Source organism: Variovorax sp. DXTD-1, assembly GCF_003984625.1.
Lineage (GTDB): Bacteria > Pseudomonadota > Gammaproteobacteria > Burkholderiales > Burkholderiaceae_C > Variovorax.
Map to the genome: position 1 here is coordinate 1 of NZ_RWKH01000028.1, position 55552 is coordinate 55552.

53 protein-coding genes, 1 tRNA gene and 1 riboswitch are annotated in these 55552 nt (G+C 66.8%); of the genes, 16 read left to right on the forward strand and 38 right to left on the reverse strand.

From position 1 onward, the window contains the following. From EJI00_RS22120 to EJI00_RS22135, 4 genes are all read right to left on the reverse strand, one after another. Positions 1–365: hypothetical protein (locus tag EJI00_RS22120; RefSeq protein ID WP_260590817.1), on the reverse strand; the 365-nt coding region annotated here is incomplete at its 3' end. A 169-nt stretch (positions 366–534) separates the two neighbouring features. Next, a tRNA-Val gene (locus tag EJI00_RS22125) sits at positions 535–611 on the reverse strand. A gap of 48 nt (positions 612–659) precedes the next feature. After that, positions 660–2849, reverse strand: coding sequence for a RelA/SpoT family protein (locus EJI00_RS22130; RefSeq protein WP_260590819.1), 2190 nt, complete (start codon positions 2847–2849; stop codon positions 660–662). 58 nt (positions 2850–2907) lie between these two features. Further along, the gene (locus EJI00_RS22135; RefSeq protein ID WP_126749634.1) at positions 2908–3903 is read right to left on the reverse strand and encodes an alpha/beta fold hydrolase; all 996 of its coding nucleotides are present in this window, start codon (positions 3901–3903) and stop codon (positions 2908–2910) included. Between the two features lie 26 nt (positions 3904–3929). On the opposite strand from EJI00_RS22135, the gene EJI00_RS22140 reads away from it, so the two are divergent. Further along, on the forward strand, positions 3930–4700 hold the full coding sequence (locus EJI00_RS22140) for a 3-hydroxybutyrate dehydrogenase (protein ID WP_126749635.1): 771 nt from the start codon (positions 3930–3932) through the stop codon (positions 4698–4700). Between the two features lie 42 nt (positions 4701–4742). On the opposite strand, the gene EJI00_RS22145 is transcribed toward EJI00_RS22140, so the two are convergent. Continuing rightward, entirely contained in the window at positions 4743–5453 is a 711-nt protein-coding gene (locus EJI00_RS22145) for an SIMPL domain-containing protein (protein ID WP_126749636.1), read from the reverse strand. Positions 5454–5506: 53 nt separating this feature from the next. Next, positions 5507–5863 carry a hypothetical protein gene (locus EJI00_RS22150; RefSeq protein WP_126749637.1) on the reverse strand — a complete coding sequence of 119 codons (357 nt, stop codon included), beginning with the start codon at positions 5861–5863 and terminating at the stop codon, positions 5507–5509. A gap of 172 nt (positions 5864–6035) precedes the next feature. On the opposite strand from EJI00_RS22150, the gene ompR reads away from it, so the two are divergent. Together ompR and EJI00_RS22160 are read left to right on the forward strand one after the other, a co-directional pair. After that, positions 6036–6767, forward strand: coding sequence for a two-component system response regulator OmpR (ompR, locus tag EJI00_RS22155; RefSeq protein WP_126749638.1), 732 nt, complete (start codon positions 6036–6038; stop codon positions 6765–6767). Between the two features lie 76 nt (positions 6768–6843). Further along, positions 6844–8256 carry a sensor histidine kinase gene (locus EJI00_RS22160; protein ID WP_126749639.1) on the forward strand — a complete coding sequence of 471 codons (1413 nt, stop codon included), beginning with the start codon at positions 6844–6846 and terminating at the stop codon, positions 8254–8256. A gap of 12 nt (positions 8257–8268) precedes the next feature. Here EJI00_RS22160 and ispF read toward each other — a convergent pair whose 3' ends face one another. Both ispF and ispD read right to left on the reverse strand, forming a co-directional pair. Continuing rightward, the gene (gene ispF / locus EJI00_RS22165) at positions 8269–8757 is read right to left on the reverse strand and encodes a 2-C-methyl-D-erythritol 2,4-cyclodiphosphate synthase (RefSeq protein ID WP_126749640.1); all 489 of its coding nucleotides are present in this window, start codon (positions 8755–8757) and stop codon (positions 8269–8271) included. Beyond that, complete coding sequence (gene ispD, locus EJI00_RS22170) at positions 8754–9467, reverse strand: 2-C-methyl-D-erythritol 4-phosphate cytidylyltransferase (protein WP_126749641.1); 714 nt, start codon at positions 9465–9467, stop codon at positions 8754–8756. Before ispD ends, ispF begins: the two co-directional genes overlap by 4 nt. 114 nt (positions 9468–9581) lie before the next feature. Here ispD and mfd point away from each other — a divergent pair, with 114 nt between their 5' ends. The 3 genes from mfd to EJI00_RS22185 are packed head-to-tail and all read left to right on the forward strand — an operon-like array spanning position 9582 to position 14835. After that, the gene (gene mfd / locus EJI00_RS22175) at positions 9582–13064 is read left to right on the forward strand and encodes a transcription-repair coupling factor (protein WP_126749642.1); all 3483 of its coding nucleotides are present in this window, start codon (positions 9582–9584) and stop codon (positions 13062–13064) included. After that, a complete protein-coding gene (gene serB / locus EJI00_RS22180; RefSeq protein WP_126749643.1) occupies positions 13061–13771 on the forward strand; it encodes a phosphoserine phosphatase SerB in 711 nt (236 codons plus the stop codon). The genes mfd and serB overlap by 4 nt, the downstream gene beginning before the upstream one ends. After that, positions 13768–14835: an Ldh family oxidoreductase gene (locus tag EJI00_RS22185; protein WP_126749644.1), complete on the forward strand. Its 1068-nt coding sequence runs from the start codon at positions 13768–13770 to the stop codon at positions 14833–14835. The genes serB and EJI00_RS22185 overlap by 4 nt, the downstream gene beginning before the upstream one ends. Before the next feature lie 206 nt (positions 14836–15041). Here the strand turns inward: EJI00_RS22185 and EJI00_RS22190 are convergent, their stop codons facing one another. Continuing rightward, positions 15042–15365 (reverse strand): DUF6172 family protein, encoded by a 324-nt coding sequence (locus tag EJI00_RS22190; RefSeq protein ID WP_126749645.1) that lies wholly within the window; start codon positions 15363–15365, stop codon positions 15042–15044. An 86-nt stretch (positions 15366–15451) separates the two neighbouring features. Here EJI00_RS22190 and EJI00_RS22195 point away from each other — a divergent pair, with 86 nt between their 5' ends. Then, the gene (locus tag EJI00_RS22195) at positions 15452–15679 is read left to right on the forward strand and encodes a hypothetical protein (protein ID WP_126749646.1); all 228 of its coding nucleotides are present in this window, start codon (positions 15452–15454) and stop codon (positions 15677–15679) included. 4 nt (positions 15680–15683) lie between these two features. Here EJI00_RS22195 and EJI00_RS22200 read toward each other — a convergent pair whose 3' ends face one another. Then, a complete protein-coding gene (locus EJI00_RS22200) occupies positions 15684–16871 on the reverse strand; it encodes a PLP-dependent aminotransferase family protein (protein WP_126749647.1) in 1188 nt (395 codons plus the stop codon). Between the two features lie 153 nt (positions 16872–17024). Between EJI00_RS22200 and nth the strand changes: the two genes are divergently transcribed. Then, positions 17025–17672: an endonuclease III gene (gene nth, locus EJI00_RS22205; protein WP_126749648.1), complete on the forward strand. Its 648-nt coding sequence runs from the start codon at positions 17025–17027 to the stop codon at positions 17670–17672. An 18-nt stretch (positions 17673–17690) separates the two neighbouring features. Here nth and EJI00_RS22210 read toward each other — a convergent pair whose 3' ends face one another. The 10 genes from EJI00_RS22210 to EJI00_RS22255 form a co-directional block, all read right to left on the reverse strand. Continuing rightward, positions 17691–18587 carry an SDR family NAD(P)-dependent oxidoreductase gene (locus EJI00_RS22210; protein ID WP_126749649.1) on the reverse strand — a complete coding sequence of 299 codons (897 nt, stop codon included), beginning with the start codon at positions 18585–18587 and terminating at the stop codon, positions 17691–17693. A gap of 49 nt (positions 18588–18636) precedes the next feature. Beyond that, positions 18637–19539, reverse strand: coding sequence for a helix-turn-helix domain-containing protein (locus tag EJI00_RS22215; protein ID WP_126749650.1), 903 nt, complete (start codon positions 19537–19539; stop codon positions 18637–18639). A gap of 42 nt (positions 19540–19581) precedes the next feature. Further along, positions 19582–20133: a histidine phosphatase family protein gene (locus tag EJI00_RS22220; protein ID WP_126749651.1), complete on the reverse strand. Its 552-nt coding sequence runs from the start codon at positions 20131–20133 to the stop codon at positions 19582–19584. Then, entirely contained in the window at positions 20130–20924 is a 795-nt protein-coding gene (gene cobS, locus EJI00_RS22225; RefSeq protein WP_126749652.1) for an adenosylcobinamide-GDP ribazoletransferase, read from the reverse strand. Before cobS ends, EJI00_RS22220 begins: the two co-directional genes overlap by 4 nt. Positions 20925–20930: 6 nt before the next feature. Continuing rightward, positions 20931–21977 (reverse strand): nicotinate-nucleotide--dimethylbenzimidazole phosphoribosyltransferase, encoded by a 1047-nt coding sequence (gene cobT, locus EJI00_RS22230; RefSeq protein ID WP_126749653.1) that lies wholly within the window; start codon positions 21975–21977, stop codon positions 20931–20933. Beyond that, entirely contained in the window at positions 21974–23413 is a 1440-nt protein-coding gene (locus tag EJI00_RS22235) for a cobyric acid synthase (RefSeq protein WP_126749654.1), read from the reverse strand. The genes cobT and EJI00_RS22235 overlap by 4 nt, the downstream gene beginning before the upstream one ends. 85 nt (positions 23414–23498) lie before the next feature. Beyond that, positions 23499–24998: an efflux transporter outer membrane subunit gene (locus EJI00_RS22240; RefSeq protein ID WP_126749655.1), complete on the reverse strand. Its 1500-nt coding sequence runs from the start codon at positions 24996–24998 to the stop codon at positions 23499–23501. Between the two features lie 18 nt (positions 24999–25016). After that, entirely contained in the window at positions 25017–28301 is a 3285-nt protein-coding gene (locus tag EJI00_RS22245; RefSeq protein WP_126749656.1) for an efflux RND transporter permease subunit, read from the reverse strand. Between the two features lie 40 nt (positions 28302–28341). After that, positions 28342–29592, reverse strand: a complete 1251-nt coding sequence (locus EJI00_RS22250; protein WP_126749657.1) for an efflux RND transporter periplasmic adaptor subunit — start codon at positions 29590–29592, stop codon at positions 28342–28344. Positions 29593–29743: 151 nt separating this feature from the next. Next, positions 29744–30625 carry an alpha/beta hydrolase gene (locus EJI00_RS22255; protein WP_126749658.1) on the reverse strand — a complete coding sequence of 294 codons (882 nt, stop codon included), beginning with the start codon at positions 30623–30625 and terminating at the stop codon, positions 29744–29746. Positions 30626–30807: 182 nt separating this feature from the next. On the opposite strand from EJI00_RS22255, the gene EJI00_RS22260 reads away from it, so the two are divergent. Continuing rightward, on the forward strand, positions 30808–31722 hold the full coding sequence (locus EJI00_RS22260; RefSeq protein ID WP_126749659.1) for a LysR family transcriptional regulator: 915 nt from the start codon (positions 30808–30810) through the stop codon (positions 31720–31722). Positions 31723–31746: 24 nt separating this feature from the next. On the opposite strand, the gene EJI00_RS22265 is transcribed toward EJI00_RS22260, so the two are convergent. Genes EJI00_RS22265 through EJI00_RS22315 form a run of 11 tightly spaced genes read right to left on the reverse strand, consistent with a single transcriptional unit; the run spans position 31747 to position 41189 of the window. Next, on the reverse strand, positions 31747–32223 hold the full coding sequence (locus EJI00_RS22265) for an OsmC family protein (RefSeq protein ID WP_126749660.1): 477 nt from the start codon (positions 32221–32223) through the stop codon (positions 31747–31749). Positions 32224–32275: 52 nt separating this feature from the next. Continuing rightward, positions 32276–33007 (reverse strand): LrgB family protein, encoded by a 732-nt coding sequence (locus EJI00_RS22270; protein WP_126749661.1) that lies wholly within the window; start codon positions 33005–33007, stop codon positions 32276–32278. Continuing rightward, complete coding sequence (locus tag EJI00_RS22275; protein ID WP_126749662.1) at positions 33004–33357, reverse strand: CidA/LrgA family protein; 354 nt, start codon at positions 33355–33357, stop codon at positions 33004–33006. Before EJI00_RS22275 ends, EJI00_RS22270 begins: the two co-directional genes overlap by 4 nt. A 26-nt stretch (positions 33358–33383) precedes the next feature. After that, entirely contained in the window at positions 33384–34403 is a 1020-nt protein-coding gene (locus tag EJI00_RS22280) for an aminotransferase class I/II-fold pyridoxal phosphate-dependent enzyme (RefSeq protein ID WP_126749663.1), read from the reverse strand. After that, positions 34400–35350 carry an adenosylcobinamide-phosphate synthase CbiB gene (gene cbiB / locus EJI00_RS22285; protein ID WP_260590818.1) on the reverse strand — a complete coding sequence of 317 codons (951 nt, stop codon included), beginning with the start codon at positions 35348–35350 and terminating at the stop codon, positions 34400–34402. The genes EJI00_RS22280 and cbiB overlap by 4 nt, the downstream gene beginning before the upstream one ends. 4 nt (positions 35351–35354) lie before the next feature. Further along, a complete protein-coding gene (gene cobO, locus EJI00_RS22290) occupies positions 35355–35924 on the reverse strand; it encodes a cob(I)yrinic acid a,c-diamide adenosyltransferase (RefSeq protein ID WP_126749665.1) in 570 nt (189 codons plus the stop codon). Between the two features lie 21 nt (positions 35925–35945). After that, entirely contained in the window at positions 35946–36728 is a 783-nt protein-coding gene (locus tag EJI00_RS22295; RefSeq protein ID WP_126749666.1) for an ABC transporter ATP-binding protein, read from the reverse strand. Beyond that, on the reverse strand, positions 36725–37735 hold the full coding sequence (locus EJI00_RS22300) for a FecCD family ABC transporter permease (RefSeq protein WP_126749667.1): 1011 nt from the start codon (positions 37733–37735) through the stop codon (positions 36725–36727). The genes EJI00_RS22295 and EJI00_RS22300 overlap by 4 nt, the downstream gene beginning before the upstream one ends. 20 nt (positions 37736–37755) lie before the next feature. After that, on the reverse strand, positions 37756–38628 hold the full coding sequence (locus EJI00_RS22305) for an ABC transporter substrate-binding protein (RefSeq protein WP_409514041.1): 873 nt from the start codon (positions 38626–38628) through the stop codon (positions 37756–37758). Next, complete coding sequence (gene cobU, locus EJI00_RS22310; RefSeq protein WP_126749699.1) at positions 38625–39203, reverse strand: bifunctional adenosylcobinamide kinase/adenosylcobinamide-phosphate guanylyltransferase; 579 nt, start codon at positions 39201–39203, stop codon at positions 38625–38627. Before cobU ends, EJI00_RS22305 begins: the two co-directional genes overlap by 4 nt. Positions 39204–39245: 42 nt before the next feature. Then, positions 39246–41189, reverse strand: a complete 1944-nt coding sequence (locus EJI00_RS22315) for a TonB-dependent receptor domain-containing protein (protein ID WP_126749668.1) — start codon at positions 41187–41189, stop codon at positions 39246–39248. Between the two features lie 92 nt (positions 41190–41281). Next, positions 41282–41532: riboswitch (cobalamin riboswitch) on the reverse strand. A 170-nt stretch (positions 41533–41702) separates the two neighbouring features. Here EJI00_RS22315 and EJI00_RS22320 point away from each other — a divergent pair. From EJI00_RS22320 to EJI00_RS22335, 4 genes are all read left to right on the forward strand, one after another. Next, positions 41703–41927 carry a DUF904 domain-containing protein gene (locus tag EJI00_RS22320; protein ID WP_093023459.1) on the forward strand — a complete coding sequence of 75 codons (225 nt, stop codon included), beginning with the start codon at positions 41703–41705 and terminating at the stop codon, positions 41925–41927. Next, entirely contained in the window at positions 41924–42265 is a 342-nt protein-coding gene (locus EJI00_RS22325; protein ID WP_126749669.1) for a cell division protein ZapA, read from the forward strand. Before EJI00_RS22320 ends, EJI00_RS22325 begins: the two co-directional genes overlap by 4 nt. Before the next feature lie 284 nt (positions 42266–42549). Next, on the forward strand, positions 42550–43371 hold the full coding sequence (locus EJI00_RS22330) for a sulfite exporter TauE/SafE family protein (RefSeq protein ID WP_126749670.1): 822 nt from the start codon (positions 42550–42552) through the stop codon (positions 43369–43371). A 109-nt stretch (positions 43372–43480) separates the two neighbouring features. After that, the gene (locus EJI00_RS22335; protein WP_126749671.1) at positions 43481–43906 is read left to right on the forward strand and encodes a universal stress protein; all 426 of its coding nucleotides are present in this window, start codon (positions 43481–43483) and stop codon (positions 43904–43906) included. 29 nt (positions 43907–43935) lie between these two features. Here the strand turns inward: EJI00_RS22335 and EJI00_RS22340 are convergent, their stop codons facing one another. Continuing rightward, complete coding sequence (locus EJI00_RS22340) at positions 43936–44898, reverse strand: helix-turn-helix domain-containing protein (protein WP_126749672.1); 963 nt, start codon at positions 44896–44898, stop codon at positions 43936–43938. Between the two features lie 181 nt (positions 44899–45079). On the opposite strand from EJI00_RS22340, the gene EJI00_RS22345 reads away from it, so the two are divergent. From EJI00_RS22345 to EJI00_RS22355, 3 genes are all read left to right on the forward strand, one after another. After that, complete coding sequence (locus EJI00_RS22345) at positions 45080–46126, forward strand: carbon-nitrogen hydrolase family protein (protein WP_126749673.1); 1047 nt, start codon at positions 45080–45082, stop codon at positions 46124–46126. Positions 46127–46144: 18 nt separating this feature from the next. Then, a complete protein-coding gene (locus EJI00_RS22350) occupies positions 46145–47206 on the forward strand; it encodes a phenylacetaldoxime dehydratase family protein (protein WP_126749674.1) in 1062 nt (353 codons plus the stop codon). Positions 47207–47279: 73 nt separating this feature from the next. Continuing rightward, the gene (locus EJI00_RS22355) at positions 47280–48992 is read left to right on the forward strand and encodes a serine hydrolase (RefSeq protein WP_126749675.1); all 1713 of its coding nucleotides are present in this window, start codon (positions 47280–47282) and stop codon (positions 48990–48992) included. On the opposite strand, the gene EJI00_RS22360 is transcribed toward EJI00_RS22355, so the two are convergent. From EJI00_RS22360 to lgt, 6 genes are all read right to left on the reverse strand, one after another. Beyond that, positions 48989–50524, reverse strand: a complete 1536-nt coding sequence (locus EJI00_RS22360) for a malonate--CoA ligase (RefSeq protein ID WP_126749676.1) — start codon at positions 50522–50524, stop codon at positions 48989–48991. The two genes, EJI00_RS22355 and EJI00_RS22360, sit on opposite strands and share 4 nt — an antisense overlap. Before the next feature lie 12 nt (positions 50525–50536). Then, complete coding sequence (locus EJI00_RS22365) at positions 50537–51316, reverse strand: enoyl-CoA hydratase/isomerase family protein (protein ID WP_126749677.1); 780 nt, start codon at positions 51314–51316, stop codon at positions 50537–50539. Further along, entirely contained in the window at positions 51316–52305 is a 990-nt protein-coding gene (locus EJI00_RS22370; RefSeq protein WP_126749678.1) for a Bug family tripartite tricarboxylate transporter substrate binding protein, read from the reverse strand. Before EJI00_RS22370 ends, EJI00_RS22365 begins: the two co-directional genes overlap by 1 nt. A gap of 78 nt (positions 52306–52383) precedes the next feature. Next, on the reverse strand, positions 52384–53856 hold the full coding sequence (locus EJI00_RS22375) for a malonyl-CoA decarboxylase (protein ID WP_126749679.1): 1473 nt from the start codon (positions 53854–53856) through the stop codon (positions 52384–52386). 49 nt (positions 53857–53905) lie between these two features. Continuing rightward, on the reverse strand, positions 53906–54574 hold the full coding sequence (locus EJI00_RS22380) for a GntR family transcriptional regulator (protein ID WP_126749680.1): 669 nt from the start codon (positions 54572–54574) through the stop codon (positions 53906–53908). A 141-nt stretch (positions 54575–54715) separates the two neighbouring features. After that, positions 54716–55537: a prolipoprotein diacylglyceryl transferase gene (gene lgt, locus EJI00_RS22385; protein ID WP_126749681.1), complete on the reverse strand. Its 822-nt coding sequence runs from the start codon at positions 55535–55537 to the stop codon at positions 54716–54718. Between the last annotated feature and the right edge of the window lie 15 nt (positions 55538–55552).

The window sequence follows — 55552 nt, forward strand, 5'->3', positions numbered from 1 at the left end:
GCCAGTGTTGTCGCGTATTCGGCGCCGCAGGCATTGCAGCCGGCGCTCTCGGGGCGCTCCGCGGTTGCCTCCCGAAAACGCAGGGGGCTCTTGTGGCCGTACACCACCCAGCAACGCGGGCAGTGCTCATGGCCGGCCGTGGGCAAGTAGGCGCGGGAGCGCTGTTCGGCACGCTCCTGCGTCACCGCAATGCCCTGCTGCAGGGCACGTGCAATTTCGCGCGCTGCCATGGTGTCGGTACGGCCGCTCGCGTGGTCGTTGATGCCGTAGACCGCACGCGCAAATTCAATGGGGGCTTGCCGGAGCAATGCGGCCAGGCGCAACTCGGCATGAGCCCGATCAACCAGCGTTGATCGCGTATTCATCAGATCGCTTATCAAGAAATTTGGAAAAGGTTTGCAGAGCGGCCAAGGTAGCACAACAACATGGCCATGGTCTTTGTCTGCTTACCGCAAGGACGATTGAGACACCGGGGAACCCGGTGAAAGCTCTGTTCAACAGACCCGGTGGTTGGCCGGAAGTTGAAACAGAAATTGGTAGGCGCGATTGGACTCGAACCAACGACCCCCACCATGTCAAGGTGGTGCTCTAACCAGCTGAGCTACGCGCCTAAGGATGTGTCCGAGAAGCAGCTATTGTAGCAGGAGAAAACGCGCTTTTTAGCGACGACGTGCAGATCGCACGCCGGCAATAGCGGTAACCACGCCAAGCACCTGCGCGAGCCGCGCCGCATCGGAGATTTCCACAGTGAAGGTCATCCACGCCGTGCCCTTCACCGATTGGGTCTGCACGCCGATCACGTTCATCTTCTCTCGTGCGAACACATCGGAGATATCGCGCAGCAAGCCCTGGCGGTCGGCCGCTTCCACGGCCACGTCGACCGCATACATCGGTGCTTCGCCGCCCTTGGCAGCGCCCCACTCGACATCGATCACGCGCTCGCCGTCGCGCGAAGCCATCATCCGGAAGTTGCTGCAGTCGGTGCGATGGACGCTCACGCCGTGGCCACGCGTCACGAATCCGCTGATGGCATCGGGCGGCGCGGGCTTGCAGCACTTGGCCAGCTGCGTCATCAATGAAGACACGCCCACCACCAGCACGCCGCCCTTGCCGGACTTTTCGCTCGCGCGCGGCTTCTTGAGCTGCACGCCGTCGTCGGGGTTGGGCGCAGGCTCCGGCGGACGCAGCAGCATCTCGATGTTGCGCAGCGAAAACTCGTCCTTGCCCACGACTTCGAACAGATGGTCCGCCGACTTGAACCCCAGCTGCGAAGCCAGGTCTTCCAGCCGCGTGGAGGTCTTGCCTTCGCGCTGCAGCAGCTTCTCGACGGCCTCGCGCCCGCGCGCCACGGTTTCGTGCGTGATCTGCGCGTTGAACCATGCGCGCACCTTCGCGCGGGCACGGTGGCTTGCAAGGTAGCCCAGTTCGGCGTTGAGCCAATCCCGCGAAGGACCGCCCTCCTTGGCCGCGATGATCTCGACCGTCTGCCCATTGGAGAGCGGCGTATTCAGCGGCACCATCGCCCCATCGACGCGCGCACCGCGACACCGGTGGCCGAGCGTGGTATGCACCGTGTAGGCAAAGTCGACCGGTGTCGCGCCCTGCGGCAGTTCGACAATGGCCGCGTCCGGCGTCAATACATAGATGCGATCGTCGAAGAGACCCTGGCCCTGCGAGCCACCCGAAAGATCGCGCTCCCACGCCAGCAGCTGCCGCAGCACGGCAATCTTCGCGTCGTATTCCCCGCTCGCCCAGACGCCCGCATAGCCCTTGTGCCCCGCTTCCTTGTAGGCCCAGTGCGCCGCCACGCCGTGTTCGGCATGGTCATGCATTTCTTCCGTGCGGATCTGGATCTCGATCGGCTTGCCGGGCTTGCCGTCGACCACCTCGCGCACCACGGTGTGCAGCGACTGGTATCCGTTGGGCTTTGGCCGCGCGATGTAGTCGTCGAACTCTTCGTCGATTGGCAGGAAGTGCGAGTGTACCCACGCCAGCGCCGCGTAGCAGTCCTTCACGTCGGGCACCACCACGCGCAGCGCGAGGATGTCGAAGACCTGCGCAAAGTCGAGCGACTTGCCGCGCATCTTCTTGACGATGCTGTAGATGTTCTTCGGCCGGCCCTGCACCGTTGCGCGCACGCCTTCGGCCTGCAGCTCGCGTTCGAGCTGCGAACGCAACTGCTCGACGTGGCCTTCGCGCTCGACGCGTTTCTCATCGAGAAGGCGCGCAATCAGCTTGTAGGTTTCGGGCTCCAGGAAGCGGAACGAGAGATCTTCGATCTCCCACTTCACCTGCCAGATACCCAGGCGATTGGCCAGCGGCGCAAACACCTGCAGCGATTCGCGCGCCACGCTCTCGGGCGCAGGCTGCTTGCTGGCCGCGGCATGCCGCAAGGTCTGCAGCCGCGAAGCCAGGCGCAGCATCACCACGCGCAGGTCGCGCGAAAACGCGAGCAGCATCTTGCGCACGTTCTCGGTCTGTGCGCCCGCGCCTTCGGACAGATGATGGCCCTGCGACGCCGACCGCGCCTGTTCCTGCACGCGAACCAGCTTGGTGGTTTCCACCGCCAGCGCCGCAAAGTTGTCGCCGAACACCTTGGCGATCACTTCCTGCGGGCGGTTGAGGTGCTGGCAGGCGTACACCAGGTAGCTCGCGGCCTGCATGGCCTCGGAGCCGCCCATCTTCGCGACGATGGCCGCAACCGCATCGGCGTGCGCCAGCGTGTTTTCGCCGGTATCGAGCTTTTCGTCGGCAATCAGCGGTTCGGCAAACGCCCGCGCGCGCGCGAGCATGTTCTCCATGACCGGGGTGCGATCGGCCGTTGCGGCGGACAAGGGATAGTCCACCATGAACGCGTCGGACGTGTTTGCCGTTTGAAGGCTGGAAGACTCGCGCTTCACGTGGGCCTCAATCGAACAGGAAGGATGTGACGGCGGAGACCTGCGCAGGGTCGATGAAGGTCGGTGCATGGCCCACGCCTTCGAACTCGATCAGCTTTGCGCACGGGCCGCACTCGGTCATGGCCAGGGCCGTTTCGCGCGAGAGCAGATCCGACTGGGCGCCGCGGGTCACGAGCGTGCGCGCGTCGATGGCGTCGTAAAGGCTCCACATCACACCGCCGCCCTGGGCCGCAGCCTCGGGCGTGATGGCGCGCAGCGCCACGGCAATGGCCGGATCGTAGTGAAGCACCCAGGGGCCTGCACCGTCGTCGTTGCCGGCTTCGAGCTTGCCCGACCCGTCGGCCGTGCGCTGCGATGCCGGCACCACCATGTGCTGCGACAAGGCAAGCCATTGAGCCGGCGTGTGCGGGCCGAAAGTGGTCGAGATCGACCACATGGCGTCGGCTGCCTGCTGCACGCTGCCGTAGCGGCCGCCCTGCCCCACGTAGGCGCCAATGCGCTGAAGGGCCCTGGCTTCGATCGTCGGGCCGACGTCGTTCACGATGAAGCGGCGTATCGGCCTGGCCAGCGGCAATTGCTTGTGGCCCGCCAGCACAAAGCCGATCAGCCCGCCCATGCTGGTACCCAGATAGTCGAAGGTATCGATCGGCTGTTGGCGGTGCAGCTGCGCCACCAGCGCCAGCATGTCGGCCGCATAGACGGGCACCTGGTAAAGCGCCGGGTCGCGCAGCCAGTCGCTCCGGCCGCGCCCCGCAACATCGGGACAGACCACGCGCACATTGCCGCCGGCGCGCGCCACGATAGCCTGGGCCAGCACGTCGAAATCGCGCCCTTGCCGCGTGAGCCCGTGCACGCACATCACCACATGCGCACTGCGCGCATCGCCCCATTGCCAATAGGCCATGCGATGGCCGCCCTGGGCGTCCTCGCACGCCACGTGATGAAGCGTAGGGTCGGTCATGAAAACGAAGTCGTCCTGGTGCGGATAATGGTCTCGTCGCATCCTAATTCATCCGGAGATTGATCTTCATGCTCAAAGGCAAAACCGCGCTTGTCACGGGGTCCACCAGCGGCATTGGCTTTGCCATTGCCAAGGCACTTGCACAGCAAGGCGCACACATCGTGCTCAACGGCTTTGGCGATGCCGAGGCTCCCAAGTCGCAGATCGAGGCGCTCGGCGTGCGCGCCGAATACCACGGCGCCGACATGAGCAAGCCCGACCAGATCGAAGACATGATGAAGTTCGCCGCGGCCAGGTTCGGCCGCGTCGACATCCTCGTGAACAATGCCGGCATCCAGCACGTGGCAAAGGTCGAAGACTTTCCGCCCGAACTTTGGGACGCGATCATCGCAATCAACCTTACCAGCGCGTTCCATACGACACGGCTTGCAATTCCGGCCATGCGCGAAGCCAACTGGGGGCGCATCGTCAACGTGGCGTCGGCCCACGGGCTGGTCGCCTCGGCGCAGAAGTCGGCCTACGTGGCGGCCAAGCACGGCATCGTCGGCTTCACCAAGTCGGTTGCGCTCGAAACCGCGACCACCGGCATCACCAGCAATGCAATCTGCCCGGGCTGGGTGCTGACCCAGCTGGTGCAAAAGCAGATCGACGACCGCGCCGCGCGCGAAGGCATCTCGGCCAAGCAGGCGCAAAACGAGCTGCTGGGAGAAAAGCAGCCTTCGCTGCAATTCACTACGGTCGAGCAGCTCGGCGGCCTGGCAGTATTCCTGTGCTCGCCCGCCGCCGACCAGGTGCGCGGCGTGGCCTGGCAAATGGACGGCGGCTGGACGGCCCAGTGATCAGCGCGAAGCGGCCGGCGCGCCGGCCGCGCTTGCTTCTCCTTATTTGAGCTGCACCGACCCCGACACGTTCACGACCACGCTGGTTTTCCCGGCTTCCACCGGAACCGGCGCATCGGCGGAAAAAGACTTGGCGGATGCCGCCATGACGCGCGGCCGGATCGGGCCGTTGTCGTTCGCGTTCACCGAGACTTCGCGCAGCGTGTAGCCCCCGAAGCCGAAGCCCTTGGCCAGTTCGGTGGCCTTCTGCTTGAAGTTCTCGATGGCGATCGTCTGAGCCTCGGTCTCGCTCTTGGCGCGCTGCTCGCGGCTCAGTGCAAAGCCCACATTGCCAACGTTGAGCGTGGTGATGCGCCCCGCGGTCTGGGTGATGCGCGGAAAGTCGCGGCCCTCGAGCACCATTTCAGCGGAGCCCTGCCAGCCGTTGATCTTGCCTTCGCGCGTGTAGCGCGGCGACAGGCTGAAGTTGCCCGTGCGCACATCGAGCTGGCCAGGCTGGGCGTTCTTCTTCGCTTCGGCCAGTGCTGCGTCCACCACGGCCTTGAGCTGCGACTGAACAGTGGCGGCGTCGGTGGCGTCGCGCGTGGTGGTGAGCGTCATGCTCAGCAGATCCTGCTGCACTTCGACCGTGCCCGAGGCGGTGAGCTGCAGCACGTTCTGCGGCGGGGCGGCCATGTTCTGGGCCATGGCGGTGCTTGCGGCCCCAGCCGCGGCCAACGCGACGCAAGCCGCGATCAGTTTGATTTTTTTCAAGACGAGATACTCCCTGGATTGGTACTCAAGACGCCAAAACGCGCCGCGTCGCCTCAGCGGCGCTGGCTGCGTGGCAAGGTCAGCGCGCGGCTGGCCGAAATCGGCGCCGGCGCGATTCGCTCGGCCGGCTGCGATTCTGCCGAATTCGGCCGCGGGGGGGTGCCGGGGGGCGTCCACTGCCTTCGCACCTGCTGCCGCAATTCGAAGAGCTCGGCCGCCGTGAGGCGCCGGCCGGCGGCGGCCTCTTCCCGCCGAATCTCGTCGCGTTGGGCCGCACGGTGGGCGGCAACCGCTTCGCGCACTTCGCTCCGGCGCAGGTCGCCAACTTTGAGAAAGTCGCCGGCCACAGCCAAGGCAGGGCCACAGCCGCAGGCAACGATGATCGGAAACGCGGAAAGAAGAGTTCTCATTGAACGAAAGTCATCAATGAAATGGACTTTGCCACCGCCGCGCTAACGTCGGATGACTAGACAGCGAGCGACCGCAAGTTTTGTAACTTAGTGTCAAACCATAAGTAAAACCGGCTCAACGAGGGCCTAACGCCTTCAGAATCGGCGCTGTTACAAATTCAACGTTGTAGAAATGACTCAAGTTCCCGCTCGCACTGACAAGATCGTGATCGTCGACGACGACGCCCGCATCCGCGACCTGCTTCGCCGCTACCTGACCCAGGAAGGTTTCGAAGTGATCGTGGCCGAGGACGGCAAGGCGCTCAACCGCATCCTGCTGCGCGACACGGTCGACCTGATCGTGCTCGACCTGATGATGCCCGGCGAAGACGGCCTTTCGGTCTGCCGACGCCTTCGCGCCGCCAACGACCGCACGCCGATCATCATGCTCACCGCCAAGGGCGAAGACGTCGACCGCATCGTCGGCCTCGAGGTCGGCGCCGACGACTACCTTGGCAAGCCCTTCAACCCCCGCGAACTGCTGGCCCGCGTGCACGCGGTGCTGCGCCGCCGTCCGCCGCTCGAGGCACCGGGCGCCCCTTCCACCGAGAACGAAACCGTGACCTTCGGGCCGTTTGCGTTCGACCTCGGTTCGCGCACGCTCAAGAAGGACGGCGAGGAGCTTTCGCTGACCACCGGCGAATTCGCGATGCTGAAGGCACTGGTGCGCCATCCGCGCCAGCCGCTGTCGCGCGAAAAGCTCGCCCAGTTGGCCCGCGGCCGCGAGTTCGAGCCCTTCGACCGCAGCCTCGACGTGCAGATCTCGCGCCTGCGCAAGCTGGTCGAAGCCGACGCCGCGGCGCCCCGCTACATTCAGACGGTGTGGGGCGTAGGCTACGTGTTCGTGCCGGACGGCGCGGCCTGATCGACGTTCAGAGGTGGCCATCGGCCTGCAATCCGCCAGACCCAGCCCAGCCCAGGAGGACGGCGCCCAGGTCACGATGCCCAGCCCTCTCGAGGGCACCGGCCAGCGTGACCGGCGACCGGGCCTGAAGCTCGGCTTCAGCCTTTTCTGGCGCACATTCTTCCTGCTCGCACTGCTGCTGATCGGCTGTACGGTTGCCTGGCTGCAGACTTTTCGCTCGCTCGAATACGAGCCACGCGCCATCCAGACCGCGCACCAGATCGCCTCGCTCGTGAACCTCACGCGCGCGGCGCTGGTGTATTCGGACGCGATCACGCGGGTGTCGCTCATCAAGACGCTGGCCGACCAGGAAGGCGTGCGCATCCTCCCGCGCGAGCCCAACGACCGGTTTCAGCCCTACACCAGCGGCGCACTCGACCAGCGGGTGACCGAAGAGTTGATCGACCAGCTCGGCGAGGGCACCACCGTGGCCAGCCGCGTCAACGACGAGCCGGGCCTGTGGATCGGCTTCACCATCGAGAGCGACGCCTACTGGCTGCTGCTCGACCCGACCCGCTTCAGCCGCGTGGGCGGCCGCACCTGGCTGGTGTGGCTCAGCACGGCCATGGCGCTCTCGCTGGCCGGCGCGGCGCTGATCACCCGGCTGATCAACCTGCCCCTCAAGCAGCTTTCGCGCGCCACCATGCAGGTGCGCGAAGGCGAATACGAGGCGCACCGGCTCGACGAGCGTGCCCGCACCAACGAGATCCGCGCGGTGAACATCGGCTTCAACCGCATGGCCGACCAGCTCGCCAAGATCGAGCAGGACCGCGCCATCATGCTGGCCGGCATCTCGCACGACCTGCGCACGCCGCTGGCGCGCCTGCGGCTCGAAACCGAGATGAGCGTGGCCGACGAAGACGCGCGCGACCACATGGCGGCCGACATCGCCCAGCTCGACGCCATCATCGACAAGTTTCTCGACTACGCGCGCCCCGACCATGTCGATCCCAAGCCCGTGCTCCTGCGCGACGTGGTCGATGCCTGCACCTATGCCGTGCAGGACTACGAAGAAATGAACATCCGGGTCGACGTGCCGCCCGACCTGCGCGTGATGGGCGACGAGGTCGAGCTCACCCGCGTGATCTCCAACCTGGTGGAAAACGCCCGGCGCTACGGCAAGACGCCTTCCACCGGCGTGGCCGACGTGGTGATCCAGGCACAAGCCAACAACGATGCGGTGCTGATCAAGGTGCGGGACCACGGCGCGGGCGTCGAGCCCGCCCTGCTCTCGCAGCTGACCAAGCCCTTCTTCCGGGGCGACGTGGCGCGCACCTCGGCGGCCGGCGCCGGCCTCGGCCTGTCGATCGTCGCCAAGAACATCGAGCGCATGGGCGGCACCTTCGCGCTCACCAGCACGCCGGGACGCGGCCTTGCGGCACACATCCGCATGCCGCGCGCCATGCCGGCGGTGCAAAAACCTGCGGAAGCGCCCGGTCGACGGGCGTGATTCACCGGAGGTTCAGCGGTGAAGCAGCACCACCGCGCGGGCTTCCATCGCCCGGCCCTCGCCGACCGGGCCGAGCTTTTCGGCCGTCTTGGCCTTCACATTGACCTGATCGGTCGCGAGCCCCAGCGTCTGCGCAATACGTTGGCACATTGCCGGAATATGCGGCGCCAGCTTGGGCGCCTGCGCGATCACCGTGCTGTCGACATTGCCGATTTCCCAGCCCGCGGCGCGCACGCGGCGTGCCGCTTCGCCCAGCAGCACAGCGGAATCGGCGCCGCGAAACTGCGCGTCGGTATCGGGGAAATGCCGGCCGATGTCGCCCAGGCCCGCCGCGCCGAACAACGCATCGGTAATGGCATGCAGCAGCACGTCGGCATCCGAATGCCCCAGCAGGCCGGTGGTGTGTGGCACCTCGACGCCGCCCAGAATCAGCTTGCGCCCCGCCACGAGCTGGTGAACATCCCACCCCTCGCCGACGCGAATATTGAATGGCGCTGTCATGCCGCGGCCTTCTTGCGGCCGAGCAGAACCGCTTCGGCCAGCACAAAGTCTTCGGGAAAAGTCACCTTGAAATTCTGCGCGCTGCCCGGCACCAGCAGCGGCGAAAGGCCGACGGCCTCGATGGCGCCGGCTTCGTCCGTCACCGCATCGCCCGCCCGCTCCAGCGCATCGAGCAGCATGCCGATGCGGAACATCTGCGGCGTCTGGGCCAGCCACTTGTCGGCGCGCGGCAGCGTTTGCGAGACCCGGCTGTCGCCCGAAGATACTTTCAGCGTGTCTGCCAGCCGATGCGCCAGCAACCCGCCGACGGCATCGTGTTCGCAGGCCGCAATCAGCGCCTCGATCTGGCTCGACGTGACGAGACAGCGCGCCGCATCGTGCACCAGCACCCAGTCGTGCGCCCCGGCGCCCCTCTGCCGCAGCGCCGCGAGACCATTGCGCACCGTGGCCGCGCGCGTCACGCCACCCACCTGCAGCAGGAACTCGCCCGTTGCCGGAAAGCGCGGCAGCGCCGCCTGCACGTCGCGGTCATCCGGCGACACCACCACCGCCAGGCCGGCAAAGCGGCCCGCCAGCGCGCGGAAAGCCTCCACCGTGTGGGCCACCATCGATGTCCCCGCCAGCCGCTGGTATTGCTTGGGCTGCGCGCCACCCGCACGGTGGCCGAAACCGGCACAAGGAATCAGCACGAAAAGTCGGGAGGAAGACATGAGGTTTGGCACCGGCCAACGGCCGCCAAGCGAATAAGGGACCGCCATTCTAGAATCGACCGTCTCACACCCCTCGCCAGCGGCGCGGGGTGTTCTGCATTTTCAAAGCGTTCCATGGACCTCCCCCTCCTCACGGCGGGCAAGCGATTCACGCTGCCGCGTCCTCCTCTGTCGGCCGATGCCTTGCTGCTGGCGCAACTGGGCATGCGCGAGAAGGCAGCGGGCCGCGCCACCGCGGTGTTCACGGCGGACGCCAACGATGCCCAGCGCCTGATCGACGAAATGGCGTTCTTCGCGCCGGAGCTGCGCTGCGCCCTCTTCCCCGATTGGGAAACGCTGCCCTACGACAGCTTTTCGCCCCACCAGGACCTGATCAGCGAGCGGCTCGCCACGCTCTGGCGCATCAGCCAGAAAGAAGCCGACGTGGTGCTAGTGCCCGCCACCACAGCGCTCTACCGGCTGGCGCCGCCCGCCTTCCTGGCCGGCTACACCTTTCACTTCAAGGCCAAGCAGAAGCTCGAGGAATCGAAGCTCAAGGCCCAGCTCACGCTGGCCGGCTACAGCCACGTGACGCAGGTGGTGAGCCCCGGCGAGTACGCGGTGCGCGGCGGCCTCATCGACCTGTTTCCCATGGGCTCGCTCGTGCCCTACCGCGTCGACCTGTTCGACGACGAGATCGACTCGATCCGCACCTTCGACCCCGACACCCAGCGCAGCCTTTATCCCGTGCCCGAGGTGCGGCTGCTGCCGGGCCGCGAGTTCCCGATGGACGACGACGCCCGCGCGCGCTTTAGAAGCCGCTGGCGCGAGCTGCTCGAGGGAGACCCGACCAAGAGCCGCATCTACAAGGACATGGGCAACGGCGTGGCCACCGCCGGCATCGAGTACTACCTGCCGCTGTTCTTCGACGAGACGGCCACGGTGTTCGACTACTTCGGTCCCGACGCCACCGTGGTGCTGCACGGCGATCTCGAACCCGCGTTCCAGCATTTCTGGCAAGACACCAACGAGCGCTACCGACTGGTGCGCGGCGACCCCGAGCGGCCGGCGCTGCCGCCCGAGGCGCTGTTTCTCAATGCCGAGCAGTTCTACCAACGCGCCAAGCCGCATGCGCAGCTCGCCATCCGAGGCGACATCGCCGCCGAAACGCCGTATGCGGAATTCGACAGGCTCCCGCCGTTCGCGGTGGTGCGCGGGGCCGAAGATCCGCTCGTCGGCCTCAAGGCCCACATCAAGGCAACCCCGCACCGGGTGCTGCTGATTGCCGAAAGCGAAGGCCGGCGCGAAAGCCTGCTCGACTTTCTTCGTGCCAGCGGCGTGAGCCCGCCGGCCTTCGACTCGCTGGCCGAGTTCGAGGCCTCCGCCGACGAGAAGATCGGCATCGCCACCGCCGCGCTGGCCTCGGGCTTCGCGTGGCGCGAACAGGGCATCGACCTCGTCACCGAAACCGAGCTCTTCGCGACCGCGCCCACCACCCGCCGCCGCAACAAGAAGCAGGAACAGGTCAGCGACGTCGAGGCGCTGATCAAGGATCTGTCCGAGCTCAATGTCGGCGACCCGGTGGTCCACACGGCCCACGGCATCGGCCGCTATCGCGGCCTCATCCACATGGACCTGGGCCAGGGCGTCGATGCCGAAGGCAAGCCGCTGCTGCAGGAAATGCTGCACCTGGAATACGCCGACAAGGCCACGCTCTACGTGCCCGTTTCGCAGTTGCACCAGATCAGCCGCTACACCGGCGTGAGTGCCGACGAGGCCCCGCTGCACAAGCTGGGCTCCGGCCAATGGGAAAAGGCCAAGCGCAAGGCTGCCGAGCAGGTGCGCGACTCCGCTGCCGAGCTGCTCAACATCTACGCGCGCCGGGCCGCCCGGCAAGGCCACGCCTTCCGCTATTCGGCCGCCGATTACGAGGTGTTCGCCAACGACTTCGGTTTTCAGGAAACAGCCGACCAGAAGGCCGCGATCCATGCCGTGGTGCAGGACATGATCTCGCCGCAGCCGATGGACCGCCTGGTCTGCGGCGACGTGGGCTTCGGCAAGACCGAGGTGGCGCTGCGCGCCGCGTTCATCGCCATCACCGGCGGCAAGCAGGTGGCGTTTCTCGCGCCCACCACGCTGCTGGCCGAGCAGCACTACCAGACGCTGGTCGACCGCTTCGCCAAGTGGCCGGTCAAGGTGGCGGAAATGAGCCGCTTCCGTTCGGCCAAGGAAATCACCGCGGCGGCCAAGGGCCTGGCTGAAGGCACGGTCGACATCGTGGTCGGCACGCACAAGCTGCTCTCGCAATCGGTCAAGTTCAAGAACCTGGGCCTGCTCATCATCGACGAGGAGCACCGTTTCGGCGTGCGCCATAAAGAAGCGATGAAGGCGATGCGCGCCGAGGTCGACGTGCTCACCCTCACCGCCACGCCGATTCCGCGCACGCTGGGCATGGCTCTCGAAGGCCTGCGTGACCTGAGCGTGATTGCCACCGCGCCGCAGCGGCGCCTGGCCATCAAGACCTTCGTGCGCAACGAGGGCACCGGCGTGATCCGCGAAGCCGTGCTGCGCGAACTGAAGCGCGGCGGGCAGGTGTATTTCCTGCACAACGAGGTCGAGACCATCGAGAACCGGCGCCAGAAGCTCGAAGAGATTCTTCCGGAAGCGCGCATTGCCGTGGCCCACGGCCAGATGCCCGAACGCGAGCTGGAGCGCGTGATGCGCGACTTCGTGGCGCAGCGCTACAACCTGCTCTTGTGCTCGACCATCATCGAGACCGGCATCGACGTGCCGACCGCCAACACCATCGTGATGAGCCGCGCCGACAAGTTCGGCCTCGCGCAGCTGCACCAGCTGCGCGGCCGCGTCGGGCGCTCGCACCATCAGGCCTATGCCTACCTGATGGTGCCCGACACCGAGGGTCTGACCAAGCAAGCGGCCCAGCGGCTCGACGCCATCCAGCAGATGGAAGAACTGGGCTCCGGCTTCTACCTGGCCATGCACGACCTGGAGATTCGCGGCACCGGCGAAGTGCTGGGCGAGAACCAGAGCGGCAACATGATGGAGATCGGCTTCCAGCTCTACAACGAGATGCTGAGCGAAGCCGTGCGTGCGCTCAAGGCCGGGCAGGAGCCCGACCTGCTGTCGCCGCTGTCGGTCACCACCGAGATCAACCTGCACGCGCCCGCTCTCTTGCCCGACGACTACTGCGGCGACGTGCACCTGCGCCTCTCCTTCTACAAGAAGCTGGCCACCGCCAAGACTCCAGAGCAGATCGACACGCTGCTGGAAGAAATCGTCGACCGGTTCGGCAAGCTGCCTCCGCAGGCGCAGACGCTCATCGACACGCATCGGCTGCGCGTGCTCGCAAGGCCGTACGGCGTGGTCAAGGTCGATGCGGCACCCGGTGTGATCCACATCACCTTCAAGAAAGATCCGCCGGTCGATTCGATGGCCATCATCCACCTGATCCAGAAGAACAAACACATCAAGCTCGCCGGCAACGAAAAGCTGCGCATCGAGCGCGAACTGAAAGAGCCGAAGGACCGCGCACAGATGGTGCGCGACGTACTGCGCAGCCTCGGCCAACCCATCGTCAAGGAAACCGCCCCCGCATGAGCGCTACAGAAATTTCTCCCGGCCTCGTCATTCAGCGCGTGAAGCCGCCGCTGAAGCTTGCCGACTTCAAGCTGATCGCGTTCGACATGGATTCGACGCTGATCAACATCGAGTGCATCGACGAGATTGCCGATGCCGTGGGCAAGAAGGCCGAGGTGGCGGCCATTACCGAAGCCACGATGCGCGGCGAGATCAAGGACTTCAAGGAAAGCCTGCGGCGGCGCGTGGCGCTGCTGAAGGGCGTGCCGGTCGAGGCGCTGCAGCAGGTGTACGACCAGCGTCTGAAGCTCAACCCGGGCGCAGCCGAGCTGGTCGCGGCCTGCAAGGCGGCCGGGCTCAAGGTGCTGCTGGTGTCGGGCGGCTTCACGTTCTTTGCCAACCGGGTGAAAGACCGCCTGGGCATCGACTTCGCACGCTCCAACCTGCTCGATGAAGCCGATGGCCAGCTCACCGGCCAAGTGGTGACGCAAAGCTGGGGCGACATCTGCGACGGCGCCGAGAAGCGCCGCACGCTGCTCGAAGTCGCGTCGCTCATGGGCATTTCTCCGCAGGAGACCATTGCCGTGGGCGACGGCGCCAACGACCTGCCGATGATGGGCGAGGCCGGCCTCTCCGTGGCCTACCACGCCAAGCCGAAGGTGCGCGAGCAAGCCATGGTGGCCATCAACGAGGGCGGCCTGGACAGAGTGCTGGAGATCCTGAAATGACCGACGCAACCGCCCCGCTCTACAGTGCAGATGCACTCAGGGACTACGGCAGCGCATTGCTGCAGAAGGCCGGCCTCGACGCCTCGATGGCCGACAGCGTTGCCCGCACCCTGGTCGAAGGCGACCTGCTGGGCCACGACACGCACGGCCTCGCCTTGCTGGCCGGCTACGTGAAAGAGATCGAATCCGGCGGCATGACGCCGGACGGCGCTCCGGAGGTTCTGTCTGATCGGCCCGCCGCCGTGCTGTGGGACGGCAAGCGCCTGCCCGGCCCTTGGCTCATGGACCAGGGCATGGACATGCTGCTCCCGCGTGCCCGCGAACTCGGCACTGCATCGCTCGTGATCCGCCGCAGCCATCACATCGCCTGCCTGGCCGTCTACATGCTGCGCGCGCTGCAGGAAGACATGCTGATGCTGCTCGCCTGCTCCGACCCCAACACGGCCAGCGTCGCGCCTTTCGGCGGCACGCAGGCGGTGTTCACGCCCAATCCGCTGGCCATGGGCTTTCCGCTGTCGCAAGGCGGCGTGATGGTCGACATTTCGGCTTCCATCACCACCAACGGCATGAGCAACCGCAAGCGCGCGGCCGGCGAGACTTTTGCCGGAGAATGGCTGATCGACGCCGCCGGCAAGCCCACGAACAACCCGCAGGTGCTGTTCGACCAGCCGCCCGGCACGCTGCTGCCGGTCGGCGGGCTGAGCCACGGCCACAAGGGTTATGGAATGGCATTGCTGGTCGAAACGCTGACCGCCGGCCTCGCAGGCCACGGCCGGGCCGATCCGCCCGAAGGCTGGGGTGCGACGGTGCACATCACGCTGCACGATCTGCAAGCGTTCGGCGGCAAGGAGGCTTTCTTGCGCCAGATGGACCACGTGGCGGCCCAGTGCCGCAACAACGCGCCCATCGATCCGGCGAAACCGGTGCGCCTGCCCGGCGAAGGCGGCTTGAAGCGCCGTGAAATCCAATCGACGAACGGGGTGCAGTTGCACCCGTCGATTGCGCGTGCGCTGAAGGATGCAGAGCAGCGCTACGGGCTGCAACTCGCGCAGGCGCTGATCTAGGAAGCGGTCTGCGATCTATTTGACGTTGCGCTGTTCAGTTCAGGGCGGCGCACCAGCAGCCTGTCCAGGTGCACAGGCCATCGGGTGCTCCCCGCAGCGAAATAAAGGAGGAGCCGAAGGCGGGGGACATTCGCGGAGGGGAGTACCCGGTGGCCTTTGCACGCACCCTGAACTGCGTGGCCCCGATCACCCAAGACGCGCAGAAATCAGTCTTCTTCGGGAGGCTCTTCCGCCCGCTCTCCGGCCGGACGCGGCGCGCGCTTGCCCGGCTTGGCCAGGATCTCGACATAGAACTGCTTGCCCGCCTCTTTGACGACACCGTCGATCAGCCCCGTGATCGCCGAAAGGTGCACGGCCTCGGCAGTTTCCGCGGAGGTGCCGAATTTGCAGTCGAAGTCCCAGAAGTCCGCGCCCTCGGGCAGAACGCGCCGGCGCTCACGCTTGATGTACTTGCGAATCTCGTGCTTGATGGCTTCGAGGAGGCGGTCGGGGTGCTTGCCCTCGACCTGAAGCTGAAAGGTTTTTCTCATGGGTGATGGTAACCAATGGCCGGCAGCAGCCGGACAGGCTGCGCGGCTGTGTACAGTCGGCGGTTCAATGGAAAGCAGGTGAAGACATGGCGCGCGCAAACGACTGGGCAAGCAAGGTAATGGCGTTGGTCAACGGCGGCAACGCGTCGGCAGCCATCGCGCAGATCAAGGTTGCCCCCTCGGTCAAGGACCTGAAGGCGCTCCAGACCATCATGACGCTATCGAAAATGAAAGGCCGCTATCCGAACGTGGATGCGGCCATCGAGGACAACCTGGCGCTGCTGGGAGCGCCGCGGCTGCATCGCTCTCCTTGAATATCTACAGGGCCTGGCCAAGCCGCTTCACGCCCTCTTCGATCTTCGCCACATCCGCCGTCGCAAAGCTAAACCGCAGCGTCGCCAGGTCGGGCTTCTCCGCATAGAACGGTGCGCCCGGCACAAAGGCCACCAGCTGCTCGATGGCGCGCTTGGCCAGTTCGCTTGCATCGGCCAGCTTGCCGTTGGCACCCGTGAGGCGGGCCCAGAAGAACAAGCCACCCTGCGGCTGGGTAAAGCTCACCGCATCGCCCAATTCGCGCTTGAGCGCCGCGCCCATGGCCTGCGCCCGCTGGCCGTACACCTCGCGCACATGCGCCAGCGTGGCGGGCATGCGGCCGCTCTTGAGGTATTGCGCGGCCGTGGCCTGCGAGAAGGTGCTGGTGTGCGCATCGCTGAATTGCTTGCACATGGTGGCCTTGGCCAGCAGCTCGGCGGGCGCGATCATCCAGCCGATGCGAAGGCCCGGGCTCAACACCTTGCTCAGGCTGCCGCAATGCGCCAGCAGCTCGCGGCTGCCTGGCACATCCTTGCTGAGCGCCATGATCGAAGGCGGCGGCGCCTCACCGAAGTACAGGTCGCCGTAGGGGTCGTCCTCGACGATCAGCGTCTGGTACTTGACGGCAAGCTCCAGCACCTTCTTGCGGCGCTCCAGGCTCAGCATGGCGCCGCTCGGATTGCCGAAGGTGGGAATCAGGTAGACGAACTTGGGCTTGTGCTCGGCAATGAGCTTTTCGAGCTCGTCGGTCTTCACGCCGTTGGCGTCGATGGGCGCGCTGATGAGCTGCGCGCCGTACAGGCGAAAACACTGGATGGTGGCCAGGAAGGTCGGGCCTTCGACGATCACCTTGTCGCCGGGCGAGATCATGGTCTTGCCCAGCAGGTCGAGCGCCTGCTGGCTGCCGGTGGTCACGATGAGGCCGCTCGGGTCCACGTCGACGCCCTTGGTCTTCATGAAGGCGCTGAGTTGCGTCCGCAGCGGCTCATAGCCCTCGGTGGCACCGTATTGCAGTGCGCCGCCGGGCTCTTCGGTCAGCGCCTTCTGGCTCGCCTCCTTCAGGCCCTCGACGTCGAACATGGCGCTGTCGGGAAATCCGCCCGCAAAGCTGATGATGCCGGGCTTGCCCAGCAGCTTGAAGAGTTCGCGGATGGCGGAGGTTTCGACGTTGTCGAGGCGGGAAGCGAATTGCATGGGAAGTCTCACTTTCTGAGGCGCTATTGTGGCGAAAGCCGTGGGCAATAAAGCTGCGTAAGGCCATCGGCTTTCAACGATATATTGCAACTATCGCTGCCCGCCCCCATACCGCCCCCCATACGGCAGGCGAGCGCCGCGCTTCCAGGTCCCATGAAAAAAGACAATATCCCCCCCTTCTTCGCCACCCTGCAGGCGGCCAACCCGACCCCTGAAACCGAACTTGAATACGCCACGCCCTTCGAGTTGCTGGCCGCCGTGCTGCTGTCGGCGCAGGCGACCGACGTGGGCGTGAACAAGGCCACGCGCAAGCTCTTTCCGGTGGCGAACACGCCGCAGGCCATCCTGAGGCTGGGCGTGGAGGGGCTGGAGGAATACATCAAGACCATCGGGCTCTACCGCAGCAAGGCCAAGCACCTGATCGAGACTTGCCGCATTCTTGTGGAGCAGCACGGCGGCGAAGCGCCGCGCACGCGCGCCGAGCTCGAAGCGCTGCCGGGTGTCGGACGCAAGACCGCCAACGTGGTGCTCAACGTGGCGTTCGGCGAGGCAACGATCGCCGTGGACACGCACATCTTTCGCGTGAGCAACCGCACCGGGCTTGCGCCGGGCAAGACGCCGCTCGAGGTAGAGCTCAAGCTGGAGAAGCGCGTGCCTTTCGAGTTTCGGCTGCATGCGCACCACTGGCTCATCCTGCATGGGCGCTACATCTGCGTGGCGCGCATGCCAAAGTGCTGGGAATGCGCGGTGGCGCCCTACTGCGACTACAAGCCGAAGACCCCGCGGCCCAAATCGGCCTGAGGCCGGCTCGCTTCCAGGCTAGAGCTCGAACGCTTCCGGCTGCCGTCCGTTGATGTCGGTAAAGCCGTATTCACGCGCCAGGTCGGCCACGCGGTGCACGCCGCCGTTTTTCTGCATCACCCCCGCGTCGGCCGCCAGCGCGGCAATGGCGCGGCCCAGGTAGCGCGGCGACTCGGTTCTTGCGAGCGCTGGGCGTTCATGCCAGTGCGCTTCGTCGGTCTTGTGCCCGGCGAGCACGAACTCGGTTCGCATCCAGCCCGGTGAAAGCGCGAGCGACGCCACGCCGTGCGGACGGAGTTCCTCGGCCATCCCGAAGGCCAGCCGGTTCATTGCCGACTTGGCGAGGTCGTAGAACAGGTTGCCGCGCAGGTACTTGTCGCGGTCCCAGAAGCTGGTGATCGCGATCAGGCCGCTCTTCTGCGCCACCATGAGCGGCGCCGCGAACCGGCTCGCGAGCAGGTGGTTGCGCACGCCGCGGTCGAACATCGAGTCCCAGTTGGAAAGCGGGTGCTCCCAGAACGGTGCCTCGAAAACGCCGCCGAAGGTTTCGTGCCCGCCCCAGGCGTTATTCACCAGCACGTCGAGGCGGCCCTGCTCGCGCTGCACCCGCGCGAAGAGGGCTGCCACGTCTTCTTCCTGCGTGTGGTCGCAACGCACCGCAATGCCGTGGCCGCCCATGCGCGTGAGTTCGTCGGCCGTGTCGTCGATGCTGCCCGGCAGGGCTTCGAGTTCCGAGAGCGCAAGGATGCGTCCATAGCTTTCGGCCGGCTGCGCGCGCGTGCTGCGGCCTGTCACGTACACGGTCGCCCCCGCCGCGCCCAGCTCCAGGGCAGTGCCGCGGCCCGCGCCCCGGCTGGCGCCGGTCACCACGGCCACGCGGCCTTTCAGCGGCTTCTTGATTTCTTCGTCTTGCATCGAGTTCTTTCCTTTCTCTCCGAGTTCGAAGCCCGAAGGTACCGCCGACTCACGCCGCCGTATTGGAAGAAACCGAAACCGCGCGGCCGAGAAACTCGGTCGGCGTAAGGCCGCTCAGCGCCTTGAACTCGTTGACGAGGTGCGACTGGTCGTAGAAGCCTCCGTCAAGCGCCAACTCCGCCCAGCCGGGCATGCACGGCCGCGGCTGCCGCAAGGCGCGCAGGCAGGCATGCAGCCGCGCGAGCCTGCCCCACGTGCGCGGCGAGAGGCCTACCTGCTGTTGGAACAATTGCTGCAAACGGCGCTCGCCGACGCCGACCGCCGCAGCCACATCGCGCAGCGATTGCCGCCCACCCGACTGCGCGATCAGCTGCGCCGCCCTTGTTGCGACCACAGGGGTGGCCGGTTGAAGAGCCGCATCGGCCTGCGCCAGCCGCTGCTGGAGCATGGCGCACAGCACCGCAACGCGCGAGGCGTCGTCTGGCGCAGCTGCCATGCGCTCGCGCAGTTCGGCGCCCTGGCCACGCCAGAGTTGATCGAGGTGCACCGCGGTGCCGGCAATCTCGCCCGCAGGCATGCCGAGCAGCGCCGCGGCCGCGCCGGGGCGCAGCGTGACCGACAGCCCCTCGACCCTGCCGCGCAGCCGCACCAGCGCCGGCGCGGCCGAAGCGCCAATGGCCTCGACGGGCTGCCCGGCGCCCTCACCCGCCGAGGGTGCGTCGCCAAGATTGAAGACCAGTCGCACCGCGCCGTCGGGCAGCACGCGCTCGAGCACTTCGCGCCCGTCAGGCAGCGCTTCGCGGTAGAGCAGGATGTGCGCGACGTGCGCACGCAGCGGCGCCGCGACCGGAAAGGCCTGCAATGAGCCCGCAGGCATCGCGGCCTCGGGACCGTGCAAGGGGTCCTCGTCGAGGCGAACGTACAGGCGCTCGCGGGAAGGCTGTGCAGGCATGGAGCGGATGGGGCAATGGAATGGCGCGGACGCTGCCGCGCGTCACCCGCATTCGATCAGCAGGCACGCCCCATAGTCAATGGGCGCCGACGGCCATTGCGCGGCGGCGTCCACGCGCCGCACGCCGCCATGCAGCAGTTGCACGGCGCGCATCACGCCCGCATGCGTGACCCACACCGCATCCTCGCCCGACGCGCGCCACTCGTCGAAAGCAGCGCCCGTGCGCTGCATGAAGCTGGCCGTGCTTTCGCCGTACTCGCCCGGAAGACCGTCGGCGAAATTTCCGGCCCATGCATCGAAGTCGGCACTGGGGATGGATGCCCATGGCCGGCCTTCCCAGGCGCCGAAGTCCATTTCGGCCAGGCGCTCGTCCACCCGCATGGCAAGGTCCGGGCGCAGCGTGCCGATGGCCTGTGCCAGTTCGGCGCAACGCCGCAAGGGCGAGTGGACCAATGCGATGCCCGCGGGTATGCGGGCCTGCACGGCGCGCGCAACCGCCAGCGTCGCCTCCATCGGCACGCCGACATCCGTGACGCCATAGCAAAGGCCCGGCGCAGCGTCGGTTTGCGCATGGCGGACCAGCCACAGCTTCATGCCTGCCACGCCAGTGCAAGATAGAGCGCAAGCTCGCACACCTGCTGCGTAGCGCCGAGCCCGTCGCCGGTGAAGCCTTGCAGCCGGCGCCGGAACATGCGCGCCATGACCAACGCCGCAAGCGCGCATGTCGCCATCATGGCCGCCGTTCGTGCAGGGCCCTGCGTCACAAGCACCAGCGCAAGGGCCGGAACCGACCAGAGCATGCCGACCAGCAAGGCGCCGCCGCCAATTGCATCGGCCAGCGGCTTGGCCTTGCTCGCGCCAGCATCACCCACATACGGCAACCAGCGAATCAAAAACAGCGGCGCCAGCCGTGACAACACATGCGCACCGACGATGGCGGCTGCCACTGCTTGCAGGCCCTGCCCTGCCAGCGAAGCAAGCAGCGCAGCCTTCAAACCGAGTGCCAGCACCAACGCAATGGCGCCGAATGCACCAATCCGCGAGTCCTTCATGATCTCGAGCGCGCGGTTGCGGTCGGCCGATCCGCCCAGCCCATCGGCCACGTCGGCCAAGCCGTCCTCATGAAAGGCGCCGGTGAGCAGCACGGTCGCCACCATGCTCAGCAGCGCCGCTGCCAGTGCACCGGATGGGCCCGGCAGGCCCTGCAGCGCCAGGACGAAAACTGTTGCCCCCACAAACCCCACGAGCCAGCCGACGCCCGGAAAATGCGCCGCGCTCGCGCGCAGCATCTGCGGGCTGAATCCGACCCACTCGGCGAGCCGGCCGGTCACCGGCAACCGCGTGAAGAACTGCAGGGCCAGCAGGTAGTGGCGAACGCCGTTCATCGCGCTTCAGCTGTCCTTGCGCGACACGCCCGCCGCCTCGAAGCTCGCCATTTCGCGCAGGATGCGGCAGGCCGATTCGAGCAGCGGCCACGCCAGCGCGCCGCCAGAGCCTTCGCCAAGGCGCAAGTCGAGATTCAGCAAAGGCTCCAACCCGAGGTGCTTCAACAACAGCGCATGCCCCGGTTCCGCCGAGCTGTGCGCGGCCACGCACCGCTGCACCACATGCGGTTGCAGCGCCCCTGCAACCAGCACCGCCGCGCTCGCGATGAATCCGTCGACCACGATCACGCGCCGCTCTTCTGCCGCCTGCAGCACCGCGCCGACCAATGTGGCAAGTTCGAAGCCGCCGAACGCAGCCAATGCATCCAGCGGCGCGGCGGCCGATGCATGCAGGGCCAACACTTCGCGCAGCACCGTGCGCTTGCGCGCGAGCCCGGCGGCGTCGAGCCCGGTGCCAGCGCCGGTGCAGGCGTCAATATCGAGTCCGGCCAGACGCGCAAGCAGCATGGCCGCCGCCGAGCTGTTGCCGATGCCCATTTCGCCGAGCAGCAAGGCATTGCCGGGGAGCGCGCGCACCACCTCTCGGCCGTTGGCAATGGCTTGCGCGCATTGCTCTGCCGTCATTGCAGGGCCGGCCGAGGCATCGACGGTGCCGGCGGCGATGCGGCGCGACACCAGCCCCGGGCGCGCCTGGAAGTCGCGCCGCACGCCGCAGTCGACCACCGTCAGCGCCAGCCCGTGCTGGCGCGCAAGCACGCTCACGGCCGCGCCGCCTGCAAGAAAGTTCTCGACCATCTGCCAGGTCACGTCGCTCGGAAACGCGGAGACACCGCGTGCCGCCAAGCCGTGGTCGCCCGCGCACACCAACATCTGCGGCGCTTCGAGCACGGGCGTTTCGCTGCCCAGGATCAGGCCGATGCGCAGGGCCAGGCTCTCGAGGCGGCCTAGCGCGCCAAGCGGCTTGGTCTTGTTGTCGAGCGCGCCCTGCAGCCGTGCTGCAAGCGCGTCGTCGCGGATGTCGGAGATGGAAGGAATGGTGTTCTTGTCAGTCATGCGATCAGGCCTTGCAGCACGCCGGCCTCGAAGTGGGTGTCGATGAAATCGGCCAGGCCGCCAAAGGTGGAATCGAGCGTGGGCGCCGCGGTGCCGAAGAGCGCGTGCAACGCGGCCGCATCTTCGAACAAGCCGTGCAGGTAAAGCCCCAGCACATTGCCGCGCGCGTTCTGCCAGGCCAGGCCTTCGGGCATCACGGCATGGCCGTCCTGCGCCATTTGCGGGTGTAGCGCGGTATGGCCGTGGTGAATCTCGTAGCCCGCTACCGGCACGTTAGAAAGCGAAGCCCATTGGCCGCCCAGTTCGCCGAAGGCGGCGGCCCGGTGGCGCACGATTTTCTCGCGCTCGAACACGGTGACGAGCGGCAGCAGCCCCAGGCCGGGCGCATTGCCGTCGATGCCATGCGGATCGACCAGCGCCTCGCCCAGCATCTGCAAGCCGCCGCAAACACCGAGCACAGCGCCCCCGGCGGCCGCGTGCGTGGCAATGGCACGGTCCAGCCCCTGCGCGCGCAGCCACGCCAGGTCGCCGCTGGTGTGCTTGGAGCCGGGCAGCACGATCCAGTCGGCGCCGGCCAGGTCTGCCGGTGCGCGCGCCCACACCAGCCGAACGCCGGGCACATTCTTGAGCGGCTGGAACTCGTCCAGATTGCTGATGCGCGGATACGCCACCACGGCCACGGTACGCGTGACGATGCCGCTCGAGCGGCTTCGGTCGTCGAACACGCCGTCTTCCTCCGGCAGGCCGTGCTGCCACCACATCGGCAACGTGGCCACGGTGGGAACGCCTGTCAGTGCCTGCAGTTGCTGCGGCGCCGGGGCCAGCAGCGAGGCATCCCCTCGAAACTTGTTGAGCACGAAGCCGCGCAGCAACGCGCGGTCGCTCTCGGGCATCAACGCCCAGGTGCCATACAGATGCGCAAAGGCTCCGCCGCGGTCGATGTCCGTCACCAGCAGGCAGCGGGCATTTGCATGCCGGGCCACGCGCAGGTTGACGATGTCGCTTGCCATCAGGTTGATCTCGGCCGGCGAGCCGGCGCCTTCGATCACCACCACGTCGTTCTCGGCGCGCAGTTCATCGAATGCCGAAGCAATTTGCGGCCACACGCGCTCGCTGCGCCCGCGCCAGGGCATGGCCGTGAGCTCTTCATTCACCTGCCCCATCAGCACCACCTGGCTGTGGGTGTCGCGCTCGGGCTTGAGCAGCAGCGGGTTCATGCGCACGTGCGGCACGGCGCCCGCCGCCAGCGCCTGAAAGTATTGCGCGCTGCCGATCTCGCCGCCATCGACCACGCGGGCGTTGTTGCTCATGTTCTGCGCCTTGAAAGGCGCCACCTTCAGGCCCTGCCGCGCATACCAGCGGCACAGCGCAGTGACCAGCCAGCTCTTGCCGGCGCCACTGGTCGTGCCCAGAACCATCACGCATCGGGTTGTCATGCGGCTATTGTCCGTTGTGGCCGCGTGCCGCTTTCCTCGAAGCGCGGCTGCCCAAAGAAAAAGGGGCTTGCGCCCCTTTGGTGTTTCAGCGTGCCGCGGTCTGCACCGCGCCCGGCGAACCGGGCTCAGGCTGCGCCTTCGCCGTGGCGGCAGGCACGTCCCATCCGCCGCCGATGGCGCGGATCAGCCCCACGGCCGCCTGGTATTGCGCCGACTTCACCTGCAGCGCCTGGCGCCGGTTGCGCAATTCGCTGCGGCGGGCGTCGAGCAGGTCGAGCTGGCTGATGTAGCCGTTGCGGTAGCGCGTGTCCGACAAGCTGGTCGCGCGCTGGGCCGAAGTGACGGCCTGCGCCTGCACGGTCGACTGCTCCTGCAGGATGCGGATGGCGGAGAGCTGGTCTTCCACCTCCTGGAACGCCACGAGCACCTGGTTGCGGTAGTTGGCAAGCGCACCGTCGAGCTGCGCGTTGGCGCCCTGCACGCCGGCTTCGCGGCGGCCGCCGTCGAAGATCGGCAGCGACAGCAGAGCCCCCACGCCCCACGAGCGGGCCGACCACTTGAACAGGTCGCCGATTTCGGGCGACGCATAGCCGGCGGCGCCGGTCAGCGAGATGTCCGGGAACCACGCGGCCTGCGCCACGCCCACACGGGCCTGCGCCGCGAGCACGGCGTTCTGTGCGGCCGAGACGTCCGGGCGCCGCGTGAGCACCGTGGCCGGCACGCCCGGCGGCACCGACGGCAGCGCGGTGGCCCACTCGTCGGTACGCAGGCCAAAGCTGGAGGCCGAGTCGCCCACCAGCACTGCAAGCGCATGCTCGACCTGCGCACGCTGGCGGTCGAGCGCGAGCGCATCCGATTCGGTGGACGACACCTCGGTCTGCACGCGTGCCACGTCGAGCTCGGCAATGTCACCCGCCTGCTGGCGGCGCTGCGTCAGGCGCAGCGTGTCGCGGTAGGCCTCGACCTGCTCGCGCACCAGCGCGCGCTCGGCGTCGAGCGCGCGCAGTTGCAGATAGGTCTGCGCCACCTCGGCCTGCACGGCAAGGCGCGTGCTTTGCAGCAGCGCTTCGCGGCTGGCTGCATCGAGCTTGGCCGCATTGCTCGCGCCCGAGAGCCGGCCGAACAGGTCGACCTCGTACGAGAACGTGGCGCCGATGTTGGTCATCGTGGCCGGCCGGGTGCTGGCCGTGGCCTTGTCGAGGCCCGCGCCGCGATTCGCGCCGGCGCCCAGGCCGATCTGCGGCAGGCGGTCGGCCTGGGCGCTGCGCGCCAGGGCGCGAGCTTCCGCAAGCCGGGCCGCGGCGGCCTGGATGTTGTTGTTGTTGACGTTGGCCTTTTCGACCAGCGCATTGAGCACCGGGTCGTTGAATGCCAGCCACCAGGCGCCGCGGGCCTGCGCTTCGGAAGGCACCGCACGCGTCCAGCCCGCGGGCGGGGCGGCGCCCTGCTCCTTGAACTGGGCGGTGGTCTGGATCTCCGGCACGCCGGAGGGCACGGTCGCGCAGCCGGCCAGTGCCAGGGCTGCCACCAGCGGCAGCAAGGCGGTGCGAAGCGGCTTGATCCAAGGTTGTACTGAGAATTTCATGATGAGCTTTCTTCTCGATCAGTCGTGCGAGCCGTGCGAAGGGCGCGGCGCAGCAGGCAGCGGGTGCAGCCCGCCGCCGCCGGATCCACCGTGGGACGACGGTGCCGGTGCAGCCGGATGGGCCGCCGAAACGAAGTCTTCCCCGTGCGGCACGTCGCCATGCAGCTTGAGTGCGCGGTTGCCCGCAAGGCGGCGCATCAGCACATAGAACACCGGCGTCAGGAACAGGCCGAAAGCCGTCACGCCGATCATCCCGGCGAACACCGCCACGCCCATGGCCTTGCGCATTTCAGAGCCCGCGCCGGTCGACAGCACGAGGGGCAACACGCCCATCACGAAGGCCAGCGAGGTCATGAGAATCGGGCGCAGGCGCAGGCGGCTGGCTTCGATCGCAGCCTGGATGGGCGTGCGGCCGGCAAACTCGAGCTCCCGCGCAAACTCCACGATCAGGATCGCGTTCTTCGCACTCAGCCCCACCAGCACGATCAACCCGATCTGCGTGAAGACGTTGTTGTCACCCCCCGATAGCCAAACACCGGTCATTGCGGCCAGCAGGCCCATCGGCACGATCAGGATGATGGCGATCGGCAGCGTCAGGCTTTCGTACTGCGCAGCGAGCACCAGGAACACCAGCAGGATGGCAATCGGGAACACCAGCATTGCGGAGTTGCCGGCCAGAATTTCCTGGTAGGTCAGGTCGGTCCATTCGAAGCTGATGCCTTTGGGCAGCGTCTCCGCGGCAATGCGTTCGATCGCATCCTGCGCCTGGCCCGACGAGAAGCCGGGAGCCGGGCCACCGTTGATGTCGGCCGAGAGATAACCGTTGTAGCGCATGGCACGTTCCGGACCGAAGGTGGGGTTCACCTTCATCAGGGCCGACAGCGGAATCATCTCGCCCGAAGTCGAGCGCACCTTCAGCATGCCGATGTCCTCGGCGCGCGCACGGTACGGCGCGTCGGCCTGCACCCGCACGCTGTACGTGCGGCCGAACTTGTTGAAGTCGTTCGCGTACAGGCTGCCGAGATAGATCTGCATGGTGTCGAAGATGTCCGTCACCGGCACGCCGAGCTGGCGCGCCTTGGTGCGGTCGATGTCCGCGTACAGCTGCGGCACGTTGACCTGCCAGCTCGAGAACATGCCGGTGAGCTCCGGCGCCTGCGACGCCTTGGTCATGAAGGCCTTCACCGCCGCATCCATCTGGTCGTAGCCGAGCGAGCCGCGGTCTTCCAGCTGCAGCTTGAAGCCGCCCGTGGTGCCCAGGCCCGCCACCGGCGGCGGCGGGAACATCACGATGAACGCGTCCTGGATGCCGCCGAAGGCCTGGTTGAGCTGGCCCGCCACGGCGCCGCCGCTCTGGTCGGCGCGCTTGCGCTCATCGAAAGGCTTCAGCATGGCGAACACGATGCCCGAGTTCGAGCTGTTGGTGAAGCCGTTGATCGACAGGCCCGGGAAAGCGAGCGTGCCCTCGACGTTCGGGTTCTTCTTCATGATCTCGCCCATGCGGCGGATCACTTCATCGGTGCGGTCGAGCGTGGCGCCGTCGGGCAGCTGGGCAAAGCCGATCAGGTATTGCTTGTCCTGCGTCGGCACGAAGCCGCTGGGCACCGCCTTGAAAAGGCCGAAAGTCACGCCCACCAGCGCGAGGTAGATCACCAGCATCAGCGTCTTGCGCGAGATCACGTTCTTGACGCCGCCGCTGTAGGCTTCCGAGCCGCGGCCGAAGAGCTTGTTGAAGCCGCGGAACAGCCAGCCGAAGGCCTTGTCCATGCCGCGCGTCAGCGCGTCCTTCGGTTGGGCGTGGCCGCGCAGCAGCAGTGCCGCGAGAGCCGGCGACAGCGTGAGCGAGTTGATCGCCGAGATCACCGTCGAGATCGCGATGGTCACCGCGAACTGCTTGTAGAACTGGCCCGTGAGACCGCTGATGAAAGCCAGAGGGACGAACACGGCCACCAGCACCAGCGCAATCGCGATGATGGGCCCGGACACTTCGCGCATTGCGCGGTAGGTCGCTTCGCGAGGCGTCAGCCCCGCCTCGATGTTGCGCTCGACGTTCTCCACCACCACAATGGCGTCGTCCACCACGATACCGATGGCCAGCACCAGCCCGAACAGGCTCAGCGCATTGATCGAGAAACCGAGGACGTGCAGCACCGCGAAGGTACCGATCACCGACACCGGCACAGCCAGCAGTGGAATGATGGAAGCGCGCCAGGTCTGCAGGAACAGGATCACGACCAGCACCACCAGCAGGATGGCTTCGAGCAGCGTGTGAATCACCGATTTGATCGACGCACGCACGAACTGCGTCGGGTCATAGGCAATGCGGTATTCCAGGCCTTCCGGCATGTTCTTGTTGAGCTCGTCCATCGTCTTGCGAACGTTGGAAGAGATGTCGAGCGCATTGGAGCCGGGCGACTGGAACACGCCAACACCTACGGCCGAATCATTGTCCAGCAGCGAACGCAGCGAGTAGTCGGCCGCGCCGAGCTCGATGCGCGCGATGTCGCGCAGGCGGGTCACGGCACCGTCTGCACCGCTCTTCACGATGATGTCGCCGAACTCTTCTTCGGTCGACAGGCGGCCCTGTGCATTGACAGACAGCTGCACGTCGATGCCCTGCAATCCGGGCGATGCGCCGATCACGCCGGCCGCAGCCTGGACGTTCTGGCCGCGAATGGCCGTGACCACGTCGCTGGCGGAGAGTCCGCGCTGCGCGACCTTCTGCGGATCGAGCCAGACGCGCATGGCGTACTCGCCACCACCCCAGATCTGCACCTGGCCCACGCCTTCGATGCGCGCCAGGCGGTCCTTGACGTTGAGCACTGCGTAGTTGCGCAGGTAGTCGATGTCGTAGCGGCCGTTGGGCGACACCAGGTGAACCACCATGGTGATGTCCGGCGCGCTCTTCACGGTCGTGAGTCCCAGGCGGCGCACTTCCTCGGGCAGGCGCGGCTCGGCTTGCGAGACGCGGTTCTGCACCAGCTGCTGTGCCTTGTCGGGATCGGTGCCGAGGCGGAAGGTCACCGTCAGCGTCATCACGCCGTCGGTGGTGGCCTGGCTGCCCATGTAGAGCATGCCTTCCACGCCGTTGATCTGCTCTTCGAGCGGCGTGGCCACGGTTTCGGCAATCACCTTGGGGTTGGCGCCCGGGTACTGGGCACGCACCACGACCTGCGGCGGCGCGACTTCGGGGTATTCCGAAATCGGCAACCCGCGCAGCGCGATCAGGCCGGCTATCAATATCAATAGCGACAGCACGCCGGCAAAGATCGGCCGGTCGATGAAGAATTTAGAGAGATTCATGTTGTTTCTCCGGCGAGCGCAAATGCGCTCCCCTCCGAGTTCAGGACTTCGCAGCTTCCGCGACGCGTTCCGGTTGTTGTTGCTTGGTGTCGGCCTTGGCGTCCATCGTCACGTTCTGCGGCACCACCAGCGCGCCGGGGCGGATGTGCTGCAAGCCGTTGACCACGATGCGGTCACCGGCCTTCAGGCCCTTGCTCACGACACGCAGTCCGTTGACCGATGCGCCGAGCGTGACTTCGCGGTACATGGCCTTGTTGTCTTCGCCCACGACCATCACGAACTTCTTGTTCTGGTCGGTGCCGATGGCGCGTTCGCTCACCAGCAACGCAGCGTCGTTGCGTGCCTGGCCCATGCGGATGCGGGCGAACTGGCCCGGAATGAGCGCGCCGTCCTTGTTGTCGAACGAGGCGCGCACACGCACGGTGCCGCTGCGGGCGTCGACCTGGTTGTCGATCAGCTGCAGCTTGCCGATGAAGGGAGTTCCGTCGAAGCCCGAGGTGCCCATCTGCACGGGAATGCTCTCGATCTGGCCGCGTGCACTGGCACCGCTCGGCAGGTCTTTCAATGCCCGCGTGATCACCTGCTCGTCGGCGTCGAAGCTCGCGTAGATCGGGCTCACCGAGACCAGCGTGGTCAGCACCGGCGCGCCGGGGCCCGCGGCCACCAGGTTGCCCTGGGTCACTTCGAGCTTGCCGATGCGGCCGGACACCGGCGCACGCACCTGCGTGTAACCCAGGTTGAGGCGCGCCGACTGCAGCGTCGCTTGCGCGGCACGCAGGTTGGCATCGGCCTCGCGGCTGGAGTTCACACGCTCGTCATATTCGCGCTGGGCAATGGCCTGCTGGTCCCACAGGCGCTTGGCGCGCTCTTGCTCGCTGCGGCTGAACGCCTGGCGGGCCTGGGCGGAGGCCACCTGGGCTTCGGCACGCTCCACTTCGGCGGCGTACGGTGCGGGGTCGATGGTGATCAGCAGGTCGCCCTGCTTCACCAGCGCGCCTTCGCGGAAGTGCACCGCCTGCACGGCGCCCGCCACGCGGGAGCGCACATCGACGCGCTGCACGGCTTCGAGCCGGCCCGAGAACTCGTCCCAGGCGTTGACTTCGCTTTGGGCCACGGTGGCCACGGAGACCGGGGTGCCCTGTTGCGCCGCGGCGGGTGCCGTGGCCTCCGCCTTGAAGCTGTGCATGCCCAGCACGGCGGCGGCCACAGCCAGCAGTGCGGTGAGCCCGGTCACTGTGGGCCACAGGCCCTTGCGGGCGACGGAAGACAGTTTTTGCTTATTGTTCGACATGATGGTTCGTCCTTCTCAATGACTTTTTGGGATGCAACAGGCCACCCCGGCGCTTTTGGCACCAGGAGGCGGAATTCGAAAATGACCGGGGTTACCGGTGGGCCGGGGAAAGGCGTCGCGACGTCTGGCCGGGCTGCCGCGACCGGCCCACCTAGCTGGGCTTGGGTGCTACCGGGGGCGGCGTGGTGGTACTGAAAAATTCGCGGAAGTGCTGCTGCACGCTGGCTTCGCAGGCCTTGCAGCCCGAGGGCTCGGGGTCGTACAACGCCTTGGGCCAGTTCGCGGCACCAGGCAACACGGCACTCGTCACGTCGATGCCGGCCGCGCGCAGGCGCCCGGCAAAGGTCAGCGCCTCGTCGCGCATGGCGTCGTCGGGGCCCACCAGCACCAGCGCGGGCGCCAGCGCACCGAGCCGGAGCGATCCGCTCGGCACCGCGTAGGGATGGGTCGCGTTCGAGGGGCAGCTCAGGTACTTTTCCCAGCCCTTGGCCCAGCGGCATTCGGCCTCGTCGTTGGTGGCCTTGCGCAGCGACGCAGTGCCCGCGCACGGGTCGAGCATGGGCGACAGAAGAATCTGCCCCGCCAGCGGCGGATGCGCCCGGTCGCGGGCGATCAGTGCCACCCCGGCGGCCAGGTTGCCGCCGGCTTCTTCGCCGGCCAGGTACACCTGGGCACCCTTGCCGCCGAGCTTGACGCGCTGCTTGTAGAGCCACTCGAGCGCCGCATAGCCCACTTCGATGGGCTCGGGGAACGGCGATTCGGGTGCCAGCGGGTAGGCCACCGACACCACCACCGCACCGGCCCCTGCCAGCAGCCGGGCCACGTTGCGCCCGTTGTCCAGGTTGCCGCAAACGAAGGTGCCGCCGTGGAAATGCAGCACCAGCGGAACCGTTTCGCCGCGCGCGCGTTGCCCGTAGACCCGGGCATCGACCGGCGCGCGGCCGGGCAGCTCGATCGAAAGATCGGCTTCCACGCCTTGCGCCGCGGCAAGAGCAGCGGCTTCGGCAGAGCGGGACGACGGACGGGGTGACATGGAGGCAACCTCAGGAGGATTGGCGATAGTCGAAATATAAGGCGGCCAGTGTGGTGTTAAACAGGCAACCTGCCCCTACTCTGTTTCCAAACGGCGAACAATCCGGGAAACGATGGGGATTGTCACCTTGTGTGAGAATCCGCTCCCCTCGGCAAGGGCCGGGTTCCCAGGAACAGTCATCAATGGATCAAATCCAGGCAATGCGGATCTTTGTCCGCGTGGTGGAAGCAGGCACCTTCACCCGGGCCGCGGATTCGCTCGCCCTGCCAAAGGGGACGGTCACCAAGCAGATCCAGGCGCTGGAATCGCGCCTGCGGGTGAAGCTGCTCAACCGCACCACGCGGCGGGTCACGGTAACGCCCGACGGCGCGGCCTACTACGAACGCGCGGCACGCCTCCTGAACGACTTCGACGACATCGAAGCCAGCATGACCAATGCGCAGGCCAACCCCACGGGGCGGCTGCGCATCGACGTGGGCACCTCGGTGGCGCGGCTGGTCATCCTGCCCGCGCTGGCCACCTTCTGCGACCGCTATCCCGAAATCCAGGTCGACCTAGGCGTGAGCGACCGCACGGTCGACCTGATCACCGACAACGTCGACTGCGTGATCCGAGCCGGCGAACTGAGCGACCAGTCGCTGGTGGCGCGGCGCATCGGCACCCTGCACTTCGTGACGGTGGCGTCGCCCGCCTACATCAAGCGCTACGGCATTCCTCAGCACCCCAACGACATCGAGAAGCGGCACCACGTGGTGAGCTACTTTTCGGGCAGCACGCGGCGCATCTACCCGCACGAGTTCAAGAAGGACGACGAGACCATCGAGCTCAACGGGCCCTACCGCGTGTCGGTGAACGAGAGCAACGCCCACATGGCGGCGGTGCTCGGCGGCTTCGGCATTTCGCAGTGCATCACCTTCATGGCCGAGCCGCTCCTGGAGAGCGGCGAGCTGATCGAGGTGCTGTCCGATTGGCACCGCGACCCGCTGCCGATTCATGTGGTCTACCCGCCCAACCGCCACCTGAGCGCGAAGGTGCGGGCCTTCGTGGACTGGGCGGCCGAGCTGTTTGCGAAGAACCCTCGGCTGCAGCGGCGCTGAGCCCTCCTTGGGGCTCGGCCCGCTTTACCCGGCCGGGCCGAACACCGGTTCGCAGCGCACCTCGGTCTTTACCGAATTGGCAATGAAGCATTCTTCATGCGCCCGGTGGTGCATGTGCTCGATCTGCTCGCGCGTGGGCAGGTTGGCGCCGGAGAACGTAACCTCCGGCCGAACCGTGACCACCGTCATCGCGAGCTTGCCTTCGGCGTTCTTTTCCATGACGCCGCTTGCCGCGTCGAAGTAGCGGTCGACGTTGAACTTGCGCTTCACCGCCATGGTGAGAAACCACAGCATGTGGCAGCTCGAGAGCGAAGCGACGAAAGCTTCTTCCGGGTCAATCGCCGCCGCATCCGAAAACGGCAGCGGCACCACGTGCGGCGACGAAGAGCCCGGCACCTCCGCGCCGCCGTCGAAGCGCATCGAATGCCTTCTGCTGTAGGTGTTGCCGAGAAAGTCCTGGTCGCCTCGCTGCCAGAGGATTTCTGCCGTGTACTGGGCCATGCCGTGCGCTCCAACGTCTATGGGAGCGTCATTCTGCGTCAGAAAATCCGGGTCAGAAAACGCCGAGCAGCTTGACCAACAATGGCACCAGCAGCGCCGTGGCGATGCCGTTCAGCCCCAAGGCCAACGCGGAGAAAGCGCCCGCCGTTTCGTTCACCTGAATGGCCCGCGCGGTGCCGATGCCGTGCGCCGCCATGCCCACCGCAAAGCCGCGCACCGCGGGTTCCTTGATGCGCAGCAGGTTCAGCAGGCCCGTGGCCATGATGGCGCCGGAAATACCTGCAACGGCGGCGGCCACTGCGGCAAGCGAGGGCAACCCGCCGATCTTCTCGGCCACGCCCATCGCGATCGGCATGGTGGCCGACTTGGGTGCGAGCGACATCATCAGCTCATGCGAGCCGCCGAGCGCCCAGGCGATGCCGATGGCTGAGACGATGGCCGCCACCGAGCCCACCAGCAGCGCCACACCGATCGGCAGCCACAGCCGGCGCAGCCGTGCGAGCTGGCCGTAGAGCGGCACGGCCAGCGCCACGGTGGCCGGGCCGATGAGAAAGTGCACGAACTTGGCACCCTCGAAATACGTGTCGTACGGCGTGCGCGTGACGAGCAGCACCGTGACGATGACGACAACCGACACCAGCACCGGATTGACCAGCGGCCTGCTGCCGCTGCGCTTGTGCAGCCACAGCGCGCCCAGGTAGGCCAGCAGCGTGAGCGACAGCCAGAGCAGCGGCGACTGCGCGAGAAAGACCCAGATCTCGGACAGCTTTGCCGGCGCGGTCATTCCGCCTCCTTGCCCGTGATGCGGATCATCCAGCGCAGCGTGAGCGCGGTCACCGTCATGGTGAAGGCCGCACCCAGGATGCCGGCCGCAAGGAACGGTAGCCACTCGCGCCCGACCCGTTCGAAGTGCAGCATGACGCCGGTCACCGCCGGTATGAACAACAGCATGAGATTGCGCAGCAAATGGCCGGAGGTCTCGCTCAACGCCTCGGGCACGGCGCCACGCACGAGCAGCGCGATGAACAGCAGCAGCATGCCGATCAGGGGACCGGGAATCGGCAGGGAGAGCCACTGCACGAGCAGTTCGCCGGCCAGTTGGCAAAGAAAGAGCGTGGTGATGGCGTAGAGCATGGTGGCGAGGTCTTGCTTGCGTCCGTTCAATGTTCGGTGGCAATGGCCACCCGTGTCCAGGCCTCCTTGAGCGCCTGCTGGCTTTGCCGGGGCAACACACCCAACCGCACGTGGCCCGGCAGGCCGAAGGAGGCACAGTCGCGCAGCTTGATGCCTTCAGCGCGCAATTCTGCGGCGAGCTTCGGATACGGCACATCGGTGCGCGCGCAGAAGAAGTTGGCGTCGCTCGGCAGGCACTGCCATCCCAGCGATTCGCAGAGGGCGCGCTGCTGCGCTTTCCATGCTCGCAAGGTGTTCAGGCTTTGCGCGAGCCACGCCTGGGCTTCGTCGCCGACCCAGGTTTCGAGCAGTGCCACGCCGTGTGCGCCGATGGGCCATGAAGGTGACAGTTGCTCGATGCGCTGATTCAGCGCCGCGGCCTTGTCGTTTTCCGGTGCGATGGCATAGGCAGCGCGAACTCCCGTCAAGCCCATCGCCTTGTTCGGCGTCCAAACCTGCCAGACGCGGTTGCGCTGTGCCGCATCGAACGACGGCCGGCCTTCGAGACGCAGCGGCTCGTAGGCCATGTCGAGCACGCAGGCACCGTCCGCGTCCGCGTGCGGCGCGAGATCGGCCTGGCCCAGCGGGCTCGAGGGCTCGCAGCACCAGCGCAGTGCCGACTTTCCCCGCGGTTCGGCGGTGCGCAGCACCTGCAAGCCCCAGGCCGATGCCGCACGCTCGTAGTCGCCATAGCTGTGTGCGGGCAGGCAGACCTCCAGTCCGCCGCCCTGCGCCCAGGCGGCACTGATGCGGTGAATGAATTCGCTCGCGCTTGCCGCAATCACCACGCGCTCGGCCTCCACTCCATGAAAGGCTGCCAATGTGCGGCGCAGCGACGTGTAGGCTGGGTCTGAATAGTGCGTTGCATCGGCTGCGCGCAACGCTGCCAGAACGGCAGGGCATGGGCCCGCCGCGTTGCCGTTGGTCGAGAAATCGTGCCGCGCCGCGCCGGCCTCGTCGGGGCCGCCATGCAGTGCACGGGCTGATGTCGTTCGTTCCAGTGTCATGCCCACCTCGCAATGGCGAAGATCGCCAATGATGCACACGCCGCCAGCGCCAGCGCGGCCCTGCCGCCCAGTTGCGCTGCGCGCCGAGTGTCGGCCGCTTCGGCGCGGCGCCCTTGCGCATTCAAGGCGTACACGCCGGGCTTGGCCAGCCGCACGCCAAGCAGCAATGCCATCGCCGCCATTGGCCACCCGCTGTTGGGCGAAGGCGTGCGGCGCGCCTCCGGCGCCAGCCCGCGCGGCCACTTCCGCCCCGCGAGTGCAAGCAGCAGCACGGTGAGCCGTGCGGGCAGCCACGAAAGCACGTCGTCCGCGCGCGCGGCCCATTTGCCGAACCATGTCCAGTCGCGGCCATTGCGCTCGCCGCGGTAGCCCCACATGGCATCGGCCGTGTTGGCGAAGCGATAGACCGCCGCGCCCGGCAAGCCCAGCAGCACGAACCAGAACAGCGGCGCGACCAGCGAATCGTTGAGGTTCTCGGCCAGCGACTCGATGGCGCTTTCGCGCACTTCGCTTTCACTGAGCATGGAGACGTCCCGGCTCACCAACCGGGCGAGCTGCGCACGGCCGGTCTCCAGCGACACCGCGAGCGCCGCCTCCACGGCAAGCACTTCATTGCGCAGCATGCGCCATGCGAAGAGCGGCTTCAATGCAAGTGCAAGCACTACGGCGGTCGCCCAGCCGGGCAGCCATAGCAGTGCGGTCGCCTGCACCGTCAGAGCCACGGCGCCAACCACCATTGCACCAACGCACCAGGCCAGCGCGCCCTTAAGGAACAGCGGCAGATCGCGCGGCCTCGCATCGGCCGCGAGCGGCGCGATTGGCGCGAGGCGGGAACCGATCCAGCCAAGGTAGTGCCCCATCCACACCACAGGATGCCGGCGCGCCGGCGGCTCGCCCAACCATCGGTCGATGGCCAGCGCCAGCCACAAAGCGGCTGCGGCAGCCAATGGCTCAATCCTCGATGCCGCGCTGCGCGGGAATCCCGGCCTTGAAGGCGTGCTTGACCATGGTCATGTCGGTCACGGTGTCGGCCAGCTCGACGATCTCGGGCGGGCACCGGCGGCCGGTGAGCACCACGTGCACATGCTTCGGCCGCTCGCGCAGCGTTTCGAGCACGCCGTCGAGCGGCAGCCAGCCGTAGATCAGCGGATAGGTGATCTCGTCGAGCACCACCAGAAAGAACTCGCCCGAAAGAATGGCCGCCCTGGCCTTTTCCCAGCCGTCGCGCGCCAGCTGGCCCGAACGTTCTAGGTCCTGGCTCTTCCAGCTGAAACCGTCTCCCAGGCCTTCGATGGGGATGCCGATCTGCTCGAACATGCGGTGCTCGCCGAAACGTGCCGAGGGCACTTTCATGAACTGGTAGATCTTCACGGCCTTGCCGCGCCCGTGGGCTCGCAGCGCCAGGCCGAAGGCAGCCGTGCTCTTGCCCTTGCCGTCACCGGTGTTGACGATGACGATGCCGCGGCGCTCGCCCTCGGGTTTGTCGTAGGGCTTGTCGCTGGGGGGAGTTTCGATCTGCATGGTGTGGTGTTCTGAAGTCGTTCAAATCGGCAATGCAATCCACTGGTCCGCCACGCGATGCACACGAATGCGATGGTCGAACACCTGCTCGAGCGCCGCATGGGTGGCAGGGTCGCTGCTGCTGCCTTGGTGCACCACGCGGCCATGATTCATCACGACCAACTCGTCGGCCGCAAGTGCCATCGGCAGTTCGTGCAGCACGCTGACCACGGTGCGGCCCTCGGCCACCAATGCACGCGCGGTCTGCATCCAGTCGGCCTGGTGCGGCGGGTCGAGATTGGCGAGCGGCTCGTCCATGAGCAGCAGCTCGGCTTCGACCGCGAGCGCGCGCGCCATCAGCACGCGCTGCCGTTCGCCGCCGGAGAGCTGGCCCAGCGGCCGTTCGCGCCACTCCCAGGCCTGCGTGCTGCGCAACGCTCTTTCCACGGCTTCGCGGTCTTCCGCGCTCGGTGCTGCAAGCCAGCGCTGGTGCGGCAAGCGGCCGAGCATCGCAATGTCGTAGACCATCAGGTCGTCGGCGCTGCCCTCGCCCGCCGCGCCGCTCTGGCCCAGCCACGAAAGGCGCTGTGCGCGAATACGGCCCGGCACCTTGGCCGCGGGCTCGCCGAAAAGGAAAACCTCGCCGCGGTGCGGAAGCAAGCCCGCAAGCGCCTTGAGCAAGGTCGACTTGCCCGCGCCGTTCGGCCCGACGATGCTGGTCCATCGCGCGGCGCCCAGCTGAAGATCGATGCCGTGCAGCACCTCGGTGCTGCCGAGCGTTGCGCTCAAGCCGCGTGCCTCGATCGCGGAAATGCGGCCGCTCATGCCACGCCTCCCCGCGCGCTGCGCCTGTGCATCAGCCACAGCAGATAGCTGCCGCCGAGCACGGCGGTGAGCACGCCCACCGGCAGTTCCTGCGGGGCAATGAGCCAGCGCGCAGCAAGGTCGGCGGACATCAGCAGCAGTCCGCCCATGGCCGTGGACAGCACGATCAACCCGGCATGCGTGGTCTTGACGACGGAGCGCACCAGGTGCGGCGAGGCCAGGCCCACGAAAGCGATCAGGCCGGTTTGCGCCACGGCCGCGCCGGTGGCCAGCGCGAGCACCACCACCAGCGCGGCGCGCATGGCGCCCAGCGGCAAGCCAAGGCTCCTTGCGGTCGCCTCTCCCAGCGAAAGGCTGTCGAGCACCGGCGCAAGCGCCCAGCCCAGCAGCAGGCACACCACGCCGGCAGCCGCCATCACGGCGCATGCGCTCCAGCCGACCAGGCCCGTGCTGCCGAGAATGAAGCCCTGGATGGCCTGCAGGACATCGGCCGAAGCAATGGTGATCAGGTCTTTGGCGGCGCCGAGCACCACGCCGACGATCACGCCCGCCAGCAGCAGCCGAAGCGTCTGCTGCACGCCGCGCGCGAGCAGCAGCGTGAGCATCACCGCGAGCACCGCCCCCACGAAGGCCGCGCCGGTAAGGCCAAGGCGCAGTGCCCATTGCATGTTTGCGACCGAGCCGCCGAACAGCATGAGCGCCACTGCCACGCCGAGCGAAGCGCCCGATGCACTGCCGAGCAGATAGGGATCGGCCAGCGGATTGCGAAACAGCCCCTGCGCCACCGCGCCGGCGAGACCGAGCAGCGCGCCCGCGAGCCAGGCGCCCAGCGTGCGCGGCAGCCGGATGTCCCACACGATCTGCAGTGCCACCGGATCGCGCCATGCCGCCAGCACGCTTTCGAAGCCGGTGCTGCCGATGCCCAGCCCGATCAGCGCGAATGCAATGCCCAGGCCGAGCAAGGCAATGCCGAAGAACCAGACCCTGCGCTGATGGTGCGTGTGCATGAAGAATTCTTGCGGCTTTTTTAACCGGCCTTTTCCGCCAGGCAGCGTGCCATCAACCGCGCAGCCTCGTCCATACGCGGGCCGGGGCGCACGAGCACGTCGGACTCGTCGGCGCTGAAGCGGCAGATGCGGCCTTCGCGCACCGCACGGATGCCGCCCCAGCCCGGGCGCTGTTCCAGCCCTTGCGCGCTGCGCACGCTGACCATGATGAGATCGGGATTGGCGCGCACCACGTATTCGGGGTTGAGCTTGGGAAACGGCCCGAGCGCCGCCGGCACGATGTTCTTCGCACCCAGCCGCGTGAGCGTTTCGCCGATGAACGACGACTCGCCGGCCGCGAACGGTGCGCTGTTGACCTCGAAGTAAACGCGCAGGCCCTTCGCGCGGTCTGGCAGCGATTGCGCCGCAGCCGACACGCTGGCGTCGATCACGCGCCACACGTTCGGCGCCTCGCGGCTGCCAAGCACCTGGTCGAGCTTGCCGAGCACGCGCCGCACGTCGGCATGGCTCTTGGGTTCGAGCACCACCACCTTGAGGCCGAGCGCTTCGAGCCGCTGCGTCACGCGGGACGACTTGGCAAGCAGCACCGCGTCGGGCCGCAGCGCCACGATGGCCTCGACATTGGGGTCGAGCCCCCCGCCCAGCTGCGGCAACGCGCGCACCGCACTCGGCGAATTGGAATAGTTGTCGACACCCACCAGCCGCGAGCAGGCACCGAGCGCGCAGACCCCTTCGGTCAACGACGGCAGCAGCGTGACGATGCGCTGCGGCGGCTGCGGCAGCGTCACGGTAACGCCGCGCTCGTCCGTTACTTCCAGGGCGTGCGCGGCCAGCGAAAGAACACCAAGGCCGAGTACGGCCGAAAAAAATCGAATCCAGTGCTTCATCTTCATGCGGCAGGCGCCTTCAAGGTCAACGGCAGCCCGGCCGCCATCAGCGTGACGCGATGGCATGCGGCCGCCACTTCCTGGTTCATGCGGCCCAGCGTATCGACGAAGGCACGCGTTTCCCGGCCGAGCGGAATCACGCCCAGCCCGATTTCGTTGCCAACCAGCACCACCGGCCCGCGCGCCTCTCGCAGGGCGATGAGCAGCATGGCGACGTGCGCCGCGGGCGTGCGCGTGGCCGGCTTGGCGCCCTCGGAGCGCAGCGGCATCAGCAAATTGGTAAGCCACAACGTAAGGCAGTCGACCACCACCAGCGTTTCGGGCGCACTCTCGGAGACGATGGCGCGCGCCAGCTCCACCGGCTCTTCCACGGTGCGCATGGCTGGCACGCGCCGGGCGCGGTCGGCCTGGTGGCGCGCGATGCGCTCGCGCATCTCGTCGTCGAAGGCTTGGGCGGTGGCTATGAGCACGGCGCGCCGCGCAGCCGGCGCCTCGGCCATCCAGTCGATGGCGCGCTGCTCGGCGCGGCGCGACTTGCCGCTCTTCTGGCCCCCGAGGATGAATTCATGCGCAATGGTCATGGGCATCTTTCTTCCTTTCGGGTTGCCGGCGGCAAAGCGTGCTTAGTGCGGCGTCCACTTCAGGCCGATGTAGGCATTGCGGCCGCCGGTGGCGTAGCCGCGTGCCAGCGTGTAGTCCTTGTCGCCCACATTGTCGACGCGCGCCACCAGGCCGATGTCGCGCGTGATCTGCGTGCTGGCCACGAGGTTCAGCACGGTGTAGCCGCTCAGCGTGCGGGTGTTGGCGGCATCGTCGAAGCGCTTGCTCGACGACTGCACCTCGGCGCCCAGCGTCCAGCCGGCAACGCGCCAGTCGGCACCCAGCGTGCCGTGGCGGCGCGCGCGGCGTGCGAGCAGGTTGTCGGTTTCCAGGTCGCGCGGATCCTGGAAGTCCACTGATGCGCGCAGCGTCACATCGCCGATGCGGTGGCCGCCCGAAAGTGTGATGCCCCGGTAGCGCGCACGCGCCGTGCTGGCGTAGCAGCCAAATCCGGAATCGCAATTCGTGGCTCCGCCGTCGAACACGATCAGATCGTTGACTCGGTTCTGGTACACGACGATGCCCGCATGCGTGCCGCCGTCGGCGTATTGCAAGCCAAGCTCGACGTTGCGGCTCGACTCCGGCTTGAGGGCCGGCGTGCCGTATTCGCTGAAGCGCTGGTACAGCGTGGGTGCGCGGAATGCGGTTCCGGCCGACACGGTGGCGCGCAGCTTCGGCGTGATGGCGTAGCCGTACGCGGCGCTGCCGGTGGTCTTGCCGCCGAATTCGCTGTCGTCGTCATGCCGCACATGCAACTGGAGCGAATGCGCGCCCTGCACGAAACCGTAGCCCAGCGAAACCGCGTCCTGCGAGCGCTTGCGCGAAAGCAGGCCGGTGAAGGTGGTGGGTGCATTCTCGAGCGCGTCTTCACGGCGTTCAATGGTGCCCGTCACCAGATGCGGGCCAAAGCGCAATTCGTTCTGGAACAGGTAGCCGCGAAGGTTGGTCTCGGTGCGGTAGAACGAAGGCTGCGTCTTGTAGACCGATTGCGAATCGGTCACCTGCACGCGCGTGCTGTAGATGTCGTTCCACTTGGCGGACCATGAAAGCCCCGCCGTGCGCAGCGTGTTCTGCGAAACGTCGTTGGTAAACCGGATCGGCGGCCGCGTCCTGGCGCTCACCGGCGAGTCGTAGCCCGCTTCGGTGTCGCTGTAGAGCAGCGTGGCCTCGAGCCGCTGGGCCGGGTTGATCTGGTAGCCCAGCCGCAGGTTGCCCGAGTCGTTGCGGTATGCGTCGCGGTCAGGGTCGGTCAGGCCGTCCCTGGAGGGTGTGCGCTTTTCAATCGGCAGCGCGTTGAAGCCTTTGCTCTCTTCATGCGCAACACCCAGCGAATAGTCGAACGCGCCCGACTTCCCGCTCACGCCCGCTTCCGCCTTGCGAAGGCCATGGCTGCCGAAGCCCACGCCCGCATAGGGCGCCACGCCCTCTTCGCCGCGCCGGGTAAAGAGCTGGACCACGCCGCCCACGGCGTCGGAGCCGTACACCGCCGCAGCAGGGCCGCGCAGCACTTCGATGCGGTCGATCTGCGCAAGCGGAATGCCCTCCCAGCCGGCACCGCCGGTCGATTGCGAATCGATGCGCACGCCGTCGATGTACACGGCGGTGAAGCGCGTGTCTGCGCCGCGGATGAACAGGCTGGTGGTACTGCCCGGGCCGCCGTTGCGCGTCATCTCGATGCCGGGCAGGCGCGCCAGCACGTCGGCCACGCCGACGGCGCCGCTGCGCTCGATGGTCTGGCGGTCGATGATGGACACGTCGCCCACCAGGTCCGACAGGGCTTGCGGCGTGCGGTTGGCCGTGACCACGGTTTCGCCCAGCGCGGGCGCTTCTTGCTGGGCATGCGCTGCCGAGGGCAGCTGGATCAGCGCCAGGCCGCCGAAAGCGGAAGCCAGCGCGAGCGGCAGGCAGGCAAGGCGGCGACGGCGCGCGGGAGCACGGCCGAGGGAAAGGGAAACGCAGGAAATCATGAATGGACCGAACGAACGTCTATGCCCGTCGCCGGCCTCCCCGCCAGCGTTTGGGCGCAATGGCTGCTTCATGCGCGCGAATCGATCGCGCATGCGGCAGCCGCCTCGTTGGCCGGTATCCGGGCTGGCAGTGCGACCTCACCGCCTTCCCAGGCGCCTGTTTCAGGGCGCCCAGTGGCTTGATGGATGAGGTTGACGCGCGGAGGCGTCGACTGCTTGACCGTTGCGGGGGCAGCGCAGGCGGCTTCGGCCTTGTCCCGCTTCCGGGGGGCGTTCACTCCTGCTTCCCGTTGAACCGCGGCGTGTGAACCACGACGCAGGCACCAACGGGCGGAATTCTAGGGCTTCTCCCAGTTGCCGCAGGCGCAGTAAGCCAAAAGTTGCGCAGACTGTGGTCCACATCGCATCGGAAAGTTTGGAAAGAGCAAGGTGCAGGCCGCAGAATCCGTCCCGGTCCTACGCGGCGTTCGGCGCCACGGGGGACCGCCCCCTGGGAAACTACAATCGCCAACCATGCCCGCCTCCAGCCCCATCGACCAGATCGCCGAGCGTGTGGAACGCCTGCTCGTGCGTCATGAAGAGGTGCAGCGCACCAATGCGCTGCTGCAGGAGCAGGTCGAAGCGCTCACGCGCGAGCGCGATGCGCTGAAGTCGCGGCTCGCCGCGGCCCGCACGCGCCTCGACGCCCTGCTCGAGCGGCTGCCGGCCGAACCACCTTCCGAAGATTCCCCCGCATGAAGCAGATCGAAGTTCAGATCATGGGCCAGAGCTATCTGCTCGGTTGTCCCGAGGGCGGCGAGGCGCAGTTGCGCGAAGCCGTCGACCGTGTGGACGCGGCCATGTGCAAGATCCGCGATGCGGGCAAGGTGAAGGCACGCGACCGTATTGCCGTGCTTGCCTCCCTGAACCTGGCCTTCGACCTGGCCGCGCAGCAGGCCGCCGCTGCGGCCGCGCCGGTTCCGATGGCTGCCACTGCGGCATCTCCCGCGGGAGATGCCGGCGAGGACGATGCCAAGGCCGCCCAGCTCATTCAGAAACTCGATCAAGCCCTTGCGGGCGATGACCATTTACTCTGAACAGAGAGGCGCACGGCCCGTCGAAGGCGTAAAATCCGAACTGTCTGCGGTGCGCGTCGGGCTTAATATTTCCTTGTTCCAATGCTCTCCGGAGCCGGGCTTGGTACATCGCTTGACGGGCGTGATCATCTCGCGTTAGATGAACCCGAAGTCTTGCTGCCCTCGCCCACCTGAACCCTGGTTCAGGATGCGGGTTCGGCGCCCACTTGCAGACACCTTTTTTCGTTCATACGGCCCCGGCACGCGCTGCACGGGGCCGTTGCTTTTTTTCAAGGCCCCGCTGCGTGAACTCCCTGCTCGACCCCATCCTGATCGCCGAATTGGCCGCACTCGGCCTGGGCACCGGTTTTCTGGCGGGCTTGCTCGGCATCGGCGGCGGGATGCTCATGGTGCCGTTCATCACGATCATCATGGGGCACCGCGGGGTGGCTTCCGATCTTGCAGTGAAGATGGCCATTGCCACTTCGATGGCGACGATCATCTTCACCTCGGTGTCGAGCGTGCGTGCGCATCACAAGCGCGGCGCGGTGCGCTGGGACATCGTGCGGCGCCTGGCGCCCGGCATCGTCATCGGCAGCCTGCTGGGCAGCCTGGGCGTGTTCTCGCTGCTCAAGGGCACGGTGCTGGCGATCGTGTTCGCGTTGTTCGTGGGCTTCTCCGCAACGCAGATGTTTCTTGACCGCAAGCCCAAGCCCACGCGGCAGATGCCGGGCACGGTGGGCCAGTTGTCGGCGGGCGGCGCCATCGGCTTCATCTCGGGGTTGGTGGGCGCGGGCGGCGGCTTCGTCAGCGTGCCGTTCATGACGTGGTGCAACATCTCCATTCACAACGCCGTGGCCACCAGCGCCGCGCTCGGCTTTCCGATTGCGGTGGCCAACGTGCTGGGCTATGTGGTGAGCGGACAATCGGTGCAGGGCCTGCCCGATGGTGCCTTCGGCTACATCTGGCTGCCTGCGCTCGCGGTCATTGCGGTGTGCAGCGTGCTCACCGCTCCGCTCGGCGCCAAGGCGGCCCACAACCTGCCTGTGAAAAAGCTCAAGCGCGTGTTCGCGAGCATCCTGTACCTGCTGGCCGCCTACATGCTCTGGAAGGGCCTGCAGGGCTGAGCAAGCCATCGCGCAGCTTCGCACACTGCGCGGCTCTTCGAGCGAAAGCCCCTTGGGTCTTGGGTGAGACCCGTTGCGGCAGGCAAGCGTGGGCCGTATAACCGGCCTCATGAAAATCCTCATCGCAGTCGACGGCAGCGCCTATACGCAAAAGGCGCTCAACTACCTGCTCGCCAACCGCGCCATGTTCGTGGACGGGCATGAGCTGGTCATCGTGCATGTGTGCACCGGCGTCCACGGCCATGTGGCGCGCCACCTGAGCAAACAGGTGGTCGACGACTACTACGCAGAGGAAAGCGCCAAGGTGCTCGACCCCGTGAAAGCATTGCTTGCGCAGAACAACGTGAGCAACTTCACCGTCGACCAGCGCCACGGCCATGCGGCCGAGGAAATCCTCAAGTCCGCCACTGCCGCGCATGCTCAGTTGATTGTGCTGGGCACCCACGGCCACGGCATTTTCGGCCGCGCGCTGATGGGCTCGGTGGCCACCAAGGTCATTTCGGAGACCGACACCTCAGTGCTGCTGGTGCAGTAATCCGGCGAAGGCCGCGCCTCTTTTTATTGTTATTGAACGCGCTGCTGCCGCCACTCGCGCGGCGAGCAGCCGAAGCGTTCGCGGAATGCGCGGCTGAAGTGCGCCGCGTCATTGAAGCCGCGGCCGTAGGCAATGTCGGCCACCGGCCGGCCGGCAAGCCGCGGCTCGAGCAGGTCGCGGCTGCAGGCTTCGAGCCGGCGCTCCCAGATGTACTGCGAAGGCGTGAGCGGCTCGCTCTTGAAGATGCGGTGAATGTGGCTCGCTGAAACGCCCAGCTCCGCCGCAAGGCTGCCCACCGACAGCGACGGGTCCGCCAACTGCTCGTCGATGCGCCGCTTCACGCGGGCCAGGTGGTAGGCCGTCAGATTGCTGAGACCCGGCGCGCGTGCCGCGGGCAGCGTTTGCAGCCCTGCCACCAGGATGCTCTGCACCCCGTTGGCCACCGCGAGTGCCGACGCAGGCTGCAAGGTGTCGATGTCTTCGCGCAGCGTGCGGATCATGCCGAGCAACAGGTGCCCCGCGCCCTCGCGTCCCGATACGGTGGTAGCCGTCAATGCTTCGGTGTCGTGCAGTTCGCCGCGCAGGCGTTCGCCAGGCAGCTTGAGCACGATCTGCTCGAAGGCGTTGTCGAACAGCAGTTCGTAGGGCCGGGTGCTGTCGTACAGCGCAAAGTCGCCCGCCGCCAAGACCGCGTCGCGCCCGTCCTGCCGCACCACGCCCTGGCCGCGCGCCTGGATGCTGACCAGGAAGTAATCGTCGCCCGACCGCGAGATGTGCCCCGGCGTGCGCATGACCTTCTGCGGGCCCGACTTGACCACCGACACATCGAGGCTCGGCAGCGTGTGCTGACGGATGCTGCCCTCGAAGTTGCCGGAATCGTCCTTGCGCACCGCATCGCACCCGAGCTGCACGTACACATTGCAGATCATGTCGGTCCAGTAGGCGAGCCGCTGGTCGCGCGCCACGGCGTCGGTGCTGAACAACTGGTTCATCGGGGTTCCTCGGGTTTCTTGAAAGGCCGGCATGCAACGCTGGAACAAGAACGCCGCAAGTTCGGGTCAAGGGGTTTCGCGGCGGCGAATCTACGCTTGAAGCAACCCGCATGCCACCGCGCAAACCCGGTGCGAGGTGTGCGAAGTTGTTTCTTTCACACCCCGCTCCTGGAGACCCGCCATGCCCGCCACCGTTCACCCCAAGCTTCGCGTTGCCGCCGTACAGGCCGCGCCGGTGTTCCTCGATCTCGACGGCACCATCGACAAGACCATCGACCTCATGGCCCAGGCGGCCGGCCAGGGCGTGAAGCTCATCGCCTTTCCGGAAACCTGGGTGCCGGGGTACCCCTGGTGGATCTGGCTCGATTCGCCGGCCTGGGGCATGCAGTTCGTGCAGCGCTATCACGACAACGCGCTGGTCGTCGGCTCGGGCGAGTTCGACCGCATTCGCGATGCCGCGCGCAAGCACAGGATCTGGGTTTCCCTTGGCTACAGCGAAAAGGCCGCGGGCAGCCTCTACATTGCGCAGGCGCTGATCGACGACCAAGGCAACACGGTGCAGACGCGCCGCAAGCTCAAGCCCACGCACGTGGAGCGCACCGTGTTCGGCGAAGGCGACGGCTCCGACCTTGCGGTGGCCGAAACAGCCATCGGCAACATCGGGTCGCTCTCGTGCTGGGAGCACCTGCAGCCGCTCAGCAAATACGCGATGTATGCACAGAACGAGCAGATCCACTGCGGCGCCTGGCCCAGCTTTTCGCTCTACCGCGGTGCGGCTTTCGCCCTTGGCGCCGAGCTCAACAATGCGGCCAGCCAGGTTTACGCGGCGGAAGGCCAATGCTTCGTCATTGCGCCGTGCGCCACCGTTTCGCCGGCGATGAGCGAGCTGATGTGCACCGATGCAGGCAAGCAGCAGTTGCTGGGCGTGGGCGGCGGCTTTGCGCGTATCTACGCGCCCGACGGCTCCCCGCTCGGTACGCCCCTGGCCGAAGACCAGGAAGGGCTGGTGATTGCGGACATCGACCTCGGAATGATTGCGCTCGCCAAGGCAGCGGCCGACCCGAGCGGCCACTACTCGCGGCCCGACGTCACGCAGCTTCTGCTGAACAAGACAAAACGCGAACCGGTGGTGCTGCAGCGTACGCCCGAAGTCGAAGGCGGCGCCTTCGAAGCCATCGTCGCCACGCCCGAGCCGGGCGCCGCGGCGCGCCAGCAGTTGGCCGCCTGAACCAGCAGGAGCGACGCCATGGAATCAGCCATTGCAGAGCACCTGAAGTGCTCACGCACGCGCCACCGCCGCGTGGAAGACGACTACGCGCCGCCCTACCCCGTCTGGTCGGCACGCGCGCCGGCCGCGGTGAGGCAGGTGGTGATGGGCTACTTCGGCGTGCAATCGCGCGGCGCCGATATGCAAGGGCGAGCTTGCGCTGCGCTGATGAAGATCGCAGCCGGCTTCGCGCTCCCCGACGGCCCGGGCCACCACGACTTCGCACACCATGTCGATGCCGACGGCTACGACAACATGATCGCCATCGCGTACTGGGACGATCCTGCCACCCATGCGCGTTGGTGCGCGACGCCCGAGATCGATGCGTGGTGGCGCTCCGAAGAACGGTTGGCGGACGGCCTCGGCTACTTCCGCGAAGTGGTGTCACCGCGCGTCGAGCACTTCGAGACCATGTTCAACACGCCGGACCGCCTCGAAGGCGTGGGCGTGGTGATGGGCGGCGTGAGCGGCGAACTGCAGGAGCACGGCTATTGGGGTTCGATGCGCGACCGCATTCCGCTCTCGCAGACCGATGCCATGGCGCCCTCCGGCACACGCGCCGTGATTGCCGGCACACCGGCTCCCGGGCAGCGCGTGCGCGTCGCGGGCCACGAGAACATCGCGATGATCCGCTCGGGCCAGGAATGGGCCGATACCGCCGGCCAGGAACGCACGCTCTACCTGGAAGAGATGGAACCGGTGCTGCGCGAAGGCATGGAGTTCTTGCGCGACCAGGGGCTGGGTATCGGCTGCTACAGCAACCGCTACATGCGCCATCTCGGCGCCAAAGGCACGCCGCTCGAAAAGTCGTTCGGCCTGAGCTTCTGGCGATCGCTCGCCGACATGGAGCGCTGGGCCGAGTCGCACCCCACGCACGTCGCGATCTTCGGCAGCTTCATGCGCTACGTGCAGGCGTTGAACTTCGAGCTGCAGCTGCGCGTGTACCACGAGGTGTCGGTGCTCAGGGCCGACGAACAGAGCTACGAGTACATCAACTGCCACGCCCGCAGCGGGCTCATGAATGGGTTGGCCGCGGCATAGAAGACCGCACTTCGGGCATTTGCTTTAGGATGCGCGGCCCAATTCAAGCGCAAGCAAAGGCAAGGACCCGACCATGTGGAGCGAACTCGACAGCCTCGTCGAAGCCTCGATGCAGGAATGGAAAGTACCCGGGCTTGCCCTGGCCGTCATCCAGGACGGCGAGATCGCCGTACTCAAGGGCTACGGCGTGCGCGACACCGACACGGGCCTGCCCGTAACGATAGACACGCAATTCCTGCTGTGCTCGATCACCAAGTCATTCACCGCGGCCGGCCTCGGCCTGCTGGTCGACGAGCGCAAGCTCGACTGGGCCCGGCCGGTGCGCGACGTGATCCCCGAATTTCGCCTGCACGACCCCGTGGCAACCGAACGGCTGACCGTGCGCGATCTGCTGTGCCACCACAGCGGGCTGCCGCGGCACGACTGGATCCACATGCCCGGCGACCTGAGCAACGCGCAGATGCTGGCTGCGCTCAGGCACCTTGCACCGAACAAGGACCTGCGCGACACCTTCCAGTATTCGAACCTCGGCTACCTCGTCGCCGGAATGATCACAGAGCGCATCAGCGGCCAGAGCTACCAGGACTTCACCACCGAGCGCTTGATGAAGCCCCTGGGCTTCAGGCACTTCGGCTTTTCCATCGAGGCGCTTGGCGCCGCCGAAGACGCCGCCCGCCCCCATGCAATGGATGGCGACGAGCGGTATCGCACGCCGCTCTCACCCATTCGCGCCACCCCCGCAGGTGGCATCAACGCCTCGGTGTCGGACCTGGCGAAATGGGCGCGCTTCCTGCTCGACGGCAAGGTGGATGGCCGCCAGCTGCTTTCGGCCCAGGCGCTGCGCGAAATGACCACGCCGCGCGTGCACATGGGCCGCTCCGAATTTCCCGAGATCGGCGATTCGCACTACGGCCTCGGCCTGTTCTGCGAGCAATACCGGGGCGAGCGCACCATCGCGCATTCGGGCTCGTGGGCCGGCTGGAGCACGCTCATGACCATGCAGCCACAGCGCCGCGCGGGCGTGGTGGTGCTGACCAACCGGGCACCGGGCGGCTTCACCGCCATCCTCACCTACGCAGTGCTTGACCGCATCTGCGGCCGCACGCCTATCGACTGGTTCGGCCGCCTGGCGGCGCGGCGCAAACAGGCAGTGGAACAGCTCGGCCTCGACAAGAACATCAAGGCGGAAGTCCGCCGAAGCGGCACTCGGCCGAGCCACGCGCTGGAAGACTATGTGGGCGGCTACGAGCATCCGGCGTACGGCCGAATCCACATCGAACAGGCTGCCGACGGGCTCGCCTGGCGCTGGCGCGGCTTCGAGGAGCCGCTCGAGCACCGCCATTACGACGTGTTCATCACACCCGACCGGCCGACCGTGATGCACCCCAGCAACCGGACGCTCACTTTTCGCTACGACCGGCAGGGGCGAATCGATCGCGTGGAGGTTCCTCTCGAGGAGATGGTGGACGACATCGTGTTTCGCCGCGTCGCGGCCGGGGACGCGCTGGACCCGGCGTTCCGCCGGCTGTGCGCCGGCGACTACCTGCACAGCGGCCGCGTCATCGAGATCAGGCTCGACGCCAAGGGCGAACTCAGCATGACCATCCCGGGCCAGCCGACCTACCGGCTGCTTCCGGCCGATGGGCGCAGCTTCAACGTCGACACGCTCGAAGGCTACGGCGTGGAGTTCCGCCGGCCTTCACCCGATGCGGTGGATGCGATGATCTTTCACGAACCGCGCACCACCGCCCTTGCACCGCGGGTGGCGAAGGCGGCGAAAACCTAGGCGAACAATCCCTTGTGCTGCTCGCGCAGCAGCGCCTTCTGCACCTTGCCCATCGTGTTGCGCGGCAGTTCGTTCACGACGAAGCAGCGCTTCGGTATCTTGAAGTTCGCGAGCTTCGACTTGAGGTCCGCCACGATGGCCTCGGCATCCAGCGCCCCGCCGGTCTTGGCAATGACGATGGCCACGCCCACCTCGCCGAAGTCGGGGTGCGGCACGCCGACCACCGCGCTCTCGGCCACGCCGGGCAGCTCGTTGATATAGCCCTCGATTTCGGCGGGATAGACGTTGTAGCCGCCGCTGATGATCAAGTCCTTGCTGCGCCCGACGATGGTGATGTAGCCACGCCCGTCGATCTTGCCGACGTCGCCGGTCTTGAAGAAACCGTCGGCGGTGAATTCTTCTTTCGTTTTCTCCGGCATGCGCCAGTAGCCCACGAACACATTCGGGCCGCTGACTTCGATGTTGCCGATCTCGTCGGTGGTGCAATCGCGGCCGCTGTCGTCGCGCACACGCAGTTGCACGCCCGGCAGCGCAAAGCCGACCGTACCGCCCCGGCGCTCGCCCTGGGCCGGGGTGTAGGGGTTGGAGGCGAGCATCACGGTCTCGCTCATGCCGTAGCGCTCGAGAATGGTGTGGCCCGTGCGCTCACGCCATTCGTCGAAGGTTTCGATGAGCAGCGGCGCGGAGCCCGCGACGAACAGCCGCATGTTGCGCACCGCTTCGCCCGTGAGCCCCGGCTCGGCCAGGAGCCGCACGTAGAGCGTGGGCACGCCCATGAACACGGTGGCCTCGGGCAGCTTCTCGACCACGCGCTTCGGGTCGAATTTCGAGAGCCAGATCATCTTGCTGCCGTTGAGCAGCGCGCCGTGCAGCGCCACGAAAAGGCCGTGCACGTGGAAGATGGGCAGCGCATGGATCAGCACGTCGCCCTTGGTCCAGCCCCAGTAGTCCTTGAGCACTTCGGCGTTCGACAGCAGGTTGCCATGCGTGAGCATGGCGCCCTTGCTGCGGCCGGTGGTGCCGCTGGTGTAGAGGATGGCCGCCAGGTCGTCCGCATTTTTGTGCGCCACCGCATGCCGGTCGCGGCACTGCGCGGCAACCTCCAGCAGCGTGCCGGTGCGGTCATCGTCCAGCGTGAACACGTGCCGGGTGCCGGCGGCATTGGCAATGGGGCCCACCCACGAGGCATTGCGGCTGGTGCACACCACCACGGCGGGCTCCGCATTGCCGATGAAGTATTCGATTTCCGCGCTTTGATAGGCGGTGTTGAGCGGCAGGAACACGTAGCCGGCACGCAGCGTGGCGAGATACAGCATCATCGCCTCGACCGACTTCTCGACCTGCACCGCGATGCGGGCGCCTTCCTCGAGGCCCAGCGCGTCCAGCAGGTTGGCAATCATCGCGCTCGCGCGGTCGAGGTCTCTCCACGAATAGAACAGGCCGTTGTCCGTTTCAACGGCAACGCCGTCCAGGTCGGCAGGAAACGCCGCGCGCAAGGCGGCAAACAGATTGGGGTTGGCTTTCGTCTTCATCGAGCAGGTACTTCAGAAATTCGGTTTGCGCTTGGCAAGAAAGGCGGCAATGCCTTCGCGGTGCTCGGCGGAGTCGGCATAGTCGTAGGCGGTTGCGAGCAGGGCCTCGGTCGTTTGCGCGCCGGCTTTCAGCATGGCGAAAGTGCGCTTGTGAAGCCGGGCGGCCTGCGGTGCCAGTGCGGCGATGCGTGCGGCGTGCGCTTGCACGGCGGCAGCCACTTCATCGTTGGGCAGCACTTGCAGCAAGAAGCCGGCATCGTACAGGCGCTGTGCGCCGTGCACCCCCGCGGCCAGCAGCATGTCGCGCGCGAGCACGTCGCCAATGGCGCCGTGAACCAGCGCGGCCTCTCGCGGCGCCATGGGAAAGCCCAGTTTGGCAATGGGAGCGCCGAACTTCGCCGACGCGCCCGCGAGCCGGATGTCGCAGCAACTCGCTATCTCGATGCCGGCGCCCATGCATGCGCCTTCGATCTGGGCGACCAGGGGCAACGGGCAATCGAGCATGGCCTGCAGCGCGGCCCATACTTCGTTCTCGTGGAATTCGCGCAAGCTGCATTCTTCGAAACGGAACGACGGGTATTCGGAAATGTCGCCGCCCGCGCAGAAGGCTCCGCCCTCGCCGCTGACGACCACGCACCGAAGCCCTGCCTCGTCCGCTTGCCCGATGCCCTCGAACACCGCACGCAGTTCGCGCCACATGGCGCGCGTCATCGCATTGAGGCGCCCCGCGTTCGACAAAGAGACGAACGCGACCGGGCCCTCGCGGTGCAATGAGACCGTGCTCTCGCCCATTACTCGAGCTTGGCGCCCGAGGCCTTCACCACCGACGCCCAGCGCTTGACCTCGGAATTGACGAAGCCGCCGTACGAGGCCATGGTGAGGCTCGGAATCTCCGAGCCGTTCTGGGCCCAGATGGCCTTGAGCTCATCGGTTGCCAGCGCCTTCTTCATCTCGTCGACGATGCGTGCCTGCATGTCGGCGGGCGTGCCCTTGGGGGCCCACAGGCCGTACCAGGTGGTGACGGTGTAGTCAGGCAGGCCGACCTCGGCGGCGCAGGGCACGTCCGGGAACGCGGGGTTGCGCTTGGCGCCGGCCACCATCAGCGCCTTGATGCGGCCGCCCTTGATGTGCTGGGCGGAAGAGCCGAGGCCGTCGAACATCAGGTCGACGTTGCCCGCAATCAGGTCGGACAGCGCCGGGCCCGCGCCGCGGTACGGAATGTGGGTGATGAACGTGCCGGTCTGCAGCTTGAACAGCTCGCCCGCCAGGTGGTGCGAGGTGCCCGAACCCGCCGAGCCGTAGTTGAGCTTGCCGGGGTTGCGCTTGGCGGCGGCAACGAACTCCTGCAGCGTGGTGGCGGTCACGCGCTTGGGGTTGACCACCACCACCTGCGGCACGTTGGCCAGCAGCATCAGGGGCACGAAGTCCTTCTCGATGTCGTAGTCGAGCTTGGGATAGATCGACGGTGCGATGGCATGGTGAACCGCGCCCATGAAGAGCGTGTAGCCGTCGGGCTGCGCCTTGGCCGCAATGCTCGCGCCCACGGTGCCGCCGGCGCCGCCGCGGTTGTCGATCACCAGCGTCTGCCCGGTCACCTTGGAGAACTGCGCCGAGAGCGGGCGCGCAAAGGCGTCGGTGCCGCCGCCGGCCGGGAACGGCACGATCATGTTGACCGGCCGCGTTGGCCAATTGCCTCCCTGCGCACGCGCACCGCCGCACAGAACGGCTGCACCGGCTGCGCCCAGGCGCAGCACGTCGCGTCGTTGAAAACCCTGAGTCATCTGTCATCTCCTGTCGTTGTGGAATGCCGCGGCATGCGGCCGCCGGCGCCTCGCGCGCCGGACTTTCTTTCAGAACTCTCAGCCTTTTTTGAAGAACAGGCCTTCGACATCTCCCGAAACCGCCACCTTGCCCTCGGCCAGCCATGCGCGATGCTTGTCGAGCCGCTTGAGATCGTAGAGGTAATTGACCATGAGGCCATACGATTGCCTTTGCCCCTTGGGCGACGGATCGCCGGCCCAGTTGAGGCGCTCGACACGGGCACCGTTGCCCAGGTGAAAGCGGGCCACCGGATCCGCCGGCGTGCCGTCGATCAGCGTGCGGCCCAGGTATTCGGCCGCGGCCTGCAGCAGCCATTGGCGCAGCGGCGACTTGGCGTCGAGCGCGGCTGCGCTGTCTACCGCCGCGAGCAGGCGCTCGGCGGTGGGCGGCAGCGAACCGACGAGGCGGCCGAGTTCGGCCTCGCGCTTTTCGTCCAGGCGCGGCAGCAGCTCCGCGGCGTTCTTGGCCAGCCAGGCGCGAAAGCCGGGAATCGGCGAGAGCGTGGCAAAGGTCTTCAGGCGCGGCAGCTCGTCCTGCAGCGTCTCGACCACCCGCTTGATGAGCGAATCGCCGAAGCTCACGCCGCGCAGGCCGTTCTGGGTGTTGCTGATCGAATAGAAGATTGCGGTGGTGGCCTTGGCCGGCTGGATGGGCATGGCGGTTTCGTCGAGCAGCGGCATGATGCCGTCGCTGATGCGGTCGACCAGCGCCACCTCGACGAAGATCAGCGGTTCGTTGGGCAGCCGTGGATGGAAGAAGCCGTAGCACCGGCGGTCGCTGTCGTCGAGCCGGTTCTTCACGTCGGTCCAGCTCTTGATGTCGTGAACGGCTTCGTAGCGGATCAGCTTCTCGATCAGCGAAGCCGGCGAATCCCAGTCGATGCGGCGCAGTTCGAGAAACGCGACGTCGAACCAGGTGGAGAACAGGTGCTCCAATTCGGCATCGAGCGCAATCAGCCGCTTGTCGGACTTGAGAAAAGGCAGCAGCTCGGCGCGCAGGTCGACCAGGAAGCGCATGCCCTCGGGCTCGACTGCAAAGCGCTGCAGCAAGCGCATGCGGGGGGACACCAGCGCCCGGCGCAGCTTCAATTCGGCCTGGCCTTCGTCGGGCGTTCCGACGGCAGCCTGGTGCTGGTCGCGCGCCGATTTGAGCTTTTGCGGATCGGCCGCGAAATGCTCGCTCATCAGCGCCCAGTAGTCGCGGCGCTCTTCCGGTGTGGCGGCCGCGTATTCGAGTGCAATGGCATGCGCCCTCCGGCCGCCCTCGACTTCGCTCACGCGTGGATCGATGACCGACTGCAAGGCCGTGAGCACGCGGCGCAACGCGCGCGGCGACAGCGCCTCGTCGGCCTTGCGCAAGGTGGCCTGCATGCGCTCGGCGGTCGAGCGCGCGCTGGGTTTTGCGGCAGCCTTGGGCGCGTTGCGGGGGGTGCCCTCGGGTGCCACAGGCACCTTGCTGCCGGTCTTGTCGCCAGAACGCAGCCGCGCCTGGAACCATTCGGTCGCACTCATCGACACACTCCAATTCTGTGGGACGGGGAGATGCCCTTCCTGGTGCAGGTCATGACATCACCCTTGATTTCTGCTGCCGCGCCACTTCGCGCAGCGCCTCGCGCTGGCGGGTCAGGTGCGTGCGCATGGCGGCGTCCGCGCCTTCGCTGTCGCGCGCCTTGAGGGCCGCGAAAACCGCGAGGTGCTCCGACAGGCTTTGCTCGAGACGGCCCGGTGCATGCAACTGCTGCAGCCGTGCGAGCTTCAGAATCTTGCGCAAGTCGCCGATCACCTGCGCGAGCCACCTGTTGTCGGCCAGCTGGATGATCGCCTCGTGAATGAGATGGTTCGTGGCGTAGTAGTCGTTGATGCGCTTGGCCTTGGCGTGGCGCACCAGCCGTTCATGCAAGCCATCGAGGTCATGCAGCTCGGAGTCGCTGGCATTGCGCGCCGCCTCGTAGGCGCAACGGCCTTCGAGCAGCGCAATGACCGGAAATATCTCGTCGAGATCGCGCTCCGTCACCTCGCGCACGAAGCAGCCGCGCCGCGGCTCATGCCGCAGCAGGCCTTCGGCCGTGAGCACCTTGAGCGCCTCGCGCAAGGGAGTGCGCGAAATCGACAGCCGTTCGCACAGTGCCGCTTCGTCCAGGAAACTGCCGGGCGCCAGCTCGCCCGCGAAGATCTGCTCGCGCAGCGTGGCGGCGACTTCGTCGTGCAGGGAATTGGGAACAAGGCGCATGGAAGGCGGACAGCTACAAGGCAGACTGAGAGCTTGAATCGTAATTTTCTGTAATTACGCAAAATTGTGGGCCCGCAATCCATGCAGCGCAAGGGCTGCGCACCCATTGCGCAGCCCGTGCTTACCCTGAGGGCCAGCCGCTCAGGCAGTGACAGGCCGGGGTCGCCTTGCGGCCCAGAGCCACAGGCCGATGCCGAAGAGCACCATCGGAACGCTGAGCCATTGCCCCTGGCTCAGGTTCAGTGCGCGCAAGCCCAGAAAGTCATCAGGCTCGCGGAAGTATTCGGCAATGAAGCGCAGCGCGCCGTAGCCGATGAGGAACACCGCGGCCACCTGCCCTTCCTTGCGTTCCTTGCGCGCGTAGAGCCACATGATGACGAACAGCAGAAGCCCCTCGAGCAGGAACTGGTACACCTGCGAAGGATGGCGCGGCAGCATCGAGCCGCTTTGCGGAAACACCATGCCCCAGGGCAGGTCGGGGCTGCTGAAGCGGCCCCAGAGTTCGCCGTTGATGAAGTTACCCACGCGGCCTGCCGCGAGGCCCGTCGGCACGCAGGGCGAAACGAAGTCCATCACCTGCCAGAACGGCCGGGCGCGCGAGCGTGCGAACCAGATCATTGCGCCGATCACGCCCAAGAGGCCGCCGTGAAAGCTCATGCCGCCCTGCCACACATAAAGAATTTCGAGCGGATGCGCGAGATAGAACTCGGGCTTGTAGAACAGGCAGTAGCCGAGCCGCCCGCCCACGATGACGCCCATTACGCCAAGAAAAAGAATGTCCTCGATGTCCTTGCGCTGCCAGGCGCCGGTGCCGACGAGCGAACGGTACGGTTCGTGCCGCAGGCGGCGCGTGCCAAGAAAGTAGAACAGCGCGAACGCGGCCAGGTAGGTCAGGCCATACCAGTGGATGGCGACGGGCCCGAGCTGCAGGGCGACGGGATTGATCTGCGGATACATGAGCATGGCGCAGATTGTGCC

Bases quoted from the DNA above. Each gene is read 5' to 3' on its own strand.
- EJI00_RS22130 (WP_260590819.1), bottom strand. From the start codon at position 2,849: ATGGTGGACTATCCCTTGTCCGCCGCAACGGCCGATCGCACCCCGGTC.
- EJI00_RS22135 (WP_126749634.1), bottom strand. From the start codon at position 3,903: ATGCGACGAGACCATTATCCGCACCAGGACGACTTCGTTTTCATGACC.
- EJI00_RS22140 (WP_126749635.1), top strand. From the start codon at position 3,930: ATGCTCAAAGGCAAAACCGCGCTTGTCACGGGGTCCACCAGCGGCATT.
- EJI00_RS22150 (WP_126749637.1), bottom strand. From the start codon at position 5,863: ATGAGAACTCTTCTTTCCGCGTTTCCGATCATCGTTGCCTGCGGCTGT.
- ompR (WP_126749638.1), top strand. From the start codon at position 6,036: ATGACTCAAGTTCCCGCTCGCACTGACAAGATCGTGATCGTCGACGAC.
- EJI00_RS22160 (WP_126749639.1), top strand. From the start codon at position 6,844: ATGCCCAGCCCTCTCGAGGGCACCGGCCAGCGTGACCGGCGACCGGGC.
- ispF (WP_126749640.1), bottom strand. From the start codon at position 8,757: ATGACAGCGCCATTCAATATTCGCGTCGGCGAGGGGTGGGATGTTCAC.
- ispD (WP_126749641.1), bottom strand. From the start codon at position 9,467: ATGTCTTCCTCCCGACTTTTCGTGCTGATTCCTTGTGCCGGTTTCGGC.
- mfd (WP_126749642.1), top strand. From the start codon at position 9,582: ATGGACCTCCCCCTCCTCACGGCGGGCAAGCGATTCACGCTGCCGCGT.
- serB (WP_126749643.1), top strand. From the start codon at position 13,061: ATGAGCGCTACAGAAATTTCTCCCGGCCTCGTCATTCAGCGCGTGAAG.
- EJI00_RS22185 (WP_126749644.1), top strand. From the start codon at position 13,768: ATGACCGACGCAACCGCCCCGCTCTACAGTGCAGATGCACTCAGGGAC.
- EJI00_RS22190 (WP_126749645.1), bottom strand. From the start codon at position 15,365: ATGAGAAAAACCTTTCAGCTTCAGGTCGAGGGCAAGCACCCCGACCGC.
- EJI00_RS22195 (WP_126749646.1), top strand. From the start codon at position 15,452: ATGGCGCGCGCAAACGACTGGGCAAGCAAGGTAATGGCGTTGGTCAAC.
- EJI00_RS22200 (WP_126749647.1), bottom strand. From the start codon at position 16,871: ATGCAATTCGCTTCCCGCCTCGACAACGTCGAAACCTCCGCCATCCGC.
- nth (WP_126749648.1), top strand. From the start codon at position 17,025: ATGAAAAAAGACAATATCCCCCCCTTCTTCGCCACCCTGCAGGCGGCC.
- EJI00_RS22210 (WP_126749649.1), bottom strand. From the start codon at position 18,587: ATGCAAGACGAAGAAATCAAGAAGCCGCTGAAAGGCCGCGTGGCCGTG.
- EJI00_RS22215 (WP_126749650.1), bottom strand. From the start codon at position 19,539: ATGCCTGCACAGCCTTCCCGCGAGCGCCTGTACGTTCGCCTCGACGAG.
- EJI00_RS22220 (WP_126749651.1), bottom strand. From the start codon at position 20,133: ATGAAGCTGTGGCTGGTCCGCCATGCGCAAACCGACGCTGCGCCGGGC.
- cobS (WP_126749652.1), bottom strand. From the start codon at position 20,924: ATGAACGGCGTTCGCCACTACCTGCTGGCCCTGCAGTTCTTCACGCGG.
- cobT (WP_126749653.1), bottom strand. From the start codon at position 21,977: ATGACTGACAAGAACACCATTCCTTCCATCTCCGACATCCGCGACGAC.
- EJI00_RS22235 (WP_126749654.1), bottom strand. From the start codon at position 23,413: ATGACAACCCGATGCGTGATGGTTCTGGGCACGACCAGTGGCGCCGGC.
- EJI00_RS22240 (WP_126749655.1), bottom strand. From the start codon at position 24,998: ATGAAATTCTCAGTACAACCTTGGATCAAGCCGCTTCGCACCGCCTTG.
- EJI00_RS22245 (WP_126749656.1), bottom strand. From the start codon at position 28,301: ATGAATCTCTCTAAATTCTTCATCGACCGGCCGATCTTTGCCGGCGTG.
- EJI00_RS22250 (WP_126749657.1), bottom strand. From the start codon at position 29,592: ATGTCGAACAATAAGCAAAAACTGTCTTCCGTCGCCCGCAAGGGCCTG.
- EJI00_RS22255 (WP_126749658.1), bottom strand. From the start codon at position 30,625: ATGTCACCCCGTCCGTCGTCCCGCTCTGCCGAAGCCGCTGCTCTTGCC.
- EJI00_RS22260 (WP_126749659.1), top strand. From the start codon at position 30,808: ATGGATCAAATCCAGGCAATGCGGATCTTTGTCCGCGTGGTGGAAGCA.
- EJI00_RS22265 (WP_126749660.1), bottom strand. From the start codon at position 32,223: ATGGCCCAGTACACGGCAGAAATCCTCTGGCAGCGAGGCGACCAGGAC.
- EJI00_RS22270 (WP_126749661.1), bottom strand. From the start codon at position 33,007: ATGACCGCGCCGGCAAAGCTGTCCGAGATCTGGGTCTTTCTCGCGCAG.
- EJI00_RS22275 (WP_126749662.1), bottom strand. From the start codon at position 33,357: ATGCTCTACGCCATCACCACGCTCTTTCTTTGCCAACTGGCCGGCGAA.
- EJI00_RS22280 (WP_126749663.1), bottom strand. From the start codon at position 34,403: ATGACACTGGAACGAACGACATCAGCCCGTGCACTGCATGGCGGCCCC.
- cobO (WP_126749665.1), bottom strand. From the start codon at position 35,924: ATGCAGATCGAAACTCCCCCCAGCGACAAGCCCTACGACAAACCCGAG.
- EJI00_RS22295 (WP_126749666.1), bottom strand. From the start codon at position 36,728: ATGAGCGGCCGCATTTCCGCGATCGAGGCACGCGGCTTGAGCGCAACG.
- EJI00_RS22300 (WP_126749667.1), bottom strand. From the start codon at position 37,735: ATGCACACGCACCATCAGCGCAGGGTCTGGTTCTTCGGCATTGCCTTG.
- EJI00_RS22305 (WP_409514041.1), bottom strand. From the start codon at position 38,628: ATGAAGATGAAGCACTGGATTCGATTTTTTTCGGCCGTACTCGGCCTT.
- cobU (WP_126749699.1), bottom strand. From the start codon at position 39,203: ATGACCATTGCGCATGAATTCATCCTCGGGGGCCAGAAGAGCGGCAAG.
- EJI00_RS22315 (WP_126749668.1), bottom strand. From the start codon at position 41,189: ATGATTTCCTGCGTTTCCCTTTCCCTCGGCCGTGCTCCCGCGCGCCGT.
- EJI00_RS22320 (WP_093023459.1), top strand. From the start codon at position 41,703: ATGCCCGCCTCCAGCCCCATCGACCAGATCGCCGAGCGTGTGGAACGC.
- EJI00_RS22325 (WP_126749669.1), top strand. From the start codon at position 41,924: ATGAAGCAGATCGAAGTTCAGATCATGGGCCAGAGCTATCTGCTCGGT.
- EJI00_RS22335 (WP_126749671.1), top strand. From the start codon at position 43,481: ATGAAAATCCTCATCGCAGTCGACGGCAGCGCCTATACGCAAAAGGCG.
- EJI00_RS22340 (WP_126749672.1), bottom strand. From the start codon at position 44,898: ATGAACCAGTTGTTCAGCACCGACGCCGTGGCGCGCGACCAGCGGCTC.
- EJI00_RS22345 (WP_126749673.1), top strand. From the start codon at position 45,080: ATGCCCGCCACCGTTCACCCCAAGCTTCGCGTTGCCGCCGTACAGGCC.
- EJI00_RS22350 (WP_126749674.1), top strand. From the start codon at position 46,145: ATGGAATCAGCCATTGCAGAGCACCTGAAGTGCTCACGCACGCGCCAC.
- EJI00_RS22355 (WP_126749675.1), top strand. From the start codon at position 47,280: ATGTGGAGCGAACTCGACAGCCTCGTCGAAGCCTCGATGCAGGAATGG.
- EJI00_RS22360 (WP_126749676.1), bottom strand. From the start codon at position 50,524: ATGAAGACGAAAGCCAACCCCAATCTGTTTGCCGCCTTGCGCGCGGCG.
- EJI00_RS22365 (WP_126749677.1), bottom strand. From the start codon at position 51,316: ATGGGCGAGAGCACGGTCTCATTGCACCGCGAGGGCCCGGTCGCGTTC.
- EJI00_RS22370 (WP_126749678.1), bottom strand. From the start codon at position 52,305: ATGACTCAGGGTTTTCAACGACGCGACGTGCTGCGCCTGGGCGCAGCC.
- EJI00_RS22375 (WP_126749679.1), bottom strand. From the start codon at position 53,856: ATGAGTGCGACCGAATGGTTCCAGGCGCGGCTGCGTTCTGGCGACAAG.
- EJI00_RS22380 (WP_126749680.1), bottom strand. From the start codon at position 54,574: ATGCGCCTTGTTCCCAATTCCCTGCACGACGAAGTCGCCGCCACGCTG.
- lgt (WP_126749681.1), bottom strand. From the start codon at position 55,537: ATGCTCATGTATCCGCAGATCAATCCCGTCGCCCTGCAGCTCGGGCCC.